This window comes from Alteromonas sp. BMJM2, assembly GCF_027257845.1.
In the GTDB taxonomy this organism is placed as follows: Bacteria; Pseudomonadota; Gammaproteobacteria; order Enterobacterales; family Alteromonadaceae; genus Alteromonas.
The window spans coordinates 1-57,671 of sequence record NZ_JAPVOT010000020.1; the positions used below are offsets into that span (position 1 = coordinate 1).

A 57,671-nucleotide genomic window follows, 5' to 3' on the forward strand; every position below is an offset into this window, starting at 1 on the left:
GGCTTCCTTCGGACCCTGTCGTTGGCCAACAACGCCCTTGCCATTCAGATTATCTTCCCCTCAGTCAGGGTGATTCAGGTTTCTTCCAACCTGACGGGTTTGCCAGCTTCGCTGGGCAAACAAAAAAGCCGCCATTTGCGGCGGCTATTAGTATTAAAGAGAAACGGTGGATGGAGGTACTCGTTTAAATTTTTCATGGCCTTCCTTGTAGTGCTGAGTCATCCCTAAATCTGAATGTGCTGCACGATTCATCGTATTTTCCTCGTCCCTAGCCTGCTGATCATGAAGATAAATTGCGATAGAGCGAATCTCGTGGAAGCCTGGACGATCTCTTCTTACTTCGATATCAAGATAAAGTCCCATATCATCTCGTAATTATGAGAATTGTTTGCTTAGGTAACGAGGAGTCAACTGCCAAGGATGTTCAAAATCACTCGAATAATTGACTTTGTGATAGCGCTTTTTACGGTGAACAATGTATGGGCAGCTTGGCTCTGTACCTTTAACAAAAACCTCACCTAAATCTTGCACCGAAGCCTCAATCGTAGCCATCATTTCGTTTGTAATTGGAATCTCAACTCTTGAAGCAGCACTATGTTGGTTCTTCTCTCTGGAAATCCACATCATTCCATGCACAAGAAGTTCTTCAGGAGCACCCTGGTTTGGCTCTAGATAGGTTCCACTTTCCACACAATAGACCTTCGGACTCGAAAAATAATGACAATCTGAGTATTTCAGATTCACAATCTCATTAACTGCGTGACAAGTTTGAAGTGAAAGCATTATTGCTGTTCTTAGAAATGGCTCAGCTTCGTCAGCCATCATCATGAGCGCATACTTAGAGATACGAATTGGCGTTTTTGATTTAGCCTTTTTTGACTTCTTCTTGAGCTTTTTGTCGTTAGCGCAATTTCGCTCCATGTAGCTCATATCTGTAAACTCAGCAAAAATGGCTCTCAGAAAGAGAATTTTTCTATTACGGACGTTGAAGGTCGCGCCTGAGTGATACTCATCTAAATACTCATTAACATCCTCTAGGGTAATTTCTTTGGTGTAATAATTCGCGAAGAAGTTGATAAAGCGCTCACAATCATTATCAAACGTATTCAGCGTACTTTGAGATTTTCCTTCGTTCTCTTCGTCGAGGTTTTGCTTTATCTTGTGCCACACTTTATGAACTCGCACGTTGTACTTATCTGCGCGATATTTCAAGGCTTCAGCACTGTTACGATGTGTTTCGTTGAACTCGATAACCGATTGCTTAATATCAGCAAGCTTAAACTCAACAGGAAAGTAAGTGTCCTTGCCCAGAACATTGCGATAAAAGTAACGAGTCACACCGCGTAATGGGCGAGTGTAAAGGCTCAATGGCAGATCTGCATTTTCGAGTTTACGTTTGCGTCCCATTTGCTTTAAACCCATTAGTTAGCTCCCATAAGCATGTTGAAACACTCATCTTTAGGGGTTGTATATGTCATTGACTCACGAGTATCATCAACGTGAACCATCCAGATACCACCACGCTTGGCACCTTTCAGCTCACCGTTCTTAATCCAGTTGATGACTGTTTGAGATGAAACAGGATCATCAGCCAGGTATTCGTTGATGTACTTCGCGACACGGATTTTTTCATACAGCACTTTGCCTTTCTTGTTGAACTAAGGACATGCTATAAAAAAAGTCTAAATTTTCGATGCGGATTTACGTGGTTTTGTGTATCCGAGCGCTATATGCATGAATAATTTGGGAAAACTATAAAAAAACTTTTTTTATAGTTTTTTAAACCCAGTCATCATCGATAAACCCGCTATCGAAACTAGTCGAAAAATCATCATCGAAAGAGCTTACAGTCTCCGCTGAGGTTAAAATGTCTAGTTCTGAGTCAAAAGTGTGGTTACATTCCAACATCACTGGCGAAGCTATGCTTTCTGTCTCCTCCGATGGCCCATCCCCCAGCACATAGCCGCCGACATCAATAACACTTTTCCTCATAAGTGGTAATCCAGAGCCAGGGTTAATAACTGGCATATCAATTTCATCCTCTATTAACTCGGGGTGCTCTGACTCAAGGTCGCAATGATCAAAGAGTTTGTGACTAAGTAGGCTCATATTCTTTCCTTTAGTAGATGGAGTATCTAAATCGAACTTAAGGAAATTTTTCTCAAGTACAACTTATTTATTGCCTCGTTAAAGAGGAAGCGAGCGCGTCCATATTTCTCCCTACTTGAACCTAGTTAGCTGTGAGGTCAGACAGATAAATAGGAGACATATGCAAAACGAATATAGATACCTCAAGGAAGTCCTGAGTTGGATGACAAATTGGTGTTTGATCATCGGTGACGTGTTATTCGCGGTCTGGATAATTCAGCTGGTAACTCAGTTTGAAGCACATCCAAGCTATCCATTTTTGGGACTGAAAGGTTGGTAATTATTTTCAGTATTTATGTGGTGGGACTATTGAGTGACATAATCAACAGGCAATATTTGCCATAAAACCTTACTGGAGCACCGAAACGGTGCTCTTTTTCACACTATCAGCGAAAAACAGGTATTTAACTCGGGTAAGCCCCTCTTAAACAGACAAGGAGAGGACTTCAAAAGCACATTCAAAGGTAACAACGCAGCGGTTTATAATCGGCTTGAAATCTATCTAAATAAAATGCTTTTAGCTGCACATCCTCTCTGATATTTCCTTCAATTTTTCTATACTTAGTCGGTCATATGCCCATCCCTGAGCAAATGGTATCGTATTTGATTTTGGTAACTGTTCCTTTTTCAAGTCCCTTACTTTCACCCTAGAAGGTATAGCTGCACCTTCCCCAACGAAGATTGCTTCTTGTTGGGATAATATTGGTAGTGCTCCAACCATGCCAGATAGTCCATCCGGTAAAAATCGAGCGACATGCTGTTGATCGGCTGAATTTGTTAATCTTAAGACCACCCACGTTCCACACTGTGAGATAACCGTGCTATCCACATCAGCTGGCCGCTGACTTACAAGTATCAAGCCAATTCCGTATTTTCTACCCTCTCTTGCTATGCGTCTAATTGCGCTCTGAGCAGCTGCGTACTGAGCTTCCCCACGATCCGGAACGTATCTGTGAGCCTCCTCACAAACTAATAGAATAGGATCTTGCTCTTTTTCTTTTAGGGTCTGAAATACTTTATACTGAAAAAGCAATCTAGCAATTAATGCACTAAGTGGGCCTGCAACTTCGTTTGGCAGTCCTGATATATCAATTATCCTAATATCTTTTCCAGCCTGTTTGGGCGCCCCTATGAACTGATTCAGAACCTGATGCAACTTAACTTCATCATCATTCTGTACCCAATTCTTCATCATAAACGACAGCCGTGTATCTCTTCGAAGAACCTTCAATTTATCCAATATGGAAGGAACAGGTGATTTTGCCAGCTCTGTATTTGTCATAGCTACATGTCCGGTGCCTGTTCTTCTACCTCCCTGAATATATTTAATATGACTTTCAAACTCCTCCAGACAGAATGGTCTAGGTTTATCACGGTCAAACTCCAAAATATCTGACGTATCTTTGCCATCGCAAAGATTTGGGTCATCAAGGTTATCTAAATCATCTAGTTCATTTGTTCCAAAAGCTCTCGGACTAGGCTTTACAATCCCAGCGGCAACCATTCTAGCGTGAGCAAGTGCTTTCTGAACTGCATTGTTCTGGCTAGTGGCACTTCTTTCTGTTTTACCAATAATTAGATTAGTAAATTCGTCACTAGACATTAACCAATACGGAAGCTTTATCTCTTCTTGACCGTCATTATCAGTTGCTATGTCGTAGGCGCGGTATTGTACAGCTCTTTCCTGAAAGGCGGAGCCATACTCCCCATGGGGATCGATTACCACTATCTGAGGGGATAGCTCCTTCCCATTATTTCTATGCGATAGTACGCTATGGATGATCGCAGCAACGGTGCCTGACTTACCAGATCCCGTAGAGCCAAGAACCGCACAATGCATACCAAACATTTTATTTATATTAGCTCTACAGGCAGTAGATTCCGATGCACTGTAAACAGCAAACGGAACCAATGGGTCTACCTCATCATCTCTTGTGCCTTCAGCAGAACGATAGACAAAAGATATTTCTTCATTAGTTAGAAGAAAAACCCCTTGCTGAGGTAAAGGATAAGTTTTAATTCCCCGCTTGAATGCCAATGCTAATTTTGTATTATTCCAGCTGCCCTCTGCTAGTAGTTGGACTTCCATTACACGCTGATCAGCATCAGCAGGCACAGGCATACCAGCTTCAATTAACTCTTCGGATCGCATTCTGAGCATTGTCACTAGGCCAAAAATTATTTTACGACCATAGTGAATCTTCACCATACTTCCTATTTGACCAATAGGATAAACGCGTCCATTAAATGTTCTGGACAATTCGGCTATTTTATCTGAAATCTCAACTTTTATATTGGTTCCAGACACCTCAACAACTTGGCCTATTTTCAACTCATCCGTTGGTGTAAACATAGCTAAACCTCGCATCCATTCTTTAATACTGATGTAACACCGGAAAACGTCCACCAATAATCGTCTTTGTCATCTCTTTTAAATGGGCCAACATTCCCAATATATAAGCCGTGCATAGACAGGATAATTACTCTTGAACCAAAGCTACTAGTACGCCAATTTTGTAGGGATGGCGGAATTTCTTCCTTACACTCCAAGAAAGCCAGTAACACGGTTTTATTCTCTTCTTTTGATAAAGCAAATTCAATTTCGTTGTTAATGTGATCATCACCAAAACTGTAACCGCAAACAGCTAATATATTGCTATTGGAAGAGTTCAGAGACTTTCTGAACAAGTCAAATTGTGTAGAAAAAGGATCTTGTTGAGTGGCAACGTATTTTGTAGCTTGTGGGTAAATTAGAACTCTCCGATCTGCCTTCGGGTAAAGGTCATTGTCTCTAACTCTCCATACATATCCCTTATCACAAAGAAACCAATCAATTGAGCCATGCATTTTAATTAAATTTGCACGTTGTCCATTCGCTGGTACGGGTTCACCATACTTCTGAATTCGATGGGCTACAGCTCCTCCATCAAACCCATCCCAGTAGGATACTTTATTTAATGCCAATGCATCTTCTAAAAGAGTGTCATAGTTAGTTGTAAAAATATTAACAACTTTTCTTCGCTCATGAACTCCTGCGGATGCGTGGTTAAATAGAGTATCAATAAATTCTAGATGTGCTTTGATATCGACAATCGGCTCAGATGAAGTACCTTCCTCAACTGTATTTCCGTCATTGTCCTCAACATATCCACATCGGATCACATTTGAAATGGATTCAAGGATTACACTATGTACTTTCTGTAGTGTAGTTAACTCAATTTCACTACCATTAATAATGGTCTTTTTATCTTTGTTTCTTTCGGCTAGAGCTGCATAGTCGCCAAGATGACTTAGAACATGCTCTATATGACATTTATCCGGCAACTCTTGGAACAGTGGTGAAATAATATCGTCGTATAATTCTTTGTGACTAGCTTTCACATCCTTTTTAACTTTATTCGTCAAGGGGTACATTAGCGGTATTTTGGCGTCAAAGCTTATTCCTGCGCCGAGAAGCCAACTTTGCTCACTACATTTTAAGTGCTCCTCTACTTGCAAAAACAACTCATCATTAATCAAATCATCCATTTTTTACTCCTTATTGAGTCATACGCACGCTTCCAATCAGAGTGTTTTAGCATTTATTACCATGACTATGCATTTTCCCGATTAAGCCAGCTCAAGGCTTTACGACTAAGTTACACCAAATTTTCACTGAAGTTATTTCGATGCGCTCTCTGATATTGTTTTACTTCTTTTAAGCGTTCTATGCTTTTCCATCTAATTTAAATTTGTTAAATGATTCTCGCATTAAGCCTAGTGACAACCGATATACCACCCATCTATGTGCGATACGCTTTACTCAATCTCCTGAAACTTCTCAGCCATAGTCGGATTGCTCTTAGTAAGTTTCTTAACTGTGAGGTCACTTGCTTTGTTATTGGCTAAGCGGAGATTATTTTCTGATCCAAGCAGCGCGTCTTTGGTTTTCTGAAGATGGTTAATGGTTTTATCTATCTCATCGATTGCTGTTTTGAATTTCCTCGAAGCCAAGTCATAGTTGCGAGCAAAGCCCTTTTTAAACTCGTCCAAATCGCTCTCGAAGTTGGTTATGTCAATATGTTGCGCTTTCACTAGCTCTAGTTCGGACTTGTACTTGAGGGAGTTTTGCGCTGCATTTCTTAGCAAAGTGATTATAGGAATGAAGAATTGAGGCCTGACTACGTACATCTTTGGGTAGCGATGTGAGACATCCACGATTCCGGTGTTGTAAAGCTCGCTTTCAGGTTCAAGTAGCGACACCAGCACAGCATATTCACATTGCTTCTCGTTTCGATCTTTATCCAGCTCTTTCAGAAAATCTTCATTCTTCTTTTTAGTGGCAGTCTGGTCGTTTTCGTTCTTCATTTCGAACATGATTGAAACAGACTCTATACCTGAATCATCAAGATCTTTGAAAATATAATCGCCTTTGCTTCCACCACGAGCATCGTTATCTTTTTCGAAGTAAGCTTTCGGGAATGCAGTGTGACGAATCCTGTTAAATTCAGTTTCACAGTGTTGCTCCAGGCTCTCCCCGACCATTTTTGTCGAAAGCTTAGCCTTCATATCGCGTAAACGCTCAATCGCGTCGTCCCTGTCCTTCAATTGCGTTTCGTACTTATCTTTTAGTGACTGCTCCGAAAGCTTTGTCTCTAGTTGCGCCTTCTCCAAATCACTTTTTAGCTTGTTCAACTCTCTTTCAGCACTACTTTGCGCTTCTGCCACAGCGTGTTTCTGCGAATTCTCAGCAGCACTTAACCTTGCCTTCAGCTCCTGGATTTCAGCATCCTTTTTCGCAGCAGTTTCCTGTAGCTGACTCTGGTGAGATGCTTTTTCTAGGTTGGAGCTGGCTTCACTTTCTCTTTTCGCCTTTTCGAGTGCGTTTTGGAGACTGTCTCTCTCTTTCTCTATGGCTTTTAATGCTTCAGTAATGGCTAACGACTTATTCAAATCTGCATTGCCCAGCTCAGCTTTAAGCTTACTGATTTCGCTCTCTTTTTCAGATAGCGCGTCGCGAAGCTGACCGGAGAACTTTTCCTTCGCTAACTCAATTGCATTGTTTTTGTCTTTCTCTGCGAGTGCTAGTCGCTCCTTCAACTTTTTGTCAAATTCAGTGTCGCGAACCTGCTTTAAAATATCGGCATATCCGGCCTCGTCAATCTTGAATGCTTTCTTACAGTTTGGGCAAATTACTTCATTCATGTTTTTAGTCCTTTAATATTTAGCTATTTTCTGCGCTTTTCTCACTTCGCTAAGCCAACTCACCTATCCATAGATTAAATTGAGACAGCGTTGTTTCATGTCGCCTTTTCAACCTCAATTCATCACACATTACATCGACAGGAGAACCTGGATTCTTCGTCACTGCGAATTTAGCAAGACCGAGTGCCTCTTCGTATGCCAACTCATTCCATTTCCTTTCATAGCCAAAGGCATCCACGCCTCGCCACTCAATAAGATCAACTCGGTCTTCGGGTGACAACCATAAAGTTGGCGAATATCCATCGTTCTCATTGATGCCCGCAAACGCCTCTACTATTTCCCGAATATAATCTATTTGTTTTTTACTTGTTCTCGTTAAGCCATGAAGATTTGCTATTTCCAGAGCTAGTGAGTGAAGTGTTATTCCAGGGCGCTCCGACAATACTTCTTTGACTAAAGAGGTTAGTCGTTCTTTGTACTGAGGTTTGAAATAGTCGGCAGCATTTAAGGTCTTGCTGTGTAAAACTTCCTTTTCACCTTCTTCAGAAAAGCTCTCGTCAGCAGCCTCGCTATTTGCGCTTTGAGCCAGCACATTTGTTTCTTCTGCTTCTGCTTCTGCTTCTGCTTCTGCTTCTGCTTCTGCTTCTGCTTCTGCTTCTGCTTCTGCTTCTGCTTCTGCTTCTGCTTCTGCTTCTGCTTCTGCTTCTGCTTCTGCTTCTGCTTCTGCTTTATGCAGTGTGTCTAGCTCTCTTTCCTTTTCAAGAATTTCCTGCAATTTAGCATCAACTTTTTCTATCGCTGACTCAGAATCGACAAAGTAGTCTGTAGACCACAGTCTTACAATATTCCAACCTAAGTTTTCTAATATGATTTGTCTCACTCTGTCTCTATCTCTAGCAGCTGGTGAGCCATGATAGGTTGCGCCATCACATTCAACGCCTGCGATATATTTTCCTGGCTTGTCAGGATGCAGAACTCCCAAATCAACTCTGAACTTACTAACTCCTACTTGGGTCTGTATTTTCCAGCCTTTCACACGCAACGCTTGAGCTACCGCCTCTTCAAAGTCGCTATCGAATTGATCAACACCATGGTCAGCAGAGGCTATTTCAGCAAGCGCTATTGGGCCTTTTTCAGCAAACTCTAAGAAGTGTTTTAAGTGCTCGACAGCTACAGAGTTAGTGCGACTTAAATCTATCATCGAAGAGTCAAAGCTTGAGAATACGACTACCTCGGTTGTTGCTCGCGTAATAGCAACATTTAATCGGCGTTCACCACCGCTCTTGTTAAGCGGCCCGAAGTTCATGCTCATCGTTTTCGCTTCAGGTTCAGTTGGCCCATATGCAAGACTGAGCATAATCACGTCTCTCTCATCGCCCTGAACTGACTCCAGATTTTTTACAAATACAGGATCTCTGTTTTGACTGTCCTGAAAATATTTCTCTATGGAAGGGTGTTGCCGTCTCGCATCGTCAAGCAAATCCTCTATGGTTCGTTGCTGATCAGTATTCAGAGTTACCACACCTATAGACTTGTTACGCTCATGCTTATCTAACAGTCTGCGAACAATTTCATCAACGACGGCTTTAGCTTCGACGGTGTTATTTCTTCCTTTACCCTTCGCATAAATACCGTTAACACGGTGAAGAGATACTGCCGACTCTTTAGTTTCTGATGATGGATAGGTCACCAGCGAATTTTCATAATATTTGCTATTTGAAAAGGCTATCAATGTCTCATGTTTGCTTCGGTAATGACCCATTAAACGCTTGAGCGGTAACCTTGCTGCCAATGCTTGATCAAGAATTGACTCCATATCTTCTTCATCAGGATCATCAGAATTTCCGCCCGCAGAAAAGAAATTAGTGGGCGGCATTTGTTTAGGGTCGCCAACAATAATAACATTCTTGCCTCTGGCAATAGCACCAACTGAATCCCATGTCGTCATTTGTGATGCTTCATCAAAGACGACCAAGTCGAAGCCTTTAAAATCAGAAGGCAAAAACTGCGCGACAGACAATGGAGACATCATTAGGCACGGACATAAATCTAGTAACGAATCACCAAGTTGATTAATCAAGGCTCTGATTGGGATGTGTCGTGTTTTCTTTTGAAGCTCTTTTGCTAGGACTCCAAACTCTTTTGGATTATCTTTTGATTCCTTAACAGGCTTGCCCTCAGATGCCAGCGCAATAACATAATCACTGGTAATCTGAGCCACACGCTCATCGAGCTTTTTAAATGCCTCTATTGTTTGTTCATGGGTAGATGCTTTGAATTGGCGAAGTTCGTGATCGGCGTCAATTAGCAATGGTGCAAGCCAATAGCAGAAAGCACTTCTAAATTGCTGCCCCAACTCCTCGTGATTAAGCGAGCCACTCTCTAGCGCTGAACTCAAAATCTCAAGATTAACCGATACCGCTCGCGCTTTAGCTGATTGCCATTCACACCAATTTTTCAGCTTATTCGCGTTTGCGGTTACATCTCCCAAGCTCTGTGAAACAACATTTAGCGATTCATCGCTGCTTACTGACACTCCTATTTCGCTAAGGACGGTGTTCGTACCAAGGAAAGCGTCAATAGCTTTTGAATAAGCATTAGCAGTGGCAAATACTTTTGATTCTTCTAGAAACTCCCTTCCATCCACAAACCATTTCTTAACAGGGATTAATACTTCTGTTGGATCATCAGCGAGAGTCACTAGTTCTGAAATTCTTTTCCTAACTTCACTACCCACCTCTGCTTTTTTCAAAAGAGATTCAGAAGTAGTTGTCCAGCCTTCCCAGATAGAATATTTTTCAACGTGCGCAAGCCTGCTTTCAATGTCTGATTTCTGCTTCTGACAAAGGTCAATCTTATCGATGATAGACAAGTCAGTTATTTTAGTGATGCCCAGAGAAGCTGCTTCTTTGTTGATCTTCCGCTTATTGAAAAAAGCCTTCAACCAACCAGATTCAGCTTCTTGTGCAAACTGCTTCCACTGTTGGATAGGCACTTCAGATACATTTTCACTGTTAACACCGTGGGATATTTTATCGAGCGAGTTATCGAACTCTTCCTTTAACCTTGCCAGCTCATAAATTAGCTCAACACGCTCTTTGGCTCCTATATCGACGGCAAATGCGATGTCTTGCTTAGTTGCCAGGTCTGCCAAGTAATCAACATTTTTAAGCGCAATAAGATTTACAATAGTTTGATCTATACTCTCAAGTGAAAACAGAGGTAACAGTTCGGCTAAGCTCTTTTTTGTAGCCTGAAATTTTTGCTGCCAATCATCAACTGACATGAGAAGTTTCGATTGCCAAACGTTAGACCACTCGGTGGCAGTGACAAATCTGAATGCATCTACATCAAGGTCACATACATCGGAAAAAGCCAGAGCCAACTGTTCTACTAACTCTTGTGTCGTATCCAGTTCACTTTCTGACTTGATAGGTGCGCCAGCTATATCTAGGGGCCAGTCAAGCTTTATTTTTAATGAATCAAGGTTTAGCGCGATTGAAGATATTGCATCACGTGGTGATACACCAAACTCACTTTTTCGGTGTAATGCCCTTACATAGTTATTTAATTTTTCTTTCTTTTGCTTTAGGTCAGCAACAGTCGCTTCCCAAGTACGTGGATTCAACCCTTCACGTTTTTGCCAAGCGTTGTTTAACTGGTCTAATACTGCTCTTTTGTTTGCCTTGTTACTGTGTAACTCTAAACATAGATGATCTAACCCTACCTTTTGAAGACGACGGTAAACTACGTTTAAAGCAGCCATTTTTTCAGCAACAAAAAGTACCTTTCGCCCCTTACCAATATTGTGGGCTATTATATTGGCGATAGTTTCAGATTTTCCTGTACCAGGAGGCCCTTCGAGAACGAAGTCTTGCGCTTTTGCAGAGGCATCAACAGCTACAAGCTGTGAACTGTCGCAATTGAGCGGCGTGTATATCTCCGCTGGATCTAATTTATCGTCTATCTCTTCTCTGTTTACGAAACTGCTGTCTTGAGAATAAGGCTCTCGTGGGTTATCAACCAAATGTTGAACAAACGGATTTTCTTTCAGATCATCGAGTCGATCACGCAAGTCTCGCCACATGAGGTATTTTGCAAAGGAGAACGAGCCGAGAACCAATTCTTCGACCAATTCAAAACCTGGCTGCTCCTTAACTGCCTCCCTAACCCTTTGCCAAACAAATGGGACGTCAACGCCACTGTCATCTTCAGGCAACTCATCCTTAAACTCGCTCAAATTGATGTCGTGTTCTGATTGGAGAAACTCAATGAGCGTGAGGTTGAAGATAGGATCTTCTTCCTGCAATTGTTCTACATAAACAGCTGCACGCGCACTTCGACGAGTTAATTTTACAGGGATTAGCAACAGCGGCGCTTTGTAGCTTCTCGAATCTTCTGGGTTCTCTTTCCATTTCAGAAACCCTAGCGCTAAAAATAGGGTGTTTGAACCACCTTCTTCTAGGTCGTTCTTCGCGCGTCTAAACAATTCAACGGAATTTTTTTCAAGCTTTTTGGCTGGCTGGTTAGCAATTAAAACCTTATTCTGAATTTGATTGAGTGCATACTCACGATGGACATCAGACCCTGTCTGAAGCCTAAACATCTCACTGTCGCGACTAGGGTCAAAATGAGGACTCTCTTGGGCAGAAAGAAATTTGAACTTCGTACCATCTGCCAACATGTCCTCCATTACTGCAATATTTGGACAATAAAGTTTAATAGCTACAGCTCTGTCGCTAAAGTTCAAGAGGGTATTTTTCTTTGTCAGGTCTAATAGTTTTCTAGACCATGAATCAATTCTTGTCTCAGGCGTTTCTTCAACTACAACTTGTTCATCTTTTCTGACAGGCGGCAACGGTGGGATGACTGGCAAAGCAAGCTCCTCAGAGCTTCCTTCTGATGTTCTTTCTACCTTGGCTTCTTCAACTGTTGATAAAGGCTTTATAGATTGTGCCCTTGCCTGCGCAATATCGATAACCATGACAAACTCTGACTCGTTCTCTTCAGAAAGTAGTTCCCGTGCATGGTCTTTTGCCTGTTCAAATGTGACAGGAGAGTCATTAGTCACTAGTGTTGTTTCAAATAAAACCAAATCCCTATTATCAACTCGCTTTCTTATATCCTGCGGATCATCGTTAGTGAAAATCGGCAATTTCTCATCGATTAACCAGGCACCAACAAACGCGTGCCCTTTTGTCACAGCAACAACGGAATTCAATCCCATCGCTTCAATGCAGCTGGCAAACAATAAAGAGGAATCGAGGCAGGCAACCATTCGAGAATTGCTTATGTCGGAAGCCAAACGAATCCTTTGTCCAGTTTTAGCAAAGCCTTGCGGAGGACTTACATATGCCAGCTTCTCTTTGAAAACTACATTCCACAACGCAGCAAGCATCAAGTAAGGCTTTTCTCTTGTGTTAGATTGATAGCCATCTACAGTTCGGCCATAACCACCCTTTTCTAAAGCTAATGCACATTGTCTAACTAGAGACTCAACATAAATGCCGTTTGGCTTAACAAATGCTGCTAATAACGCAGGTTGTCTTTCCTCCCCACCCCAAAAATTTGCTGGCAATATTTCTAGTTTAGGATGTTGCTCTGCGAGTACATTTTGTTTGTTATCAAGAAGAGAAAATGTAAGAACATGTGTAATCTGTTCAGTTATGCCGAAGAGCTTTTCGAAAGGAAAGCGAAGCTCTTTCAACTTGATATTAATGGATTGCCCTGGCTCAAGCCGATCAATATGCCAAACCTCTTCACCGAGCCACCCCTCAATTGCAGTCAGTTTTACTGTCAACGAGCTTAAAGGCAGCAACGATTTTTCATCGTGTTTTGGATAGCTTACGCGGACAGATTTTAAAATAGGGTAAGAATTTTGCTGAGCGGCCAATGAAAAAGTGGAGAGAATATCAATCGATAGATCTATATGCCCGACAAAAGGCTCTTCGACAACCTTTCTCTCAATATTTACGTTTTTCATCTTTGGGTTCCCTCCACATTGTAATTCTCCCCTTCTGCCAGAGGGGTTAATTGTCTGTTTTACTTCTTTATTATACGTAAGTCCAATAGCAATTAAAATTAAGGCATTCAAGCGACTAGTGAAAAATCGCATCTTGCTTCGAAGAAGCACTAAAAACAAACTCTAACAGAGTTTGAATAACAGCTTGAGCAAAGCTCAAAAACGATTGCGCAGTGAGCTCTTGTGTGAAACACAGGTGCTCACGTAGCAGGAGTCAGCATCGCAGATTAAGCCTAATTTTCGTTTGCCTCAACAAACCAGGCACAAGTTGAGAATCAACTTGTGCCTGCCTGATTATCAACGATACGAAAGTTGCGAGGTGTATCCGCAGCAACGCTTTTCCCGAAGCAACTGAAGGGAAAGTTAGGCTTAATCAGCGGTAGCTGACTCCTAGTAAAACTTCTGTCGCCGCCACAATGTGGCAAGTAGCAGAGCAGCGACGAGTCGCGTCAGCTCTGCTGTGCAGAAGGTTTACTACAACGAAGTTGTTTGTATTTTATGACTAGAAAATACATTAGCTAAGCAGCCTGCTTAGCTAAGCGAAGCTCGGGCATAATGCATAGCATTAAGCCCCACCCTGCCGATTTATCATCGCTTGAGTCTATTTACTTTCGACGTAAAAACACAGGAGAAAATATGAACTACGTTGAAAGAGCATTTGAAAAATCACTAACGCATATCCTTATAGCGGAAGCTTCAGATCCAGGCACTTTGGGTATGCAAAGAGAAAATGCCGTTCTGGCAATTCTCGGGGCTTTTCGAGTTTCCAGTAAGAGCGTACTACAGCGCCATCTGGGACTTAGTCGAGAGGCAGTGAACAAACTCGTTAATCGCATGAAGAAAAAGCAGCTGATTACCTTGCACAGCTCTTTTGCGAACATCGATAAGGGGTTTATTTTACTCACCTCGCAGGGCATCAGAGAAGCTGAATTTCTGTTGAATAGAGAGCTTCACCTTCGTTCTGATTCGAGCAGAATCAATGAGCGAAATCTGATACATGACCTTTCAGTACAAATAGTGATTTTGGATTTAGCGAAACGTCAACAGATTTCCGGTTTCGCATCAGAGAAAGACCTCGCGATACTACTTGAAAATCGGGGCAACGATCCGCGATTGGTCGATGGATTAGTTGTAGATGCTGACACAGGATGCACTGTCGCCATTGAGATGGAGACATCGAATGCAAAGAATAAGGGTAACGGCAAGCTCCGAGAGGGTATCCTTTCAAAATATCTACAAGAGCTTCAAGACATTAATGGACTATATGAGTTTGTTTACATGTACAGCCACAGGCAACGATTTTTGACACAGATCGAAAAAGCCCATTCGAGATTATTTTCGGCTAATCGCTCACAGTTCTCGGCTGATCAGCAGACATTACTAACGAGTCGCATAAAGTTTAAAGCGCAAGAGTGTAATGTTATCTACGAACTTATGTTCAACAGTAAACGTCAGCTAGGCGACGACAAGTTGGAGTTAGTTCGGAAAGATTCATATCTACAACAGCTCGAAGAACTTGAAAAGCTAGCACAAACAACGGAAGACAGAGTTATTCAAATCCGCCGTGACGGATTCATAGAAGCAGGAAAGCTAATGGGGCTGATTGAATAACAAGCACTCAGTTTGACCTGTAGGGAGCCTGATGGCTCCCTTTTTGTGTCCTCTCTTGCTTCGACAACAAACGCCAATCACGATGATTATTGCTCATCATCTACAGCCCGCACCTCTCGGCTGGCCGCGAACCAGCAAAAGCGCAGTCGAGGTTTACCGCACTTTCAATATTATTCCCATATGACTGAAGAATATGGCTAAAGAAAGTAAGACTGTGGTTCTGCATACATAAATATGTAGTCACCGTCCTAGATAAATTTCCGTTTACAGCGCTTTGTGTATCCCTTTTCTGTCAGAATTTTTCTAAATTCATCACAAATGAGGTAATCATGTCGATTTTGTACACGCAAAAAAGAAATCCCTAAATCTAGGAACTACTTATTTCCGTCTTCAACGTCTAGAACGTACGCTTCACATTGAAATATGCTGTAGAGACAAGGCTTATAATTCAGAGATCATTCGCCAAGAAATCATTTCAAACCATGATATTGACAGGAAAGAAAGAAGCAAAGTTGTAAAACAAGCTGAAGCACTAGCCGAAAAGTTATGGGACATAAAGTAGTCAGCAGCTGCCGCATTTGAACCATACGTGCCATATGATACGCGCTGTGACGTGGAAAATAAGGCCACTGAAAAACTAGATGAATGGCTCGCAGAAATTCGAGCTACTAAGGAATCGATAGCAACACGATACGAGAGTTGGTAGGTAGAAGAATAATTCGCCTACAAAGCCCCTAGTTAGTTACAGGACTAACTCGGAGAAAAATTAAATGAGAATATACTACGAAAGCCTTTTCATCGCGTGCCTGAAAATGAGCGGTAAGTGGGTGTCGCTGAGCAACAAAATAATTGTTATTGCGACAATTAATACGCTCTGGAACCTTGCGTTTTTGCTGCTAGATTATCCAGAGTTCATCGTATACCAACCTCTATCGAATAGACTATATCTAATTTCTTTTGGGTGTCTTGGGGTCGGTCTAGCTCTAGCGTTTATTGCGTATTTGGCTATGCGATAGTTGGAAAGCGACTAATATTGAGCACCCGCGAGGGTGCTTTTTTTTACCGACATTAAAGTGTACTCTCTTTGGACATCGCGTTGGAGTAATGAGAGTCGATATTTTGCAAGTGAGCAAACCAAAATTTTCAGGGAAGCAAATTACAAAAGCTGGTAAGTTCTTAGCATTCGGAAATTATGAGAATAAAAGCGAATTTAACCACTGCTTTGATGTCCTCGTTTTCTGGAGAAGCGAGCACTCCGATTCATTAGAAGTAGCCTTCACTTTGTTGCAAAAAGTAGTCCTTCCAATAGAAAAGGACGCTCTTTTTGCTAAGCGTTTAAAGAGATACGTTTCCATAGTGTCTAAACTACAACGTTTTGAAAACATGACGCTGAAAAAAATGCAAGATATAGGCGGATGTAGGGCTGTTGTTTCAAGCGAAAAAAAAGTCAGAAAAATAACGAGAGAGCTTAGAAAAAATAGCACTTTCAAATATTCAGACAATCGCTTTCGGTATAAAGACTACATAACGAACCCCAAACCTGATGGGTATCGAAGCTATCACATAATAGGCCAGTTTCCATCTAAAGATAAGACGCTGAAAAATATAGAAGTACAGATCAGGACATATTTGCAGCATTATTGGGCGACTGCACTTGAAATAATCGATCTTTTTACCAATCAATCTTTAAAGACTAATCAGGGAAAAAAGGAATGGGAAGACTTCTTCCGGCTCGTTGGAAGCTTATTTTCTGTACTTGATAAAGTTACGAACTATCATAATCTCAGTTTAGAAGATCGTATCAGTGGATATTTCATCAAGTCTGAACAGTCAAAAGCTGATACTGGCGAAATGTTAGATAGGTTAGCGAAAATAGTTAGAAAACTTGATGTTGTAAAGTTATTTTCGTCGTTTGCTAATTCTTTAAAAATTGTTGGTGACGAGCTTAAAGATCACGAAGAAGCTGGATATATTCTGTTAGTGATTGATCCTGATAACGGTCAGTTGGACTACACTATCTTCAATCAAAGAGATTCTGACTCAGCACAAGAAAAGTATGCTCATCAAGAAAGTGTTGCGGCTTCCCCACACAATAATTTAATAGTAGCTCTAGTTTATACAAGCAGTATAGAAGATGTGAAGGAAGCTTATCCCAACTTTTTCGCAGACTCTTCTAGGTTTATTGAACATTTAAGTACCCTAATTCATGCTGAAAAAATAGTTCGACAAAGTGTGATTAGACGAACTATGTCAAATCTTTTTTAAAAAAGGGCTGCAATGCAGCCCTTAAAGTGATTCAACCTGCTCAGTCCACTCATCAATTGCTTCGGCTGAAAAGTAACGATGCTTCGTTACACCGAAAACATTCTCAAACTCTGCATCATCAACGTTATCTGAATTTATAAAATCGACGATTTGAAGCTCGAATAATAAGAACAATAAGCATCGCTCAGATGGCTCGAAATATTTCTTCCTGAACTCTTCTGGAAGCTGATTTGCAAGACCGTCTGATATTACAAAACCATTCGTGATAAATTGCTCGTTCTTATGTTCGTAAACATAATCCAGTGTTTCTGGATTGAAATACCAACATAAACGAAATTTGTCAGGCCAAGCTGTTCTTGTTGCTCTTTTGAACTGATGAATGAACGTGATTTGCAAGTCACGCGTCTGAGTCTTCTTTGTCATAGTTATGTCCTGTTTGGTAAACCTCAGGATTAACTAGTTACGACTTAGGAGAATTTTCACGATTGATACAGGATTACCAAGCTAGAAGCGGAAAGTTAGTTATTAATGACCAGGTAGGAAAACTTGAAATTTTTACTACTGTATAATGTGACAATTATGGGACAGTTTTGGGACGCTCATTTCACAAGCAATCAATGAGCGGGGTAAGTCATTGAAAAATAAGAGAGATTGGTCGGTGTGAGAGGATTTGAACCTCCGACCCCTGACACCCCATGACAGTGCGCTACCAAGCTGCGCCACACACCGACCGAAAGAGTGCGTAAGTCTACTCAAAATAATCAACAATGCAACGACAATTAGCAAATAATGCTCTCAAGCGCTTAATTGCTAACCACTTCTTTGAAAATCAACTACGACAGCGTGATATAACACACGCCAGTAACCACTAACGCCACAATAACGTTGAGCACAATGCCTTCTCGGGCCATGGTTTTTATATCAAACTTTTCTGTTGAGTACGCAATGGCATTTGGTGCCGTCGCAACGGGCAGCATAAACGCGCAACTTGCGCTAATTGCGGCGGGGATCATAAGTAGCTTGGGATCTACGCTTACCGCTACGCCAGCGGCTGCCAATATGGGCATTAGCAATGTTGCCGTGGCCGTATTTGACGTAATTTCAGTTAAAAAGGTAACAAATAAGCAAATACCTAGCACCAGCAGTATTATCGGTAATGTTGAAAGGCCCGTTAACCAGGTGCCCATTAAAACGCTTAGCCCAGATGCAGTAAACGCTTTGGCAATACAAATACCACCTGCAAAAAGCAGTAACATTCCCCAAGGAATATCATTTGCTGTTTTCCAATCTAATAACTTATCGCGATTGCCTTTGGCATCCACCTGCCCGCAATCGTTACCGCTATTGATTAAAAACATGGCCGCGACACCCGCAACAGCAATAGTACTATCGCTGATAGTAGTAACCCCTAGCCACGCAGTCCAAAAAGGGCGAAAAATCCATGCCATAGCAACCGTGCCAAAAATAGCTAAAACCCGCTTTTCTGCATGAGACCATTCACCGGGCATAGGAAGGTTTATTTTACCCACAACGCTAATACCGCGGGCAAGCCACAATGCCATAATAGGTACCGCAACAATGACAATAGGAATGCCTGTTTTCATCCAATCGATGAAGCTATATTCCATGCCTTGAGTTTCTTCGTAAACACTCATAAAGATAATATTGGGCGGCGTGCCTATTGGTGTGCCTACCCCGCCAACGCTGGCAGAATAGGCAATACCTAAAATAAGCGCCACGCCAAAACGAGGGTTATCGACTGCATTAATAATAGCAATTGCCATGGGCAACATCATTAAAATGGTGGCGGTGTTGCTTATCCACATGCTCAGCACTGCGGTGGTTATCATAAAGCCTAAAATCAGCTTCATAGGGCTTCCACTGCCGGTTAGCCGCAGCATGTAAATAGCAAAGCGCTTGTGAAGATTGGCACGTTCTAATGCTTTTGAAAGCATGAACGCCGCCATTAGCAACATGATGACGTGACTGCCAAGTGATGATGCCGCTTCACTATGAGACAGTACACCGAACAATGGGAATAGTGCGAAGGGCAGTAATGAGGTTGCTGGAATTGGGAGTGCTTCAGTTACCCACAAAATGGCTACAAATAGAGTAATGCCTGCGGTAAAGACAATATCTTTAGGCTGCCCAACAAACCACAATGCCAATCCACTGACACTGGCGATAACAAACGCCAGTAAAATAATGAGGTTTTTGGGCGTGGGCTTTTTGTTATTCGATGGATTTTTATGAGTTTCTTGCTTTTTAGTAGTTTCGCTTTGAGGCGTGGTGTTCATTGCGCTTCCCATTTACCTGTCGCATTTATAATTGCTTTTGTTCGCTATTATAATTTCTACCAGTAAATGACGGGAAACGCACTACCCTTTACCACATTAATCGTGGCTTTAGGGTTACTTATGTTGGTCGTCTGAGGTTATGCGACTTGCAATAGCGCCATCTTGCCCTTTGTATTTCGCATCCACTCTAGCGTTGTAAGGCTTTTCAGCTGGGCTAGATAACACTTCAAAACTTATCGCCCCAATTTTCATTCCTGGGCGAAGTGCTAAAGGCAGTTTACCGCTGTTGTAAAATTCAAGCACGATATTGCCAGACCAACCGGGGTCAATTCTGTGTGCCGTTACGTGCACCATTAGCCCTAGTCGCGCCAGTGAAGAACGACCGTCTAACCAACCCACAATGTTATCGGGCAAGGTAACCGACTCAAGCGTAACAGCAAGCGCTAATTCTTTGGGGTGAAGGAAAAACGCTTTACCGTCTTCCAGCTCAATTTCGTCACTCATCACGTGATCGAGTGCTTCTTGAACCTCAACTTTTGGGCCGCTTAAATCAATATAAGGCGCTTGATGCTCTTCAAACACTCTAAACTTATTTCCTAAACGGATATCTACCGTTACCCCACTAATTTGATCGTAATTAGGGGTTGGGTCGATGGCAATCTTGCCTTCTTGTAAATATTGATTTATGTCGCGGTCACACAAACGCATGATGTATTCCTCATTTCATTAGGCGGCTATTATGCGTATGTAAGGCAGTCCAATCAACTGCCTGAACGAGTGTTTTTCGCGCTTTCGTTAAGAAAATTGCAAAGTGAGGTTTTAGCTCATCAAGAATCAACTACCCACAATGCCTATGGGGTTGCCTTTAATGTGTTTATTACCGTCTTCTCGTGGTGAGAGTGTAAGGGCTAATTGCATTGATAGAGCCCGTGCGGCCTCTTGATAGCTTGCTGATATTGGGCTGTCTGGCGAACTTATGAGCAAGGGCGTTCCGGCGTCGCCGTGTTCACGTATATGAATATCCAGTGGTAATTGTCCGAGCAGTGGCAAGCCATGGCGTTCGGCTAACGCTTCACCCCCGTCTTTTGAAAATACGTAGTCTTTGGTTCCACATGCTCGGCATTGGTAGTAACTCATGTTCTCTATTAGCCCAAGTACCGGCACGTCTACTTTTTCAAACATGCTTATACCCTTTTGTGCATCGGCTAACGCGAGGTCTTGGGGAGTGGTAACAATGACGGCGGCAGTGAGCGGCACCTGCTGCGCCATGGTTAACTGAATGTCTCCCGTGCCTGGCGGCATATCAACAATTAAGTAATCAAGCACCGGCCACAGTGTTTCGTTTAATAATTGCGTTAGGGCTCGACTTGCCATGGGGCCCCGCCACACAGCCGCATCGTCTTGAGGTACCAAGTACCCAATAGAGTTTGCCACCAATCCATATGCCATTAACGGCTGCATGTGTTTATTGTCTTCGCTTTCTGGATGCGCCGAGGTATTACCAAGCATAATAGGAATAGACGGCCCGTATATATCGGCATCTAAAATGCCAACTTTGGCGCCTTCTTTCATAAGGGCAAAGGCAAGGTTAATACTGGTGGTAGACTTCCCTACTCCGCCTTTACCGCTCGCCACAGCGATAATATTTTTAATGTTAGTGATTGGTGCCAGCTTGGTTTGCTGGCTTGTTATCTCGGTTGAAAAAAACAACTGCGACTCAGTTAACGCATGCTTTGAATCTGCTTTTAATTTAGCAAGCACCAAATCGCGTAGCACGGGTAACTGGCTATCGATACAAAATGGCAGTGTGACATGCACGCCCTCGGCGTTGCCATCGGTAGACGTCGCTTTACACCAAGAAGCCGTTTCGGCTACATCCATACTGAAATAGCTGGCTAAAATAGCAGCAACCTTTTGGGTTACCGGTTCGGCTTTGCGAGAAAAGAACATAAATTGCCCTACAACCTGAAGATTTGTTTGAATTACGTAATGCAAAAAACGCGGTTTTCCGCTAGTATTTGCAGCCATTTTGAAACGCAAAGAATCAATAACGTCATTATGTCAGAAAAACGCCGAATTCTGGTAACCAGTGCGTTGCCATACGCAAATGGCTCTATTCATTTAGGGCACTTGCTTGAACATATTCAAACAGATATCTGGACCCGTTTTCAGCGTCTTCGCGGAAACGAATGTTACAGTGTTTGTGCCGATGATGCACATGGCACACCGGTTATGCTTAAAGCGCAAGAGCTTGGCATTACGCCAGAAGAAATGGTTGCCCGCACCCGCGCAGAGCATCACCAAGACCTCATTGATTTCCATGTGGATTACGACAACTACTATGTAACCCATTCACCGGAAAACAAGGCATTTTGTGAAGAGATTTATTCTCGCCTTGATAACGCAGGTTACATTAGCAAACGCGTGATCAATCAGCTTTTCGATCCTGAGAAAGAAATGTTTCTTCCAGATCGCTTTGTAAAGGGCACGTGTCCAAGCTGCGGCGCAGAAGATCAAAACGGCGATAGCTGTGATGTTTGTGGTGCTACTTATAGCCCAACAGAAGTTAAAAACCCGCGCAGCGTGGTATCTGGCGCTACGCCAGTACTAAGAGAATCTGAGCATTTCTTCTTCGACTTACCTAAGTTCGAAGATATGCTAAAAACGTGGATACGCTCCGGTGCGCTGCAAGAAGAAATGGCAAACAAGCTGCAAGAATGGTTTACAGAAGGCCTTCAGCAGTGGGATATCAGCCGCGACGCTCCGTACTTTGGGTTTGAAATTCCTGGCGCGCCAAACAAGTTTTTCTATGTATGGGTAGACGCCCCTGTTGGTTATATGGCCAGCTTTAAAAACTTTTGTGACCAAAACAGCCTTGAGTTTGATGATTTCTGGAAGGCCGATTCTACTGCCGAGCTATATCATTTCATCGGAAAAGACATTACGTATTTCCACTGTCTGTTTTGGCCGGCCATGCTAGAAGGCGCAGGATACCGCAAGCCTACTGGGGTTAACATCCACGGGTTTGTTACGGTAAATGGCGCGAAAATGTCTAAGTCTCGCGGTACCTTTATTAAAGGCCGTACTTATCTAGACCATTTGAACCCAGAATATTTACGTTATTACTTTGCGTCTAAGCTAAGTGATGGGGTCACTGATATCGACCTTAATTTCACCGACTTTGCGCAGAAAGTAAATTCTGACCTTGTAGGTAAGGTTGTTAACATCGCGAGCCGCTGCGCTAGCTTTATTACCAAGCGCTTCGATGGCAAGTTATCAGACAACGTCATTGAGCCAGAACTCATTGCTGAATTTCAAAATGCCGCAGATGGTATTGCAGAACAGTTTGAAAAGCGTCGCTACCACCAAGCAATTCGCGAGATAATGGCCCTAGCAGACAAGGCGAACCAGTTTATTGATAACAATGCGCCTTGGGTAACGATTAAAGACGAGTCTAAGCAGCAATTTACCCACGACGTATGCTCGTTGGGCATCAATATGTTCCGTCTATTAACAATTTACTTAAAGCCGGTGCTGCCTATTTTAGCGGAAAAAGCAGAGAGCTTTTTGAATGACGAATTCAATTGGGCTTCGCTACAAACAGTGCTTACAGGCCACGCTATCAACAAATTTAAACCTATGATGCAGCGTGTAGATATGGAGAAAATTGACGCCATGATTGACGACTCTAAAGAGAGCCTAGCGCCACAACAGCCAGCTATTGCACCAGATAGCCCGCTAGCGCAAGACCCTATCAGCGACACTATCTCGTTTGAAGATTTTGCCAAAATCGATCTTCGCATTGCCCGTATTGCCAATGCCGAGCACGTGGAAAAAGCAGATAAACTTCTGCGTTTAGAGCTAGATTTAGGCGGCGAAACTAAGCAAGTGTTTGCTGGCATTAAGTCAGCCTATGCACCAGAAGCGTTAATTGGTAAGCACACTGTGATGGTGGCGAATTTGGCACCTCGCAAAATGCGCTTCGGTTTAAGTGAAGGAATGGTACTTGCCGCAGGACCTGGTGGCGACGACCTTTATATTCTAGAGCCTCATGAAGGTGCTAAACCCGGAATGCGCGTTAAGTAACCATGCGCGTTAAGTAACCAGAACGTGTTGCTGTAACCTTGCAACTACACAGGCCAATAAGCCACGGTTAGACAACTACAAAGTAGTTGCTAAACGTGGCTTTTTTGTTTCTGTGATGTGGTACGCGCACTAGCCCCCACGGCAGAAAACTGGGGTTTCAATGCTCGCTTTGGCCTAATGGCTGTCATGGGGAATACGCGTTTCTTAGCCAAAATGACATACACCGCACTACACCAGGGAAAATACGACGATAAATAATGCTGAAGCTTGGCCGCTCCCTCCCAACGCTGCTGAAAAAATAACGTGGAAAAAAGAATTTGCCGCTGCTCTATTACTTCAAACCCTAGAAGGTGAAGCCAGTCTTTCATTCTGTAGGTGGTAAAAAAACGGGCATCGTGCAAAATATTATCGCGCTTTACGGGCAAGTATTTGGCGACACCAGCTAAGCTAAGTGGGTTAAAGCCACTGATGATAACGTGTCCGTCTTGAGTGATCACCCTGTCTACTTCACGCAAAATTTCGTGAGGATCTTGGGCAAAATCGAGCTCGTTGGCCAACAATAGTCCATCAATACTGTTTTCTGAAAACGGCAGTTTGTGCGCTTGGCCAATAATAAATTTCTCGTTTGCAGAGTCTGTTCTTTCGTCAGCCTCACCATTTGCGACAGCCTTAAACATGTCGTCTTTAGCCCGTTCGCTACAGGTAAAGTCGGGGGTATGATTAATGCGATGATGAATTGGACTATCGTTTAGCTGAATTTGTGCGCTTAAGTTGCCGAGTTTTACAAAGTGATAGCCAAAGATACGCTCTGCATATTCATTGCAAACCTGCTCCACCGCCAACTTAATATTTTCTCCTGCGGGAAATTCATCCCAGCTACCGGGATAGCGCGGTGGCTTTGACCTAAACGCCGTTTTCATTATCACTTCACACGCTCATCGGTTGCTCTGTAAACCACATGCCCCTATAGTAACGCATAATTGAAGCTAAACAAGCAGGTGTACTATGCGCATCGACACATTGCCTTCGGGCATAACCGTTCATCCAATACCCGCCTTTACCGACAACTACATTTGGTGTATCCACAACGGTAAAAATGCGGTTGTTGTAGACCCAGGTGATGCTGAGCCAGTGTTAAAATACATGGCCGAACACGCATTGAACTTAGCTGCCGTTCTTATTACCCATCACCATCGCGACCACACAGGTGGCATTGCCAAATTGGTCTCGGCTATTGCAGGTCTGCCCGTTATAGGCCCAAGAGGCGGGCATATAAGAGGGCTAACTAAAACCGTGGCGCAAGGCGATACGGTAGCCCTGCCGGTTGTAGATATGTCGTTTCAAGTGATGGAAGTACCGGGGCATACCCTCGACCACATCGCGTTTTTCGGTCACGGTGCATTATTTTGCGGCGATACTCTGTTTTCAGCCGGGTGTGGCCGATTATTTGAAGGCACACCAGAGCAAATGCTGCATTCACTCAATAAGCTCAAGCGCCTGCCTGATGACACTGCGGTGTATTGTACTCACGAATATACGCAGGCGAATGTGAACTTTGCCCTCGCGGTAGAGCCTAACAACAGCGAATTACAAGACTACGATGCTTGGGTAAAAACGAAGCGTTCTCACGACCAGCCGACCTTGCCCAGTACACTAGACGAACAAAAAAAGATAAACCCTTTCTTGCGCTCACATGAGCCAGCGGTAAGGGACGCTGCACAGCGTTTTGCTGATACTGAACTGACGGACGATGCCGCTGTATTCGCCGCCGTTCGACGTTGGAAAGATGAGTTTTAGTGAATATATTTGCCATTTAGCGTAGTATTACGCCCTTGCAGTACACAAAGAGGTTTCTTCAAAATATGCAGTCGAAGTTGTTCCCACTTGCGTCCGTTCTATTGGCGTTAGGGCTTTCAGGATGTCAGTTAACCGAAAATGAAAGTGAAAATGTAGCCGTAGAGCAAAACGAGAAAGCAGCACTTGAAGCATGTGCTGAAACCTATTTAGGTGAAGAAGACATTGCCGATTGCGAGGTAGCAAGAGACGGCGTCATTGATGTCATCCACCCAAAAGATGATGTGTTAGAAGAAAGTGCGGAAATTACGGCCCCTGAAGACGTAGAAGTGGCTGCGATAATTACCGACGTATGGCAGCGAGCCAGCAATACATTTTCACTGAATATACCGGATGACCGCCGCGTGACTGCGCAGCGAGATTGGTATTTAAAGCACCCAGAATACATGGCCCGCGTGGTAAAACGCGCAAAGCCGTTCTTGTTTTACATTGTTGAAGAAATTGAAAAGCGCAATATGCCAATGGAGTTAGTGTTACTCCCGATTGTAGAAAGCGCCTTCGATCCGTTTGCCTATTCCCATGGCCGCGCGGCAGGAATGTGGCAGTTTATTCCAAGTACGGGTAAACGCTTTGGCATGCCGCAAACGTGGTGGTATGACGGAAGACGCGATGTAGTGGCCTCTACTCAAGGTGCCCTTGACTACCTTACCTATCTCAACGACATGTTTGATGGCGACTGGCTGCATGCACTAGCAGCTTACAACAGCGGCGAAGGGCGCGTTATGCGCTCAATTCGTGCAAACAAACGTGCAGGCAAGCCCACCGACTTTTGGCATTTAGGTTTGCCTAGAGAAACCCGTGCTTACGTTCCTAAGCTTCTAGCCCTTGCGGATATTTTGAAGAATAAAACTGCCTTTGATTACGCATGGCCAGAAGTTGAAAATGTAGCGGTTATTGAAGTAGTGGATATCGGCTCTCAGGTAGACCTTGCGTTTGCTGCAGAACTTGCTGATATGTCATTGAAGGAGCTGCACGGCCTCAACCCAGGGTTCAACCGCTGGGCTACATCACCGGATGGGCCTCATCGCCTTGTGTTGCCGGTAGAAAAAGCAGCATCGTTTACCCAAGCATTGGCAAAAATAGACAGAAAAGAACGCCTAAATTGGGTGCGTCATACAGTTAAAAGCGGAGACAGCCTAGGGAATATTGCCAATCAGTACCATACTACGATAAAGGTCATTCAGCAGATTAACGAACTGGATTCGTCAATGATACGCATTGGCCAAGCTATTATGGTACCTGTTGCTCTTAAAGCGTTAGATGACTATGCCCTTTCTCAAGAGCAGCGATTAGCGAGTATTCAAAGTAGCAATAAATCGAAGCAAAAGGTTCGCCATACCGTAAAGTCTGGTGATACGCTGTGGGACATTGCTCGAAAATATAAAGTATCGACAAGACAGCTTGCAAAGTGGAACGGTATGGCACCTGGCGACATGTTGCGCCCCGGCAAAACCCTGGTGGTGTGGCTAGAGGGTAAAAGCGACGCTGGAGTTACCAAAAAGGTGACTTACACAGTGCGTAACGGCGACTCGCTCTCGCGTATTGCCAATAAGTTCAATGTAAAAGTAAGCGATATTAGCAAATGGAATAGCCTTAATACGAAGCGCTATTTGCAACCTGGACAAAAACTAAAGCTTTATGTTGACGTTACCAGGCTAACATCTACAGGATAGAGACATGTTAAAGATTAACCGAGAAAATCTGCGAAACAGTCATGAAACGCCTTGGTTAATTTTAGACTTAGTCATGCTGGGTTTATTGTTTATAAACTTAGCATGGCTCATATTTGATGCTCTATACGCAACTAATTTTGTGTATCAGCAGCTTGGCGTGCACTTCCCCGCCGTTATTGATGCCTACGACCCCATACACAACAACTTTTTACTTGTCGACTTAGTATTCATAGGCATATTTTTTACTGAGTTTTGTTTTCGCTGGGCAGTAGCCATAGTAAGAAAAGAGCACCTGCGCTGGTACTTCTTCCCATTCTTACATTGGTACGATCTTGTTGGGCTTATCCCAACGGGCGGCACACGTCTGTTTCGCTTTCTCCGCATATTGTCTATTTTGCACCGCCTGCACAAATACGAGATTATCGACTTAAATCAAACCGCTATCTTTCGGTTCTTTACCTTCTACTACGATGTTTTTGTAGAAGAGTTAAGCGACAGAATAGTCGTAAAAGTACTAAGCGATGCACAAAAAGATATTTCGGCGGGCTCTCCGCTGCTTGATGATATTACTAACCAAGTGCTTGCACCACGACGCCCTGTTATCACTCAATGGATGGCCGGCATTATTAATCACCTAGGGCAATCTATCAGTAACGATGAACACGGTGACGTAATAAGAGAGCACGTACGAAAGAGTGTTGGTAAGGCTGTGCGAGGCAATGCGCAAGTATCGTCTCTTAATTACTTGCCCATCATAGGTAAAACCATTGAAAATACACTGGAGCAGTCGGTTACTGACATTGTTACCTCATCCCTAGTTAATTTGTTAAGCGACCTAGACTCTGATCGTATTGACCACTTTATTGCTGTGGGCATGCACGACTACACCCCCACGGCTGATGCTCTCGATGAAGAAGTATTGAATGTGGTAAACGAATGCCTAGAACTTGTGAAAGCTCACGTATCGCAACAGCGCTGGAAATCCCATTTGATGGAAAAAGAATCGACCGTACCAACCCCTGGCCCGGTTTCAAATGAAAACGATTCTTTGTAAATAGAGAACCTGTAAATAGAGACTCTTTAAAGAGACTCAGTAAATAAATACGTTGTAAATGGTAAAGGCACCTTGCAGCAGCATTCCAAGGATACGGATATATCAACATGCTCGACAACACACCAGACTATGCTCTTTATACTGTGGAAGAACTCGAAGACGTTATTGCCAATGTCGATAAAGCCCGCTTTCCTGAGCGCTACCAAGCGGCGCAAGCTGCACTCTCTGAAAAACGGCTTTTACAGTCTAAGCAACACCAAGCTGTTGATGATGACAAAGTCAGTTCATCTCATGCAAGAGTGAAATGGTCAGAACAACTGCTCATAACACGAGTAATGTTTATATCGTTCATTACCTTACTCCTTACAGTTATCATCCCAATGTTTTCTGAATTTATGGTGGCAAAAAGTTGGACAGAAAATACCGGTGCCTTTTTCTGGCTGCTATCTCTTACCCTAATAACGCTTTGGTTTTTATGCTTAGGGATGGACAACACGCTTTCCCAACGTGTGACGAAAGACTGGCGGGGCAAACTCGCCATCCCAGGAATGCCACTCGTATTTTTAGCTTCTTGCTTAGTGTTTGTAGACCAATCCGTTCCCCTTAGTTTGCATAGTATTATAAGCGAAGACAGTGTTAACCAAAGCATGGCATTTAAAAAGATAGACGGTAAAAAATACTGCCGACACCGTATTGAAATTATTGAGACAAGGGAGTTTGAAGACACTTACCTTTGCTTATCTAAACAAGAGCTCGATAAGCTTCCTGAGAAGGGATACGTAACGATAGTAGGAAGCCGCAGTCAGTTTGGATTACTTATAGATAGGTTTAGCAAATAGCTTATAAAGCCCATTCTATAGGTCGATGTTACGGGCTTTTTTCACTTTATAAGAAATTACACGCGTTAACGATGACGAGTGTTACACTGTTTAGCATCTCTTTTTGTAACGCCTATTTACAACAACAAATAAAAGAAGACTACTGATGAAGTTTATTATTTTAGCTATCGTGATTGGTTTAGCCATTTTCTTTTTTACTCGCCACACATCAAACAAGAAAGTTGCGACTGAAAACATTGAAGCCGGCAACGTGTTTCTAGCAGAAAATAAAGCCAATATTGCAGTAAAAGAGACATCTTCAGGCCTTCAGTACGAAGTACTTCAAGAAGGACAAGCTACACAGCACCCAACGGCATCATCAACAGTAAAAGTGCATTACCACGGCACGTTGCTTGACGGCACTGTATTTGACAGCTCGGTGGCACGTGGTGAGCCCATTAGTTTTCCACTAAACCGTGTTATTGCAGGCTGGACGGAAGGCGTTCAGCTTATGGTTGAGGGAGATAAATATAAATTCTTCATTCCTTCACACCTAGCCTATGGCGACAGCGCAGCTGGAAAAATAGCACCTGGCTCCACGCTAATATTTGAAGTGGAATTGCTTGAAGTTAAATAGCCCTATTCAGTTATAACAAAATGCTAAATGTATTGGTTTGGTATAAGCGCTGATTCGGCCTCAAATAGTTTGAAAATAAAGGTTGATCAGAAGCCCATCAAAAAAGCGTTTAGCTTTATGTGTATTAGCTTAGCCTTGTTGAACTGCTCGCAAATAACCGGAAGTCAGATAATTTGCGAGCATTTTAGTCTAATTCATTTTACGCTCAGGTAGCGCTTTTTCCTGCAAAAAGTGTAAAAGCCGATGCCATGCAATTTAACGACAATGCTAGTTCATCTTTGCCAGTACTTTTTGTTTTAATAGTTCTACTTCTTTTTGGCGACCTTTATCAGCAAGAGGTCTATCTGGGCGTGGCGCTGCTGCTTGTGCTTTCGCTAGGTACTTCATCGCTTTGTCATATTCACGCTCATCAAAAAGATATTCTGCATAGAAGAAGTTTGGGTCAATTCCATCAGAATTAAGAGAAAGCGCTTTTGTCAGCAGCATTTCGGCTTTTTTATCACTACCAAACCCAATCGGCCACCCCGGCACTTTATGATAAAGCACGCCTAAACTTGTCATTGCCGATCCCTGAAGCGCTGTTTCATCAAGACGCAGTGCTTTTTCAAAACTTTTCTTCGCTGCCTTTGCATATTTTAGCGCACCGAGGCCCCCCTTCGCACCTGCGGTGGTTGATTGAATAATTCCCAACCAAATGAAGCTCTCTGCCCCTTCTGGGGTCAGCTTTACTAAAGACTCTGCCTTATCTGCAAGCGCTAGTAGAGCGTCGACTTTGTCATCACCTTCTAACTCAGAATAGTTTATTTCGGCCCATTCATGTTGAATAGCCAACAAGCCCTCATTGGCACTACTTGCCATACTTAGAATAAGCAACACCGATGCCATTGTAGCGTTTAAAAATCTCATGATAATTTCTCCTCTTGACGCGATTTCATATAGCGTTTAATGGTGGGAAGCTGTTTTTTTAGCGCTGCATCCACCAAGCTGGGAAACGCACCATTAATTTTTACAAACAATTTTTCTGGAAAGCCAAGAAAGCGTCGTGACTGCTTCTTATAAAGCATGTCAACAAGCGCTTGAGCTACATCAGAAGGGGTATCCATAGCATTGCCTAACGCCTGGTTCATCGACGTAGCTTGCGCTGAGTTAATTGATGTTTGCGTGGCTCTGGGTGCAAAATAATGAAAATGTAGATTTGTCCCTGCGTACTCTCTCATTAATGATTCCGTCCACCCGCGCAGGCCAAATTTAGAGGCACAATACAAAGAGTGACACGCAAAACCAATACTGCCGAATGTAGAGCCGACATTAACAATGCGAGCGTCAGGTGCGCGCAGTAATATGGGGATCAGTTTTTGTGTAAGCGTGATAGGAACAATCAAGTTAGTCTCAATGACAGAGTCTACAGCGCCTTGTGGAGCACTAATAAATGAACCTGTTTCAGTGATTCCAGCGTTGTTAATCAGCATAGTTACCGATTTATCGCGACAAAGTGCCACCACTTTTTCCATATCATCAGTCTGTGTCAGATCGGCACATACAACAGTGTGTTGGCCTGGCAAGACTTCTACAAGCTTCCCTAACTTGCTGGTATTTCGTCCTGTAAGTATAAGTGAGACTCCAAGGCTTGCTAATTGTTTGGCAATGGCCTCTCCTATCCCACCCGATGCGCCGGTTAATAGGCACACCTGCTTTTCAAAAGCGATGGCCATTACGCTGCCTCCGTAAGCAAGTTAGAGCACGACAACGTTCTAAATATATTCGCGTAAAGTTGGAAAAACATTTTGGCAGAGTGGATGATGAGATCTTGTTCTGCTTTATCATCAATTTTATTCATCAGGTCTTTAAAAAACACAATATGCTCTTGATCTAACGAACCGTGAGAACGCAAATAACTAAATGCCGACTTAGGGAGCCCTAGCACACCTTGAATTGATGCCGCAGCATTATCGGCCAGCGCAATACTTGTGCCTTCCAGCACAAATACCATCCCAAAAAAGCGCAACGGGTTTTTACGGCGTATCGCATCATAGGCATAAGACACCATTAAATCTGTCGCAGCAGCGGGTGCACTATGTCTTACGGTTTCTTTATCAACACCACAGGCCGCTAAGTCATTTAGAATCCACTCCTGATGGCCCATTTCTTCGTCGATGTACTCTCCCACAGCTTCACGCAGCCATTCCTTACTCTCTGGTAAAGCAGCGCCAGTAGACATTAGCAGCGGAACTGTGTGCTTTACATGATGATAAGCTTGCGACAAAAATGCAGTATAGTCTTCGGTTGAAATATTGCCCTCGAAACAGCGACGAATAATAGGCGATGACGTTAAATAAGCACGCTCATTTTGTGTTTCGCTTTCAAGTCTTTCAAATAATTTCATGGTATCTCCTTAATTACGCAACCTGTTGGTTGAGTAAATTGCTAATAGTTGATTGAAAATGCTGTAGCGCCTGCTCTCGACGGAGCTTGCCATTAGCAGTAAGTAACAATGCGCTCTCTGGTAACACGTCGAGCGCATGCCACTTTGCGATACGCGCATATTCAGGTAAGGAATGGTTAACAGATGCGATGACTTGTGCAATCTGCTGTTCAGTGAGTGTACGGTCTCGTTTAACTAAAATTGCACTGCAGGCTTTTTCTCCTTCACCAACGATCAATGCATATTGAAAATAGCCTGTTGAGGTGAGCGCGCTCTCAATCCACTCAGGTGAGATATTTCTCCCCAAACTAGTAATAATGAGGTTTTTCTTGCGCCCTTGAATGTGAAAATAGCCCCCCTCTTCAGACACCAAATCACCGGTTTTCACCTCAACAGGATAAAATGAGTCTGGCTGATTCAGGTAACCAAGAAAGATGTTTCCCTTTACGATAAGTTCGTTATTTTCAATAGATAGCGTGTTATGCCCAAGTGATTCACCGACACTGCCATCACAATGTTTACCGGGTAAGTTCAACGTATTTACCGATACACCTTCTGAGAGGCCGTACCCCTCAAAGACAGGAAGTCCCAAAGCGCGGGCGCTTTCAAGTAAGGCTGGCGCCACGTGTGCACCTCCTACGGCAATAAAGGTAAGTGAGGTTGGTGGTACCCAGCCTTTCTTACAGGCTGAAACAAGTAATAATAATAATTCCGGCACTAAAATAAGCGTTTCGGGCCGATGTTCATTAATTTGAGAGAGCATGGCGTTTGGATTTGTGAGTGCTGCACCACTAAACCCAAGCTCTGTGCTAGTAGGTAGAACAATGCAACCGCCCACTAATAACGGCGCATATACGCCCGCAATATTTTCTAGCAATGTGGGTAATGGCAATAAACATAAATGTTTAACTCGCTTTAACGCCACTGCATTGGACAAGCTTTTCGCTACGTTACGCTGGGAAGTATTCGATAAACAAACCCCTTTAGGCTGGCCGGTAGACCCTGAGGTGAAGGTGATTTTCCCCGTTCCCCGAGGGATACAAGGATGACCATGAGGCTTCACTTTATAAGCCTGCAGGGTTTCAAAAGGACTCTCAATTCGGCTTACGCCTTTGTGGTCAGTGTACTCACTCGTGTTGCCGCTATCAGCTATTAATAATTCAATGCCGGCCTCGTTAAGCAAATGCTTACGCTGTTGCTTTGAAAAATAAACGGGTACAGGAATAAGCACTTTATTTGCTTCTTGTGCGGCTAAATCGCAAACAACCCACTCTGCGCTGTTCTCAGCAATGAGTGCTACTTGTGTTTCTGGCTGCTGTAACAACCATTCAGAGACTAGCGTCACTTTCGCATCTAAATCCCGATAACACATGCTGCCACCATTCCACACAAGTGCAGTATCATCATTTTGAAACACATGAGGGTCTAAGATCATAAATGGGCCTCAAATACATTTGTTATTTCAGGCAGAAGTGGCGCCATACAATCGAACATTTTTGCCACTGGTTCACTGCTGGCAACGAGTCTCGATACTTCGCTGGTGCGAAGCGCAACCACTTGGGGTTTCGTCTCATAGTAAGTCCCCCACTCTTTACCTTCATCGTGCAAGCAGTGCTTTGACGCATCGCATAAATAGGTGAGTGGTAGGCCAATGCTTGTCATTAAATCTCGTAATGATGATGTTGCGGCAAACACAATCACCGAATAATTTAGCTGTTGCAGGCTAAGCGCTGTAAGGAGTAGTAGCGGTTGCGTAAAACTACCGTTGCGACTGTATAAATTGCCAATCTCGGCAACTTGATTGCGCGCAACGTTTAGATTTACCTGCGCCAATATGTCTTCTACTGGCGCCGGCATGTAAGACTCTACAAACAAAGGGGACGCTGCGCTCCGCGCGCCTAACGCAGCAAAAGGCTTACTGCCACCTACGCCCAATAATACAGGCATGAAATGTTGAAGCGTAGCGTGGTAAGAACGGGCAAAACCATGAGCAATAAGGCGTTGAAGCTCAACGCGTTGCATCGATGACTCAACGCCTATGAATAACTGCGCAAGAGCATGGCGAGGATATATGTGCTTAGCGCAACGAGCGCTAGAACGACTGTCTTGTGATAATTCGGTACTTAACATAAACAACTACTTTGTTAACTGTTAAGTCCGATTATGAGATATGAATATTAAGTCAAACTTAAGACCTAATGCTATTTGCAATTTATTTAAATAATTTTGTCACTGCGCGTATCAAAACTCGTATTCTAATACCATGCGTAGCGTATGGTCTTTATTGTCACCATTTAGCCCAGCGATAAAGCCCAACTCCCACTTTAGCTGCTTTTGTCCATCGAACCGACGAATCCCCATAAATGCTGGGCCAACGCCAATAAAGTCCTCAGCGGCGTAGAATTCTATTGCAGGCTGAACTTCTGGGATCCAGCGATAGCGATATTTCATTTTAAATTCGCCTTCGAATTCGTTTTTTATGGTTTCGCCCCATTCGTAAACTAAGGTTACGTTAGTAGTAAGCGAAAAACGCCCAAATTCTTTTTCCGTCAAAATACCGCTTTTTATTTCCCAATCGTTTCTATCATTTTGCTTTTCCAATTCAAACAACAATCCCCAATCTGCCCAGTATTGCCCTTGCTCTGTCAACATAGAACGTAATTCAAGCTCATAAGAGGCAACCGAAAAGTCATCATTCTCGTCCCTGCTGCCCACCACGTAGAGCTCTAAAATTGTTCGTTCAGAGAGTGCATGCCCAGCAGATATTCGCTGCATCAGTAGGTTACCTTCGTCATTTTGACGAGATGTCAGGCGCCACTCAAACTCACGTTCAAATGGCAACACATAGGGGTGATAAACTTTATCTACCACAAAATTATCTGCTACTACCGGGCCAAACGGACTGAAAGAAAGCATAATTAAAAGTGACCGTGCCACCCCAGACTTCATGAAATTTTTAACAGATTTGTTCATTGCATAACTCATCGCAAATCGAATAGCACTTTCAATAATTTTTTTCATAATGATGGTGCCTCGTATTTTTCCATGCCAGTGCCTTTTCGAAATACAAAAGCGGATAAAATGGGCAGAAAAACCGCAGCCAAATATGCAGTCATATACGCACTACTGGGCGTAGCCTCGTAGCCAAACAAAACATTGAGTAAATGCCCATATTCGCTGCCATCCGCCACCCATGTTGAGGAATTCCAAAGTCTTGCAGACACATTAAGATAGTCGATTTGCTCTAATAGAGTGACAATGCCGGCAAACTGCCCAGCACAAAACACGCACAGAACAATCAGCTTAGGTAATGAGTATCTAATCGAATTAACCATCGCATGAAGCAGTATGCTCAAACTCAAACTAATACCTAGGCCAATGATGCTGCCCATTAGCAGGCCCATATCTGTTTGCTCATTCGACCAATAAGCTACCGAATAAATGAAAAAGTGAATGGCATTGCCTGAGGTGATGGCCACCACGAGTAATACGGCCCACAAATTTGCTCTTTGATGTTGGGCCACTACAGCTCTGGCAAAAAAGCACACCATCATCAATTCAAAAAGCAGTAGAGCGACTTTAATAAGCTCAAGCCCCGCGCCGTCTGCTATTGTTGACAGCGAAGAAAGATTTACATACCAACCACAGGCAAACAAAAGTCCAACAAGTATACCTAGGCCTAAAGGAAGCAGCCGCATCCCTGACTGACTTAACAGCAAACTCACTAGTAAAAATATGGGCAAGGTGTCGCGAATAAACAATATAACAGAGTTAATCATGGGCCTTTCCCTCGCTCGTGCCGTCAATAGCGTGGTCAGCACCGTTGGTGACAATCACTTTGCCTACTGCAGAGTTAGGATGGTACTCACCAAAAAAGCCATACTCTCCTGCGGGCAATGGACCGATAAAAATAACCCCTCGACTTTGACCAAAAATCACTTTCTCTCGATTTAAATCAAAGCTGTCAATCTCTTCTGGTGTACTGTCATGATTGATAAAAACTAAGCGCACTTTTTGCCCTTCAGGTACAGTGACGCTTTGAGGGATGAAAAGATGATTTCGAATCTCGATAACTGCTTCAGGCAGCGCGGCCTTTGCATTAGCGCACACCAATCCATTCACTAAAAACCAAGAAAGTAGCACCGAGCGCTTTGAAAAAATTGTCATTCAGCATCACTCAGATTCGGTAGCATTACTTGAACGCGTAAGCCCCCTATTGGGGCGGTGTCTAATTCTATCCTTCCCTTGTGCATGGTCACAATCTGCCCCACGATAGCAAGTCCCAGTCCACTGCCTGTAGATTTGTACTTGTCTTGGTGTTGGTCGCGATAAAAACGCTTCAAAACATTTTCTCGCTCTGATGCGTCAATACCAGGCCCTGAATCATCTACACATATCACAGTGTTTTTTTCATTTTGTGAAACAGATACCTTAATGACCGCCTCGTTAGGTGAGTATGCGCAGGCATTCGCAATGAGGTTCTGTAATAGCGTGTACAGCGTAAATTCCGTACTCATTAAAATTGCAGCCTCACCCTCAAGGCCTATTTCTTGTTGTTTATCATCAATTTTGCTGTACAGGTCGGTAATAACTCTCTGAGCTATGGCAACAACATCCACTCTGCCGAGTTGCATCTTAAATAACTCAGGACTGGTGCGACTGAGCAGCAATATCTGGTTAACAACGTGAATCATTCTGTCCGTGTCTTTTTGAATATTTTGCAAAGCGTCTTTTTTCTCTACCATCGACTCGGCAAGGTTGTGAAGGTTTATCTTCATAACGCTCAATGGCGTTCTTAATTCATGTGCTGCATTGGATGCAAACTGTTGTTCTCGCTCAAACGCACTGTTAAGCCTTGCAAACATGGTGTTCAGCGTATCCATTACCGGCATCATCTCTGTGGGAATTGACGAGAGCGTCACTGGAGACAAATCCTTCCCTTTTCGAACTGACAGTTTATTTGATAACACTTTTAACGGCGTTAGACCCCGAGTAACAACCAGTAGTATAACAATAACGAGTAGTGGCACTGCGTAAAGAAATGGCGTGATTGCTGATATCGTTAACGACTCTGTTAACAACACGCGATGGTGCAGAGGCTGAGCAACTATGATAGTAAGTTCGCCATCAATAGCTTGCTTAAAAACTCGCCATCGTTGCCCGCTAAAATTCTGGTCTGAGAATCCATCATTAAAACGGGCAATGGGTAAACGCTCCGAAAGGCCGCTGTGTGAAACGAGCTTTTCTCCTCGCCATATTTGAAAAGCAAGTTCATTCGCCTTCAATTCGCTTGTTGATTTTCCTTCACTTAACGCTAACGCGTGCAATACACTTTTTAATTCATTATCCATCAAGGATGCAGACACAGACATGGCCGAGCGATATCCATGTATAGCCGCATTAAAGATGATAAGTATCAATGAACTCACCAGTATAAGAGTGAGGAATCGCCTAATCGATCGCAATTATTTGTTCTCTACCTGCGGTATTGAATAGCCAACGCCGCGAATGGTTTTAATGAACTTATCAGGTAGTTTTTTACGTAGGTGATGAATGTGAACCTCAATGGTGTTACTTGCCACTTCTTCACCCCATTCATACAAACGCGACTCTAGTTTTTGCTTAGACTGAATACGCCCTGCGTTCTCCATCAGCGCTTTCAACAACATTAACTCGCGCCTTGGAAGCGCAACCAAGGCGTCGCCAACAGAAAGTTCTAATGTTTGCGTATTGAGAGACACTCGCCCTACAGAGACAAGCGACGTGGCGGCTGTCCCCTGCCTGCGCTCAATAACTCTCAACCGAGCAAGCAGTTCGTCCATTTCAAATGGCTTTGGCAGATAATCGTCGGCCCCTGCGTCTAAGCCTAATATTTTATCAGTGATTTTATCTCTGGCAGTTAGAATGATGACAGGCATAGACTTACTTTTCTGGCGAATAGACTTTAGCACGTCGAGCCCGTCCATATCGGGTAGGCCTAAATCTAAGACAATTAAGTCGGTTTGATCATCAAGCACTGCGTTAAGGGCATCTTTGCCACGAAAAACGCAATCGACAGCATGATTAGCTGCACGAAGAGAGTGTGATAAGGCGTCAGATAAAGGCCTATCATCTTCAACAAGAAGTATTCGCATGGTACTCTGTTTATTGCATTTTTTTAAAGTATAACACCCAAAACTTAAGGCTGTCTTAAGGAAAATCCTATTCTTACTCACAGAAAACGAACAAAAAAACCTGCTAAACAGCAGGCTTTCATGTAGAAATTCGCTTGGTCCTTGTCAGGAGTTAATTGGACTTCATGCCGGCTAAGGGTAATTATACTAACTTCTACGCCAAGTTGTACCACCCGCGCCATCTTCTAGCACTACGCCCATTGCCGTTAACGCATCGCGCGCTGCATCGGCGGCAGCCCAGTCTTTTGAGGCTCTTGCGTCGTTGCGTTGTTTGATTAGTGCTTCAATTTCAACAGCTTCATCGTCGTTGTCGTTACCGCCTTTTAAATAGGCATCAGGGTTACTTTGCAGCATACCCAAAATAGCGCCTAGACGTTTTAACACACATGCTAACTTACCCGCTTCAGCAGGGTCATCTTTTTTGCGATTAATTTCACGAGCCACATCAAATAGCACTGAGAACGCTTCTGGCACATTAAGGTCGTCGTTCATAGCAGCTTCAAAGCGCGCTAAATAACCACCGTGTGTTAACTCAGCCATTTCATCAATCTCAACACCACGTAGCGCTGTATATAAACGCTCCAACGCTGCTTTGGCTTGGGTAATGTTATCTTGCGAATAGCTCAATTGGCTGCGGTAATGAGCAGACATTAAAAAGAAACGTAAGGTTTCTGAATCATGCTCTTTTAACACATCGCGAAGGGTAAAAAAGTTACCGAGAGATTTTGACATTTTCTCGTCATCAACCTGCACCATTCCGGCATGCATCCACACGTTTACATACTCGCTGTCATGGGCGCAGCATGATTGCGCAATTTCGTTCTCATGGTGAGGGAAGGTTAAATCTGAACCACCACCGTGAATGTCAAAATGGGCGCCTAGATGCTTATAGTTCATTGCCGAACATTCTATGTGCCAACCAGGTCGCCCCTCGCCCCACGGTGATGACCATGCTGGCTCGCCGGGCTTAGTGGTTTTCCATAATACGAAGTCGAGGGGATCGTCTTTACCTTGCGCTACTTCTACTCGCGCACCGGCTTTAAGCTGGTCTAGATCTTGTTTACTCAGCTTGCCGTAGTCTTCATATTTGCTGACATCAAATAGTACGTCGCCACTTTGTGCTTGATAGGCGTAGCCTTTTTCAACTAAACGCTCAATGATGTCGATAATTTCGGGCATGTGCCCACTCACCGTAGGCTCAACATCCGGCTCAAGCAGGTTAATTGCCGCAAAGTCTTCATGCATCATGCCGATAGTGCGTTTGGTTAATGCTTCAAAACTTTCATTGTTCTCGTTTGCGCGAGCGATAATTTTATCGTCAATATCGGTAATGTTGCGCACATACTTAACGTCAAGACCAAGATGGCGGAGATAGCGCACCAGCACGTCAAAACTTAAATAGGTACGGGCATGCCCCATATGGCTGAGGTCGTATACAGTAATACCACATACATACAGACCCACCTTCCCTTCTTCAAGCGGCACAAATTTAGCCTTCTCACGGGTTCGGGTATTGTAAAGATGTAGCATAAAGAGTCTTCCTGTATATCAATTTTGGGCGCAAAGTTTAGCACTGTATAAAAATAATGGTAAGGCTTTTAACCCCCTATTTCACTGGCATAAAAAGCCAAAACTGGCCTAAATGAGTAATAACATCCTGTGACCGCTTAATTATGCGTCGCTATTTCCCCAAACAACGCTTTTGCGCTACCATTAGCGCACATTTTTACAGTCAATATATAGGACATCTTCAATGGTTACGTTAAAAACAAATTATGGTGATATTACGCTAGAGCTTTTCGAAGACAAAGCGCCTAATACCGTTGCAAACTTTCTTTCTTACGTTCAAGACGGTTTTTTTGATAACACTATTTTTCACCGTGTAATCAACAACTTTATGGTTCAAGGTGGCGGTTTTACAGAAGACATGGAGCAAAAAGACACTAAGGCTCCTATTGAAAACGAAGCTAACAATGGTGTAGCAAACGAAGTTGGTACCGTTGCTATGGCACGTACGCAAGACCCACACTCTGCTACATCACAGTTTTTCATTAACGTTAACAATAACGACTTTCTTAACCACACTAGCGAAAGTGCTAACGGTTGGGGATATTGTGCGTTCGGTAAAGTAACTGAAGGTATGGATGTTGTAGAAAAGATCAAAGCCGTGAAAACAGGCAACAACGGTTATCACCAAGATGTACCGGTAGAGCCAGTAATTATTGAAAAAGCGTTTGTTGTATAAGCTAATCAATTAGCAGTTAGATAAGTGGTGAAATAACCGCTTTGATTTCAGCCGCTATATTGATAGAACAGCTTCATAAATAAAGCGAATGCCGCATCTTTTAGGTGCGGCCTGTTTAATCTAAAAAAGACACACTATGCCTTTCACTTACTTTATTGCCGACCTTCACCTTAGCGCCGATAGACCTGATATTACCGACTGTTTAATGCGCTTTTTAGAAGAAGACGCTATTAATGCAGATGCGCTCTATGTGTTGGGCGACCTCTTTGAAGTCTGGATTGGCGATGATGACGTAAACCCATTCAATACTGCAGTGGCAGAAGCTTTCAAGCAAGTCAGTCAGCATTGCCCTATTTACTTTATTCACGGCAATCGTGATTTTGCGATAAGGCACAACTGGCTAAACAAAGCGGGCATGACCTTGTTAAATGAACAGGAAGTTGTCGACCTGTACGGCACTCAAACACTGCTCACTCATGGCGACGAGCTTTGCACAAAAGATGTGGCTTACCAAAAGTTTCGCAAAAAATCGCGCGGATGGTGGTGGCCAAGACTCATGCTTGCCCTCCCTTTGTGGTATCGACGCAGAGTTGCTCGCAATGGCCGAGCCCAAAGCAAAGCAAATCAACAAAGTCTCAAGCCAGAGATAATGGATGTAACCCCCTCTGAAGTGGTTGATGCACTCGAAAAATGGGGTGTGCAGCGAATGATCCACGGGCACACGCACCGTCCTAAGATCCACTCACTTCAAGCAAACGGTAAATCTGCAACGCGAATAGTACTTGGAGATTGGTACGACCAAGGCAGTGTATTGAAGGTCACCCCATCTGAAGTTATGTTACAACATCACAACTTTCTGTAAGTTTATCTGACACTTACAAACTGGTCAGTCCACAACATAAAATAAAATTTTGTTAATTATTCTTTTTTACACATTCTCGCAAACGATTAATAAATAGATAGAATTTTTCAATTTCCTTTCTTAATGCTCACTTTCTATTAACGTAATGTGACAGTTGTGACAGTTTAGCAATATATCTGTCAAATAAATGTCATTAATCCTGCCTAACCTCCAGCCTGCGTTAAAGCAAAGGCACAATGGAAAATAGCTATTTGCTTTACAACACGTCTACCCACAACCGATTTTAATAAAACGTTTAGGAAACAATCATGAATCGTAACTGGAAAGTAGCATGCACAGCATTAGCAATGGCGGTATCCGCTGGGCTACAGGCTGCAGTATTGCCAGAGCATCAAACAAATAGCGCTTGGTACACCGATGCGCAATCGAAATTGACTGAGAAACTAGCAACGAATAATAAATTCAAAGCCAAAAACGTTATTCTTTTTGTTGGTGACGGTATGGGTATTTCTACCCTTACCTCTGCTCGTATTCACAAAGGGCAATTAGCTGGCAACCCTGGTGAAGAAGGCTACTTAAGCTTCGAATCTTTTCCCCATACTGCGCTTGTGAAAACATACAACGTAGATGCACAGACTCCAGATTCTGCTGGCACCATGACAGCGATGATGTCAGGCCTTAAAACAGACGTAGGCGTAATTGGTGTTGACGAAGACATTGAACGGGGCGACTGCTCTACTGTGGCAGGTAACGAAGTGATTACCGCGCTAGAACTTGCAGAAATTAAAGGTTTATCTACTGGTATTATTTCTACTGCTCGTATTACTCACGCTACGCCAGCTGCTACCTATGCCAAATCAGCCGATCGTAACTGGGAAGACAATTCAGATATGCCTGAAGAGGCTATAACGGCAGGTTGTGTAGATATCGCTGACCAGCTTGTTAACTTCGAATCTTATGTAGAAGGCCGTTACACAGGCGTAGACATTGACGGTATTGAAGTGGCAATGGGCGGCGGTCGTCGTCACTTCTTACCCCGCGATGAAGCCTTTAACAGCCCTGATGCACAAAGCGATATAGAAGGCGATCGTACTGATGAACGCGACTTGACAGCAGAATGGCAAGATACCTATGAAAACGGTGTCTATGTGTTCGACCAAGCAGGCTTTGACGCTATCGATACCGAATCAACAGAGCGCGTATTTGGCTTGTTTAACGAATCGCACATGCAGTATGAAGCAGACCGCGGTAACGACATTGCAGGCGAGCCTTCAGTATCAGAAATGACAGAAGCCGCTATTAATATTCTCGATAACAACGACAATGGCTTTTTCTTGATGGTTGAGTCTGGTCGAATTGACCACGCCCACCATGCTGGCAACGCCGCAGGCGCGCTTACCGATACTCTTGCTTTTGAACAAGCAGTAATGACAGCCGTTGAAAATACCAACCCAGAAGAAACGCTTATTCTCGTTACTGCCGACCACGGCCACGTATTTACTATTGCAGGCTACCCCAAGCGTGGTAACCCTATCTTAGGCAAAGTTGTGAATGTAGGCTCAGAGGAGCCAGCAACTGCATCAGACGGCACACCTTACACTACCTTAGGCTACACCAATGGTCTTGGTTTCCGCGACTTAGGCGATGAAACGAATTCAGACGCCACCTACGCGTTAGATAATGCCGCTGGCCGTGTAGATTTAACCAATATCGACACAACAACTCCAGGATTTCACCAAGAAGCACTCATTCCATTAGGGTCTGAAACGCATTCGGGTGAAGACATTTCATTACATGCAACAGGACCTGGAAGTCAACTTGCACAAGGCGTGGTAGAGCAAAACGTTGTTTTCCACTTAATTAATCAAGCCCTTGGCCTTGTTAACGAATAAGTGGAGATAAGAAAATGAATGTATTTAAATTAAGCTTAATTGCAGTAGCTATCGCAGGTTTGTCTGCGTGTTCTTTAGAAGGCGACGACGGCCAGGATGGCGTTGATGGCGCCGCGGGTGCTGACGGAAGTAATGGCGTAAACAGCCTTACTGTACAAACAGAATTAGCTGTGGGCGATGCAAACTGCCCTAATAGTGGTGTTCGCATCGACTCTGGTTTAGACAGCGACAGCGATGGCACGTTAGCAGAAGCTGAAATCACATCGACAAGCTTTGTTTGTGTGCCAGGGGTCGACTCTGTAGGTAGCAGCGAAATTCTTACTAGCTTAAACAACGACTGGTTTGTTGATGGGCAAGCAGAAGTTGAGAACAACAAACGCGTGTGGATGAATGCAACCTCTGGTAGTGCTGCTTCGTCATCCAATGTCAGTGTTGCAACCGCTAACTCCCAAGCAGAGCTTAACGCTATGGTTGAGAGCCTTCGCGGCACGGCGAAAAACGTTATCCTTTTCGTTGGCGACGGCATGGGTGTTTCAACCGTTACCGCAGCACGTATTCTCGACGGCCAAATGAAAGGGTTAGAGGGAGAAGAGAATCAACTGAGCTTCGATGCGTTCCCGTTCTCTGGTTTATCAAAAACCTATAACGTTGATGCACAAACGCCAGATTCTGCGGGCACAATGACCGCGATGATGAGCGGTATTAAGACCGATGTGGGTGTAATTGGCGTTGATGAAGACATTGAACGCGGCGATTGCTCTACGGTAGCAGGTAATGAGCTGGTTACTGCACTAGAGCTTGCTGAAATTGCAGGGAAATCTACGGGTATCATTTCTACGGCTCGTATTACCCATGCCACACCTGCTGCTACTTATGCTAAATCTGCAGATCGCAACTGGGAAGACATTTCAGATATGCCTGAAGCAGCGGTAACGGCAGGCTGTACTGACATTGCCGATCAGTTGGTCAAATTTGAGGCCAACCTTGAATCTAAATTTGACGGTTTAGACGTTGATGGTATCGAAGTAGTAATGGGTGGCGGTCGTCGTCACTTCTTGCCACGGGACGCTGCGTTTAATAGCCCTGATGCTGCAAGCAGCACTGAAGGCGACCGCACAGATGGACGCGACTTAACGGCAGAATGGCAAGACCTGTATACTAACGGTGTCTACGTTTATGACCAGTCAGGTTTTGATGGTTTAGACACAGAAACTACCGAGCGCGTATTCGCACTATTTAATGAATCGCATATGCAATATGAAGCTGACCGCGGTAATGATATTGCAGGTGAACCATCGATTGCTGAAATGACAAGTGCGGCCATTAAAGTACTCGATAACAACGATGAAGGTTTCTTCTTAATGGTTGAATCGGGTCGTATTGACCACGCTCACCACGCTGGAAATGCCTACGGTGCGTTAAACGATACCATTGCATTTGCTGAAGCAGTTGCTGCAGCAGACGAGCTAACTAATGATGAGGACACGCTTATCATTGTTACCGCTGACCACGGCCACGTGTTCACTATTGCGGGATATCCCAAACGCGGTAACCCCATTCTTGGAAAAGTAGTCAACGTAGGCTCTGATGAGGCAGCAACTGCCGCAGACGGTACACCTTACACGACTTTGGGTTACACCAATGGTCTTGGCTACAGAAACTTGGGAGATGAGACTAACTCAGACGCGTCTTATCTAGCTGCAGCCGACACCGGTCGTAAAGATATCACCGACGTAGATACAACGACTCCGGGCTATCACCAAGAAGCGTTAGTGCCACTTGGCTCAGAAACTCACTCGGGCGAAGACGTTGGCATTTATGCCAAAGGCCCAGGTGCATTCTTAGTGAATGGTACTAATGAACAAAGCATCATCTTCCATGTAATGGACTTCGCGGGTGACTATGTGTCGCAAGCAGAAAGTACGATGGAATAAGTGTTGTCCAAGTCATTTTTAGGCAATATTTAAGTGATGTTTAATCAATAGAAAATAAATTGAAAACATGGCCTTAGCTTACCAGCTAAGGCCATTTGCATTTCCATTTACATGTACGAGAGGAGCCAGCCTTTCCTCTTAGCATTGGAGCGAAAATGAAAAAGTTACTCATTCTTCTCACTGCTTTTAGCCTTACAGCTAGTGTGCGCGCGGTAAATGCCGATGACACTGCTGCAATGTGCAAAGAAAACGGTAAACAGGTTAAAGCTGACTATACAATTAAAAATACTCAACATATCGACATGGGTGGCGATGTGCACAGCCGCGTGCGTGAGAGCACGTTGTCGTTGTGGCGCATGGACAACAAGGTGGCACACCATTATCCGTCTACCCAAATTACTGAAGTTTACACACTGGTTCGCAATAAAATGATTAAGCCGGTTCGTTACTTTGATAGCCACCAGCGCGCTATCGAATATCAACCTGGTGAAACTATTCGCGGCAAAAAAGAGACTGACTTCTCTTTTCGTTATCAGCTTATTAGCGACACGTTTATCGATACTATGACGCTAGTCAGCTCTGAAGGTAAACATTGTAATCAAAAAGACACTTACGCGCTTAAAACAGCGAAAGGTTCTTTCTCATTAGTTTGGCTACCACAGCAACGATTGATACAGCGCTTTGATATTGAGCAAGGCAATATGCATCGCACTTGGACCCTAACTAATACAGATTATGAAGCAGACGTAACCAACTTTTTCGCTAAACGGGTTGATTACCAGGCAACTGATTATGCTGATATTGGGGATGATCATACCGACCCATTTCTCACAAAAATGGTCACCCAAGGGTTTATTGAAGCTGGTGCAAGTGGCTTCTACGATCAGAACGGCCGTGCACTTGAAGGAGAGCATAACCATTAGGACAATGTCGAACTCACGTTAATACCCTACTAGCCTAGTGAGTGAGTATGCATAGCGCTGCTTACTCACTATGTTGTCGTTTACATTCTGTTGCTTTTTATTACTGGAATATATTTAAAGCTGTGGTATAAAAAGTTAACACAATCACGGATGATGTACATGACAGACCTTCTTTTATCCCCCTCAAACCTTTGGTTCAGCATAGCGCTAACCGCCATAGCCTTTATAGCCGTACTGGAACTGGTAAGCATGCTATTTGGGTTAAGCTTACTCGGTATTGGCGATGAAATCGGCGATACTGATGTCGATGGTTTTATGGGAACTGAGCTGGCAAGCTGGCTTAACATAAACAAAGTGCCGTTTCTTGTGTGGCTAGTGGTTTTTCTTACCTGCTTCGGGCTAAGCGGTATTACTATAAATGGCATAAGTTCACTTACTTTCAATACGGCATTGCCTAAACTTATATCGGTGCCTGCCGCGGTAATCTTGGGCCTTTTTATCACGTCCAAATCCGTATTTATCATTGCTCACCTCCTTCCGAGTGTGGAAACAAGTGCCATGCACAGCGACGATTTCGTAGGAGCCGTTGCGCAAATTACTATTGGGCGAGCATCAAGAGGCAACCCTGCAGAAGCCAAGTTTACTGATAGCTTTTCACAACCCCATTTCGTTTTAGTTGAGCCATTAGAACCTGAGGAGCTTTTTGATAAAGGTGAACGGGTAATATTAGTTCAGAAAAATCCCCACAGCTGGCTTGCTACCCGCTATCAATAACGTAAAAGAGAAGAAGTATGGATACAATTCAAACCACTGATATGCCGTCGATTATATTTGTTGCCGGCGCAATTGTTATTGGACTTATTATTATAGGTTTAATATTCGCCAAGCTATACAAAAGAGCCACTAAAGAAACGGCCTTTGTAAGAACTGGACTCGGCGGCGAAAAAGTAATTAAAGATGGCGGCGCGTTAGTACTGCCTGTGGTTCACGAAATTATTCCTGTGAACATGAACACCCTTCGCATTGAAGTAGAGAAAACCCAAAAAGACGCATTAATAACGAAAGACAGGATGCGCGTAGACGTGAAAGCAGATTTCTATCTGCGAGTGGCGCCTAATGCCGGTGGGATCTCAATGGCAGCGCAAACCCTAGGTACAAGAACCACTCGTGCTGAAGAAGTTAAAAAGCTGATGGAGTCAAAATTTGTTGATGTGCTGCGTGCCGTTGCCGCAGAAATGAGCATGACGGAAATGCACGAGCAACGAGCCGACTTTGTACAAAAAGTACAGCAAAGTGTGGCGAACGATTTAGAGAAAAACGGACTAGAGCTAGAGTCGGTAAGTTTGACTGGCTTTGACCAGACCGACCTTGAGTTTTTTAATGAAAATAATGCCTTTGACGCCGAAGGCCGAGCGCGCTTGGCCAAAATAATTGAAGAAAAGCGCAAAGAAACAAACGACATACAGCAAGAAAACCGCATTTTGATAGAGCAGCGTAACCTTGCTGCTGAAAAGCAATCTCTTGATGTGAAGCGCGATGAAGAAGAAGCACGACTTACCCAAGAGCAGGTTCTTGCATTTAAGCGTCAGGAACAAAAAGCCGAAATTGCTAAACAGCGTGAAATGAAAGAGCGTGAAGAGCGTGAAGCTGAAATTGCCAAAAATCGTGCGATTGAAGCCGCTGAAATTGAAAAGTCTCGAGAAATTGAAACCCAAGAAATAGCCAAGCGCCAAGCCCTTGAACAAGCAAGAATTCGTCAACAACAAGAAGTTGAAGTGTCTGAGCAAATTAAGCAAATTGCGGTAGCTACCAAATCAGAAGAAGAATCTGCTGCGCGTGCAAAAGCCGCAGAAGCCGAAAAACAAAAAGTAGAAAAAGAAGAAGCGGTTTTGACCGCGAGATCGGTAGCTGAAGCAGAACGGAAAAAACAAATTGAAGTTATTGATGCGCGCAAAGAAGCAGAGCGCGAAGCGGTGAGTATTACTGTTGAAGCAGAAGCTAAAAAAGAAGCCGCAGAAAACAGTGCTCAGGCTATTTTGACAGAAGCAAAGGCGTCGGCAGATGCCAAAATGCTTCAAGCTGAGGCAGATGAAAAAGTACTTGCGGTTGAAGCGCAAGGTAAGCAAGCGCTTTATGAAGCTGAGAACACGCTGAAAAATGAGCAAATAGAGCTACAAAAATCATTAGCCATGCTGAAAATTCTGCCTGAATTGGTTGCGCAAGCTGTGAAGCCTCTTGAAAATATTGAAGGTATTAAGATTCTTCAAGGCTATGGTCAAGGAGGCACATCTAGTACAGGAAGTCATACGGTTGCCACATCGGGCAGCGGGCTGGCAGAACAAGTCACTCAAGCTGCACTGAACTATCGCGCCAACGCCCCTTTAGTCGATTCAATGCTAAGAGAAGTGGGTCTCGTTGATGGTGAAAAAGGTACATTAAGCGACTTAATAACCGGAAACAGTGAGTTACTTGCGGGCACAGCAACGTCGCTAAAGCAAACCAACGCAAACGATACGAAAATAAACGGCAGTACGACACCTGAGGCATGAGCCTGAGCGTGAAATAAACACGTGCCACAAAGCACCTAGTCTAATTCATTAGTCTATAAACAAGGCCTCTATGCCTAACATGGAGGCCTTTTATTTGAATTCCCTTTCACAGCACGACATAATCAGCCAAAGCCAACATATTATTAACAATGTATGAGTGAGCACACCATAAACAACTTGCCACCAGAGCCTGAAAAACCGCTAAAAGACGACTGCTGTGGCGGCGGCTCCTGCTGCCCCTGTGTGTGGGACGCCTATTTTGAGAAGCTGGACGAGTGGAAAGAAAAAGTAAAAAAACGAGAACAAGAACAAGAGAACACAAATTAAAAATGACAGAACGCTATCGTCGATCCCAATATGTATATTGCCAAATAATAATAACAATTTTAATGATGACGCTGAAACATGGTTTATCAGGACTAATGACAAATATAATAAAAAAACTTCTTTGTTGCCTTGCGTTGGTAGGCGTTTTAACTTCGTATGCTTTTGCTGATGAAAGGCCAATCTATCGTGTTGGCATTGAGAACGTAGACTACTACCCTATGTTCACAAAAAAAGAAGAGCGTAATAAAACCGGATTTTTAATCGAAGTGATGGAGCTATTTGCACAGCAGCGTGGCATAGAATTTGAGTATATACACCTTCCAATTACTCGCTTTGATGAGTGGTATCAGCGCGACAATATCGATTTTCGGCTTCCTGACAACCCACTCTGGAATCAAAATACTCATAACCTAATATACAGTGAAGAGATCATTAAATTACGCTCTGACACCGTTGTTTTAAAGAAAAATCAATCGACTCCCATGTCTAACCTAAAGGTGATTGGTTCACTGTATGGCTTTGTGCCCGCTTCGCACTGGAGGGAGAGAGTTAATACTGGCAACACAACGTTTATATTCGAAAACTCAATGCGGGTTTTAATTCATATGCTAGCAAAGGGGATGGTCGATGGACTTGATGTTAACCTTAGCGTTGTGCACCATTACGCGAAAGAATTGGGCTACGATACAGATGACTTTGCAGTCTCGAGCAAAGCCCCAAATTATCGATACACCTATGCCCTATCTACTATGTCTCACCCGGAAATCATCAAAGACTTTGATACGTTCCTTGTCACCTCTCATAATGAAATTAGCTTGCTGAAACAAAGAAAAAGCATTTTCGATTCAAAGCAGTGACTTAAATACCCTTAATTAAGTTCTGTATTTAACCGGTTCATTGCTCATAGTATCGTGCCTGCATATACATTTATCGACATTACGAATCATAACCTATCATCAATAAATTTTGTAATACAGTAAGTTACCAGTATAGCCAAGTTTATGGATTCGGGCTTATTGAGAGCAAAAAAACAAAGCCCCGCGATGCGAGGCTTGGGATTCAAATTACTCTTTAACACACGTTATAGACAAATTAGCTTCCAACTTGTTTAGAGCATCGATTTCGTTTTTAGAAAACTCTAGGTTACATTGGTTTCCGTAAAAATATGTTACTTCCACTTCTACTTCATCAATGTAGCCTTTATGTTGAGTATATAAGTCAGAAACTTCCTCCAGCATACTCGCTAAGTCTTCTCCAGACAGTCGCAAATAACCAAAGTCATAATTACCTGCAATCTTTTGTTTTGTTTCACCAGCATTGAAAACTTTCTCAACGTGTAATTTTGTTGTTGCAAAGCAATTCACTGCATCAAAATTTTTTCCTTTGAAGGAAATAGTATATTCAAACATTGACTACTCTTTTTTATAGCTATCTAACGGTACATCAGTTTCTACAACCTTGTTCGTTTTAACATTCTTCAATGCTATATTCCCTTCTTTCGTAACACCGATATCAGGGTTATTTGCCCCTGTCTGCTTAACTTCTTTGCTGAGGTCAGTTTTTATCTCTTTCTTGATGTTCTTATGAAAGTCTTTTTCTGTTGTTCCCAGTTCTTTTGCCATCTGTTTACTGTCGGGAAATCGGCACGAATTATGTACCCACATATTAGTTTTGCCAACAAAGTATGTGTGGTCTGTATCAACGGTGAAGTTGTATGCGTATTGAGGCTCTTTATTGACCTGAATGTTGACAATACTGATATTGTTATCGGCTTTGGGGCCAGATATCACAGTACCTTCTGATACATCTCCAGCGGGCAACCAACCTTGGTTATCTACATAAAAAGGATGTTCTGCTGTCGTAGTAATCGACTCTTCTACGCCATTCTCATCTACAACTGTAAATGTAATGGTTTCTTTATGCCAGTCTTTGAATGTATCAGTGACTTTCCTCCATGAAACTTCACCTGTTTCATCATTCTTGGATAGGACAATATCACCCACGTTGACTTCAATAATGCTTTTATAGCCATCTTTAGTCAAAATCATAGTCTCAGGTGTAAAACTACAACCGCCCTTAATCACCTTAGCTAGCCGCTTAGCTTTCTGAACAGTCTTAGCGGGGTTTAGAGCGCCTGCTGCGGCATCTGCTACAGCACCTCCTAGGTTTACAGAGCCTGTTTCTGCGTAGTTTAATGCAGCGCCTAGAGCGACATCTGCTAAAAACTTGACTGCGAAATTAAGAAACTCGCCATTCGGATCTGTGTACTTATAAGGATTGTTATTTACATATAAATAGCGATTGAACGACATTACAGGGTTTTTAGGAGTCCAACCAACAGGATCATTCGAGTAGAAACGACCTATGATTGGATCATAGTATCGTGCCTGCATATACATTTGTCGACACTACGAACCATAACTATTCATCAATAAAATTTCTGTTATACAGTAAGTTATCAGTATAGCTAAGTTAATGGATTTAGGCTTATTGAGAGTATAAAAACAAAGCCCCGCTAGTGCGAGGCTTTGGATTCAAAAGTATGAATTACAATTCAACCAATTTCGCGTGCTTGCTGTAAACCCTTATAAAACCGTTACCAACTAATCTGATAAAGAGATGATCTTTGAATTCTGATTGCTGTTCAGTTGCTAACCAATCGTCATCAAAATCATCAAAGCTCTTATAGCCCATTTCTTCAACCGCCCAGAAGCGTTTTGGATTTATTTCTTCACTAAATTGAAGAAATGTTACGCCATCAAAAACCAAAACCAACTGCTTTGGTAATTCCAGCTCTTTACCATCTAATTCAAAAAGAATTCGCAATTCATTTCCGTCAAAAGTTAAATCCTTTAACTGATAAACATTATGAAGGTCATAAAAAATATCATTTACAACTAATTCATTGCTCTGTCCTACAGTAAAGTTTTTATCCATTCTGTTTCTCCAAATACTTTCGCGCAGCTCTTACTTCTTGTTGAGTTGTCGCTTTAGGGTCAGTCTGCTTAGTATTGTAAGCTGGTTGCTTTGGTGAATTAAGGTTTCTGGGAGAAGTTTTCGTATGGGGCGTGGGCACACCTCCATGTGAAGCTCCTTTCAAGTCAATTTCTACTTTCTGACTCGGTGAAGTTAACGTTACTCGGTGTTTACCTTGGTTTACATCTACCAATTTTTCAGCTTGCTGTTTTATTGTGGGTTTAGAGCGAACCGTATCAAGAGCCTTAGTCATTTCCTTAACCGAAGCTCTAGGGTTCATAAGAGTAAACCTAGCTTCAACTTTTGCAGCAGCATTCTTACCTCCAAGAGCTTCTGCAACAGCCTTAGCTATAGGTTTGATTCTTCTGTCTATTCTAGGGTTTTTGCCATCAGGATCAGTGTACTTGTATGGGTTGTTAAATACGTAAGCGTAACGATTAAAGCCTTGGATTTTGCCTTCAGATAAAAACGAAAGGGCGTCTTTTGGATCATTCGAGTAGAAACGCCCTATGACTGGATCATAGTATCGTGCCTGCATATAAATTAGTACGAGCTACGATCCGGTTTTTTACATAACTAGAGAGTAACTGATTTCCATTTAACGGCAGGTGGTAAGGCATTCCAATCGACTTGAGAGTCTTTAGAAGGAATATTATACATCCGATTCAATTTAGCTTTGGTTGGCGCTAGCCGATGGCCCCTTCCTAACAACACAGCCGTCACTATCTTCTATGTGAAGTAGGTGATATTCCTCCTCATCAAGGTCATTTAGCAATTCCTTAATATTGACTTTCTTATCATCAAACTTTCTGTCTTGTGATATTGCCATTAACACCTGCTTACCAGAACCAGCAGCACTCTCCAATAGACTAATCAGGCTATCCAACCTCATTTGGTGTTGTCCCGGTTCATCTAAAACTAGGAATCCCGGATGTCTCTTACCCAAGACTAGGAGAGACATATAATACGCCCATATAGATCTTACAAAGTCGCTTGCAGAAGATATAAACCTGATATTCTGGGCTTCCTGACCGAACAAATTAATTTGGGGAATAAGGGGGTAATTTCCTTTATTGCTTATATGTATAGAGTTTGTGCCGTTGCTTCGATAACCAAACTTCTTCAAATAGCCTATAAACAAATTTTCAAATGATTTAATTGTTGTATCATCTTCTTTAAGGAGTCCTTTTGTAGCTTTTTCCTGCTCCACTAAGTCATAATACTGGATGCTGATTTCTTTCAATTTGCACTTCACACTTTCAAAGTAACTGTTGAACTCTTCAACTGAAATTTGCCTATGATTTAGTTCCGATAAACGCTGCATTTCAGAACGGACAGCAAACACTGTTGGAGAGCTAATATCCTTAGAGAAATAGTCCAGTTCTTTCCTTTTGCTCTTGATCTTGCTCGCGTAGAAATCTAAAGCTGCTCTGTATTTTTCTGTTGCGCTTGAGCTAGCATTAACGTATGACTGGTACAGCTCTTTTTGTGATTTTAGAAACTCAGAAGTCTTGACTACCTTATCATCGCTAATACTATTCTTACTTATTTCAGCAAGCCCCTGCTCACAAACAGGACATTTACTATTCGTAACTTTATCCCACGTTCTATCTGACGAAATCCATCTGATATCTTGGAAGTCTTTTAGATCTTCATCAATTTCGGAGAGCATCTTGCTATAGTCTTTTTGTTTTTGCTTCTCCATTTCCATTAATTCAAAGACTTTACGATGCTCTTTTTCGTAACTTTTTATTGATGCTACTAACTTTTCTTTTTGCTGAAGAGTTTTAGCATTCTCATCAAAGAACGCAGTACTTGCATCAATAGATTCCTCAACAGACTTGATCTGGCCTTTCAATTTATCCAAATATTTCGGAACGCTTGTTTCTTGTTCATCTAGTAGAATTAATGGTTCCAACAAGACTACTTTTTTTTCGGTTAATACAGTTTTCTTATTAAGAGTCGGAATGTAGAGGTTGAGTTGATCTAGTTTAAGATTGAGCCTATTGACACTTTCCGTCCAGATGCGTTTAGATTCTTCTTTTTTAGTAGATATCTCATCCAGTTTGAGTCTGCTCTCCAGTGAATTCAAATTTAGGCAGTACTCTACAATTTTTTGTTTGACATCCTTGATACCAAAACTAGGAAGCATGGAAAAAAAATCTGACCATCCTTTTGTTTGCTCGATGAACGAAAGAGAAAATATATTTTGCATATAAAGTGACTTCGATACTTTCCCTTCTTCTTTTTCGTTTTCCAAAATTTCTAGATTGTTTACGTCGGCTAACCATCTGTAAAAGCCATGTTCATCATGATCTCTAACGGCATGAACATATTTCCCGAAAGTTTCTCCGTTGGTTTCTATAACAATCTCTTTATTCAAAGAACTCGTCGTATCGGGTGTCTTAATGACTCTAGTTAAAGAGTAAATATTTCCATCATTTGCTTTTATCTTTAAAGTACAGGATGAAGAAACGACCTTATAAATCTTCCCTTTGTAGGTAAAACTTTCTCTTATTGCGGGGGATAGCGTTCTAGGACCTTTGCTACCGATGAGTTGCTCTAATCCTAGACAGTAGTAAATACATGATAGAACCGTTGACTTACCGCTAGAATTATCGCCTGTTAAAAGGTTAAGTCCACTCCTAAAGTCAAAGTTAAAGCCGAATTTTTCATTACCATAAGACTTAATTTCTAAGTCTACACTCTCAATATTCATTCAGCGCACATCCTATTCTAAAATCAGAAAATTCCGTTTCTTTTTTATTTATTGTTTTTACTAGCTCTAAATAACTTGAGAGTTGACCTTTACTTTCAACTTCAGCAATGAATTTTTACCCTTCATCTGTCAAAACTACGTTTAGCATTGAGTCTTTACTCAACATCTCGATATAGCTCTCAGAGTTAGCAAGGAGAAGAGATTTCCGAAAAGCTCCCTCTATATCCCACGGAAGTAGTGTTTTCTTTAAACTCAAACTTTCTTTGTCTTTTCTAAGGACATTATCGAAAATATAAGATAACTTTTTAAAAGTCATTGTTTTAGATGTCCCTAAACAATATTTAAGTGCTGCGCACAATATAAACAGATGAATCACATAAAAGGAGTCAGGATGACAATCTTTAAGGTCTCCATTCAAAATTACTTGCACAATTCACTCCTTAAAATCTAAGTTGCAATTAGCCAGATACTTCGCGATCTCTCCATTTGAAACAGTATTTATATACCGACTCCAAGCATCGTGCTTCTCCAGAAAACTTTTAACGATTTCTCTAAATTCCTTTCTGATTTCATGAAAGTATTTGTTCCCTTCAGCAGATGAATTTACGATATATTTTTTATTGCCAGCACTCAAAACAACTTTTGATTCATTAATCAGCTTTTCAAAATTTGAATTTCCTTTTACCTTTTCTTTATACAAAACATCCCAAGTGAGCATATCTGAAATAAAGTTCTCTAATTCTTCTTGATCCCAATCAGGTGAAAATAAATCCATTTTCCTTTTCAGGTTCTTAACAGCAACATTGTCACTATCTTCAGCAGATTTTATAATTTCTTTTGTTATTTCTCGTCGCAATTTATCCACATCAAATTGAACGGTTTCAGACGTATCTGGCAAATCCTCCACGATATCCATTTCTACAGGACACACTTTTTCAATGTCTGAAATAGCTATGCAGTCAACTCCACAAAAGTTGTCCTCACTCACTGAGTGGACCATTGCGCAAAAGTACAACTGTTGATGATTCTCTATTATCAATCCACTTCCAGAGAAGCCATCTAAGACGCCAGCTCCGGTTTCACCTTTAAAATCGGTATAGAAAGGGGATGGAATAGATAAGTTGATCAGGCCATTATCACCTCTCCCGTTAACACTGCAATTATATACAGTATATGAGTTTCCGCTAGGGGTTTTTGGTTTCCCTCTAAAACAGAAATACAGACTAGGAAACAAATAATCATCCGTAAATAAAATATCTGGGAAACCCTTAAAAACCTGCTCTGGCGATACTTTGAGAAAGATTGCATCTACGCTAGGATTTACCAGAACTTGTTTGACAAGATTAATTTGACCGTATTCTTTGTTGTTTATCTTAAGAACGCTGCTATCGAGTTCTAAAGTTTCATTATCAAAAAGGCAGTGAGCAGCAGTTAATACATAAAAATCGTTTCTGATACGTAAAAGCGTGCCGCTTCCGAGGTGTTCTCCATCATCTGAGTCAATGGTTATTGCCAGCTTTTCAAGAAGAGTAATTGTATTTATAACCATACAACCTCATTTTTTTCTTTTAATATTACCTTGTGGTCCCGCTGGTCATCTTGGGACATTAAACAACCATTTTTGCTCTCTATTTGCTGGACAGGATAGTTAAACAAAAATGTTATTTCTTCGCATGCTTTCCGCTCCATATTTAAAGTCAGCTTTGCTAGCGTTGAAGGATCTGGGTGCCTAGAATTGCCTTTGCCCCCGTTTGTACTGATCCAAAAAGTGTCACAAGAAATCAATGAAATAAGACGATCTGATATATTTTTGAAGCTCCCATGATGCGAAAGCTTTACAATGTCAACTTGCAATTTATTTGATGAGTTATAACCGAGAAATTCAAGTTGATCACAAATAACCTCCGGATGTGCGTCGCCTAAGTACAGAAGACTCTTGTTTTTGTACCTTAATATAAATGCAATTGAACATGCATTGACTAGATCCGAGGGGATACTTAAATAATTGTCTTTGTTTTTTGAAAGCTCTATCGCGCTAGCTAGTTTTCTGTTTATTGATATTCTCGTTGTCGAGGAGCCGACTCTAAATTTGGAACTGTCTAACTTTTTCAAATCGGATTTTCTGGGGGATAACACCTGAATTCCAATATTTTGATTCAATTGCAATTCTTGTCCGGACTCAAGCCCTAATATCTTTATATCCTTATCCTCTAATAAACTATCTACTTGCCTCGCTTGTTTTACTGATATGTTCCCACTAGAACTCTTTAGCTTGAGTAAATTAGGAGAGTTAAAATATACGATGCCAGTAGAAAATTTTTCCGGCGAACTTTCGATTAAAGGAATAGCTCCCAAAATATGATCTTCGTCGATATGAGTCAATATCAACGTGTCAGCTTTACTCGTTATCTTGCTAATATGGTTATGAAATGTGATTTTTAGGCCGCAATCAACAAGTAATACATGACCATCTGTTGAATCTTCAAAAATGAAGCAATCTCCATGATTTGCGGGTAAGGCCTTGATACTTAGTGCCATAGTGCATTGTTTCCGTCGATGCAGATAGTCTGTTGTTGTAGTTCTACCCTAAATTCCATTTATTCTTTCTATCTCGTTTTATGTATATCTAACGTCTTTTGAATCAAAAGACTGCTCGAACACAAGTAAACCCTTGTCATAATATTATGAATATTCAAGAGCTTGGGGCTTACAAATTACCTTATTTAACTAATATAACTAGTTTGGAGTTAGATTGATAGAGCGTACAATTATCAAATTTATAAGTCTGTTTCTGGAAACAAGGCCCTCCGTGACGAAAAAACAAGCGGGGAAAACTAAAACAACCCACTACCACCTTCAGCCGATGGATGGGTCGCGTTATACACTTCACCCAATTTTTTACGACTAACATGCGTATATAGTTGAGTAGTGAGAATACTGGCATGGCCCAGCATCTCTTGGATATGTCGTAAATCTGCGCCATTGTCTAACATCGTAGTC

General features: G+C 42.6%; 50 protein-coding genes and 1 tRNA gene (1 of these 51 running past the window's edge). 18 read left to right on the top strand and 33 right to left on the bottom strand.

Annotation, left to right across the window (positions count from 1 at the left end):
- The coding region (locus tag O9X84_RS16260; RefSeq protein WP_269520734.1) for a hypothetical protein at nucleotides 1-188 on the top strand (188 nt) is incomplete at its 5' end.
- 187 nt (nucleotides 189-375) lie between these two features.
- On the opposite strand, the gene O9X84_RS16265 is transcribed toward O9X84_RS16260, so the two are convergent.
- The 7 genes from O9X84_RS16265 to O9X84_RS16295 form a co-directional block, all read right to left on the bottom strand.
- Entirely contained in the window at nucleotides 376-1,422 is a 1,047-nt protein-coding gene (locus O9X84_RS16265; protein ID WP_269520735.1) for a hypothetical protein, read from the bottom strand.
- Nucleotides 1,422-1,640, bottom strand: coding sequence for a helix-turn-helix domain-containing protein (locus O9X84_RS16270; protein WP_269520736.1), 219 nt, complete (start codon nucleotides 1,638-1,640; stop codon nucleotides 1,422-1,424). Before O9X84_RS16270 ends, O9X84_RS16265 begins: the two co-directional genes overlap by 1 nt.
- Nucleotides 1,641-1,779: 139 nt before the next feature.
- Nucleotides 1,780-2,109, bottom strand: a complete 330-nt coding sequence (locus O9X84_RS16275; protein WP_269520737.1) for a hypothetical protein — start codon at nucleotides 2,107-2,109, stop codon at nucleotides 1,780-1,782.
- A gap of 556 nt (nucleotides 2,110-2,665) precedes the next feature.
- Nucleotides 2,666-4,501: an ATP-binding protein gene (locus tag O9X84_RS16280; RefSeq protein WP_269520738.1), complete on the bottom strand. Its 1,836-nt coding sequence runs from the start codon at nucleotides 4,499-4,501 to the stop codon at nucleotides 2,666-2,668.
- Nucleotides 4,502-4,503: 2 nt separating this feature from the next.
- The gene (locus O9X84_RS16285) at nucleotides 4,504-5,676 is read right to left on the bottom strand and encodes an SIR2 family protein (RefSeq protein ID WP_269520739.1); all 1,173 of its coding nucleotides are present in this window, start codon (nucleotides 5,674-5,676) and stop codon (nucleotides 4,504-4,506) included.
- 270 nt (nucleotides 5,677-5,946) lie between these two features.
- Nucleotides 5,947-7,332 carry a DUF2130 domain-containing protein gene (locus tag O9X84_RS16290; protein WP_269520740.1) on the bottom strand — a complete coding sequence of 462 codons (1,386 nt, stop codon included), beginning with the start codon at nucleotides 7,330-7,332 and terminating at the stop codon, nucleotides 5,947-5,949.
- A 49-nt stretch (nucleotides 7,333-7,381) separates the two neighbouring features.
- Nucleotides 7,382-13,315, bottom strand: coding sequence for a DUF4011 domain-containing protein (locus O9X84_RS16295; RefSeq protein ID WP_269520741.1), 5,934 nt, complete (start codon nucleotides 13,313-13,315; stop codon nucleotides 7,382-7,384).
- A gap of 675 nt (nucleotides 13,316-13,990) precedes the next feature.
- On the opposite strand from O9X84_RS16295, the gene O9X84_RS16300 reads away from it, so the two are divergent.
- Both O9X84_RS16300 and O9X84_RS16305 read left to right on the top strand, forming a co-directional pair.
- Nucleotides 13,991-14,965: a MarR family transcriptional regulator gene (locus tag O9X84_RS16300; protein ID WP_269520742.1), complete on the top strand. Its 975-nt coding sequence runs from the start codon at nucleotides 13,991-13,993 to the stop codon at nucleotides 14,963-14,965.
- A gap of 1,104 nt (nucleotides 14,966-16,069) precedes the next feature.
- Complete coding sequence (locus O9X84_RS16305; protein ID WP_269520743.1) at nucleotides 16,070-17,230, top strand: RelA/SpoT domain-containing protein; 1,161 nt, start codon at nucleotides 16,070-16,072, stop codon at nucleotides 17,228-17,230.
- Between the two features lie 21 nt (nucleotides 17,231-17,251).
- On the opposite strand, the gene O9X84_RS16310 is transcribed toward O9X84_RS16305, so the two are convergent.
- The 5 genes from O9X84_RS16310 to apbC all read right to left on the bottom strand — a co-directional run bounded on the left by O9X84_RS16310 (nucleotide 17,252) and on the right by apbC (nucleotide 21,477).
- The gene (locus O9X84_RS16310) at nucleotides 17,252-17,653 is read right to left on the bottom strand and encodes a hypothetical protein (protein WP_269520744.1); all 402 of its coding nucleotides are present in this window, start codon (nucleotides 17,651-17,653) and stop codon (nucleotides 17,252-17,254) included.
- Between the two features lie 229 nt (nucleotides 17,654-17,882).
- Nucleotides 17,883-17,959: transfer RNA gene (locus tag O9X84_RS16315), tRNA-Pro, on the bottom strand.
- Nucleotides 17,960-18,063: 104 nt separating this feature from the next.
- Nucleotides 18,064-19,527: an SLC13 family permease gene (locus O9X84_RS16320; protein WP_269520745.1), complete on the bottom strand. Its 1,464-nt coding sequence runs from the start codon at nucleotides 19,525-19,527 to the stop codon at nucleotides 18,064-18,066.
- A gap of 114 nt (nucleotides 19,528-19,641) precedes the next feature.
- Nucleotides 19,642-20,235 carry a dCTP deaminase gene (dcd, locus tag O9X84_RS16325; RefSeq protein WP_163106762.1) on the bottom strand — a complete coding sequence of 198 codons (594 nt, stop codon included), beginning with the start codon at nucleotides 20,233-20,235 and terminating at the stop codon, nucleotides 19,642-19,644.
- Between the two features lie 126 nt (nucleotides 20,236-20,361).
- Complete coding sequence (gene apbC, locus O9X84_RS16330) at nucleotides 20,362-21,477, bottom strand: iron-sulfur cluster carrier protein ApbC (protein ID WP_269520746.1); 1,116 nt, start codon at nucleotides 21,475-21,477, stop codon at nucleotides 20,362-20,364.
- 108 nt (nucleotides 21,478-21,585) lie between these two features.
- Here apbC and metG point away from each other — a divergent pair, with 108 nt between their 5' ends.
- Nucleotides 21,586-23,613, top strand: coding sequence for a methionine--tRNA ligase (gene metG / locus O9X84_RS16335; protein WP_269520747.1), 2,028 nt, complete (start codon nucleotides 21,586-21,588; stop codon nucleotides 23,611-23,613).
- An 89-nt stretch (nucleotides 23,614-23,702) separates the two neighbouring features.
- On the opposite strand, the gene O9X84_RS16340 is transcribed toward metG, so the two are convergent.
- Nucleotides 23,703-24,533: a class I SAM-dependent methyltransferase gene (locus O9X84_RS16340; RefSeq protein WP_269520748.1), complete on the bottom strand. Its 831-nt coding sequence runs from the start codon at nucleotides 24,531-24,533 to the stop codon at nucleotides 23,703-23,705.
- 85 nt (nucleotides 24,534-24,618) lie between these two features.
- Between O9X84_RS16340 and gloB the strand changes: the two genes are divergently transcribed.
- The 5 genes from gloB to O9X84_RS16365 all read left to right on the top strand — a co-directional run bounded on the left by gloB (nucleotide 24,619) and on the right by O9X84_RS16365 (nucleotide 29,649).
- Nucleotides 24,619-25,410 (top strand): hydroxyacylglutathione hydrolase, encoded by a 792-nt coding sequence (gloB, locus tag O9X84_RS16345; protein WP_269520749.1) that lies wholly within the window; start codon nucleotides 24,619-24,621, stop codon nucleotides 25,408-25,410.
- A gap of 65 nt (nucleotides 25,411-25,475) precedes the next feature.
- A complete protein-coding gene (locus tag O9X84_RS16350; protein WP_269520750.1) occupies nucleotides 25,476-27,140 on the top strand; it encodes a lytic transglycosylase in 1,665 nt (554 codons plus the stop codon).
- 4 nt (nucleotides 27,141-27,144) lie between these two features.
- Nucleotides 27,145-28,194, top strand: coding sequence for an ion transporter (locus tag O9X84_RS16355; RefSeq protein ID WP_269520751.1), 1,050 nt, complete (start codon nucleotides 27,145-27,147; stop codon nucleotides 28,192-28,194).
- A 107-nt stretch (nucleotides 28,195-28,301) separates the two neighbouring features.
- Nucleotides 28,302-29,033 carry a hypothetical protein gene (locus O9X84_RS16360; RefSeq protein WP_269520752.1) on the top strand — a complete coding sequence of 244 codons (732 nt, stop codon included), beginning with the start codon at nucleotides 28,302-28,304 and terminating at the stop codon, nucleotides 29,031-29,033.
- A gap of 145 nt (nucleotides 29,034-29,178) precedes the next feature.
- On the top strand, nucleotides 29,179-29,649 hold the full coding sequence (locus O9X84_RS16365) for an FKBP-type peptidyl-prolyl cis-trans isomerase (RefSeq protein WP_269520753.1): 471 nt from the start codon (nucleotides 29,179-29,181) through the stop codon (nucleotides 29,647-29,649).
- Nucleotides 29,650-29,916: 267 nt separating this feature from the next.
- Here O9X84_RS16365 and O9X84_RS16370 read toward each other — a convergent pair whose 3' ends face one another.
- From O9X84_RS16370 to cysS, 11 genes are all read right to left on the bottom strand, one after another.
- A complete protein-coding gene (locus O9X84_RS16370) occupies nucleotides 29,917-30,555 on the bottom strand; it encodes a hypothetical protein (protein WP_269520754.1) in 639 nt (212 codons plus the stop codon).
- Entirely contained in the window at nucleotides 30,552-31,361 is an 810-nt protein-coding gene (locus O9X84_RS16375) for an SDR family oxidoreductase (RefSeq protein WP_269520755.1), read from the bottom strand. Before O9X84_RS16375 ends, O9X84_RS16370 begins: the two co-directional genes overlap by 4 nt.
- On the bottom strand, nucleotides 31,361-32,032 hold the full coding sequence (locus tag O9X84_RS16380) for a TenA family transcriptional regulator (protein ID WP_269520756.1): 672 nt from the start codon (nucleotides 32,030-32,032) through the stop codon (nucleotides 31,361-31,363). Before O9X84_RS16380 ends, O9X84_RS16375 begins: the two co-directional genes overlap by 1 nt.
- Before the next feature lie 13 nt (nucleotides 32,033-32,045).
- A complete protein-coding gene (locus O9X84_RS16385; protein WP_269520757.1) occupies nucleotides 32,046-33,506 on the bottom strand; it encodes an AMP-binding protein in 1,461 nt (486 codons plus the stop codon).
- On the bottom strand, nucleotides 33,503-34,201 hold the full coding sequence (locus O9X84_RS16390) for a thermostable hemolysin (protein ID WP_269520758.1): 699 nt from the start codon (nucleotides 34,199-34,201) through the stop codon (nucleotides 33,503-33,505). The genes O9X84_RS16385 and O9X84_RS16390 overlap by 4 nt, the downstream gene beginning before the upstream one ends.
- 111 nt (nucleotides 34,202-34,312) lie before the next feature.
- A complete protein-coding gene (locus O9X84_RS16395; protein WP_269520793.1) occupies nucleotides 34,313-34,987 on the bottom strand; it encodes a hypothetical protein in 675 nt (224 codons plus the stop codon).
- 101 nt (nucleotides 34,988-35,088) lie between these two features.
- Nucleotides 35,089-35,850, bottom strand: coding sequence for a hypothetical protein (locus O9X84_RS16400; RefSeq protein WP_269520759.1), 762 nt, complete (start codon nucleotides 35,848-35,850; stop codon nucleotides 35,089-35,091).
- Nucleotides 35,843-36,238 carry a cupredoxin domain-containing protein gene (locus O9X84_RS16405; protein WP_269520760.1) on the bottom strand — a complete coding sequence of 132 codons (396 nt, stop codon included), beginning with the start codon at nucleotides 36,236-36,238 and terminating at the stop codon, nucleotides 35,843-35,845. The genes O9X84_RS16400 and O9X84_RS16405 overlap by 8 nt, the downstream gene beginning before the upstream one ends.
- Nucleotides 36,235-37,500 carry a sensor histidine kinase gene (locus tag O9X84_RS16410; protein ID WP_269520794.1) on the bottom strand — a complete coding sequence of 422 codons (1,266 nt, stop codon included), beginning with the start codon at nucleotides 37,498-37,500 and terminating at the stop codon, nucleotides 36,235-36,237. The genes O9X84_RS16405 and O9X84_RS16410 overlap by 4 nt, the downstream gene beginning before the upstream one ends.
- A 36-nt stretch (nucleotides 37,501-37,536) precedes the next feature.
- Nucleotides 37,537-38,205, bottom strand: a complete 669-nt coding sequence (locus O9X84_RS16415; RefSeq protein WP_269520761.1) for a response regulator — start codon at nucleotides 38,203-38,205, stop codon at nucleotides 37,537-37,539.
- A gap of 186 nt (nucleotides 38,206-38,391) precedes the next feature.
- A complete protein-coding gene (gene cysS, locus O9X84_RS16420; protein WP_269520762.1) occupies nucleotides 38,392-39,774 on the bottom strand; it encodes a cysteine--tRNA ligase in 1,383 nt (460 codons plus the stop codon).
- Between the two features lie 223 nt (nucleotides 39,775-39,997).
- Between cysS and O9X84_RS16425 the strand changes: the two genes are divergently transcribed.
- The 9 genes from O9X84_RS16425 to O9X84_RS16465 all read left to right on the top strand — a co-directional run bounded on the left by O9X84_RS16425 (nucleotide 39,998) and on the right by O9X84_RS16465 (nucleotide 49,833).
- On the top strand, nucleotides 39,998-40,489 hold the full coding sequence (locus O9X84_RS16425) for a peptidylprolyl isomerase (RefSeq protein WP_032096712.1): 492 nt from the start codon (nucleotides 39,998-40,000) through the stop codon (nucleotides 40,487-40,489).
- 136 nt (nucleotides 40,490-40,625) lie between these two features.
- A complete protein-coding gene (gene lpxH / locus O9X84_RS16430; protein WP_269520763.1) occupies nucleotides 40,626-41,351 on the top strand; it encodes a UDP-2,3-diacylglucosamine diphosphatase in 726 nt (241 codons plus the stop codon).
- A gap of 308 nt (nucleotides 41,352-41,659) precedes the next feature.
- Nucleotides 41,660-43,243: an alkaline phosphatase gene (locus O9X84_RS16435; RefSeq protein WP_269520764.1), complete on the top strand. Its 1,584-nt coding sequence runs from the start codon at nucleotides 41,660-41,662 to the stop codon at nucleotides 43,241-43,243.
- Between the two features lie 14 nt (nucleotides 43,244-43,257).
- A complete protein-coding gene (locus tag O9X84_RS16440; RefSeq protein WP_269520765.1) occupies nucleotides 43,258-45,177 on the top strand; it encodes an alkaline phosphatase in 1,920 nt (639 codons plus the stop codon).
- Nucleotides 45,178-45,332: 155 nt separating this feature from the next.
- Complete coding sequence (locus tag O9X84_RS16445) at nucleotides 45,333-46,100, top strand: hypothetical protein (protein WP_269520766.1); 768 nt, start codon at nucleotides 45,333-45,335, stop codon at nucleotides 46,098-46,100.
- Between the two features lie 159 nt (nucleotides 46,101-46,259).
- Nucleotides 46,260-46,874 carry an OB-fold-containig protein gene (locus O9X84_RS16450; RefSeq protein ID WP_269520767.1) on the top strand — a complete coding sequence of 205 codons (615 nt, stop codon included), beginning with the start codon at nucleotides 46,260-46,262 and terminating at the stop codon, nucleotides 46,872-46,874.
- A 17-nt stretch (nucleotides 46,875-46,891) separates the two neighbouring features.
- Nucleotides 46,892-48,649: a flotillin family protein gene (locus O9X84_RS16455; RefSeq protein WP_269520768.1), complete on the top strand. Its 1,758-nt coding sequence runs from the start codon at nucleotides 46,892-46,894 to the stop codon at nucleotides 48,647-48,649.
- Between the two features lie 153 nt (nucleotides 48,650-48,802).
- Nucleotides 48,803-48,976 (top strand): oxidoreductase-like domain-containing protein, encoded by a 174-nt coding sequence (locus tag O9X84_RS16460; RefSeq protein ID WP_269520769.1) that lies wholly within the window; start codon nucleotides 48,803-48,805, stop codon nucleotides 48,974-48,976.
- A gap of 95 nt (nucleotides 48,977-49,071) precedes the next feature.
- Complete coding sequence (locus O9X84_RS16465) at nucleotides 49,072-49,833, top strand: transporter substrate-binding domain-containing protein (RefSeq protein ID WP_269520770.1); 762 nt, start codon at nucleotides 49,072-49,074, stop codon at nucleotides 49,831-49,833.
- 207 nt (nucleotides 49,834-50,040) lie between these two features.
- Here O9X84_RS16465 and O9X84_RS16470 read toward each other — a convergent pair whose 3' ends face one another.
- The 9 genes from O9X84_RS16470 to O9X84_RS16510 form a co-directional block, all read right to left on the bottom strand.
- Nucleotides 50,041-50,385 carry a hypothetical protein gene (locus O9X84_RS16470; RefSeq protein ID WP_269520771.1) on the bottom strand — a complete coding sequence of 115 codons (345 nt, stop codon included), beginning with the start codon at nucleotides 50,383-50,385 and terminating at the stop codon, nucleotides 50,041-50,043.
- Nucleotides 50,386-50,388: 3 nt separating this feature from the next.
- Entirely contained in the window at nucleotides 50,389-51,375 is a 987-nt protein-coding gene (locus tag O9X84_RS16475) for a polymorphic toxin-type HINT domain-containing protein (protein WP_269520772.1), read from the bottom strand.
- 148 nt (nucleotides 51,376-51,523) lie between these two features.
- Complete coding sequence (locus O9X84_RS16480; protein ID WP_269520773.1) at nucleotides 51,524-51,913, bottom strand: hypothetical protein; 390 nt, start codon at nucleotides 51,911-51,913, stop codon at nucleotides 51,524-51,526.
- On the bottom strand, nucleotides 51,906-52,490 hold the full coding sequence (locus O9X84_RS16485) for an RHS repeat-associated core domain-containing protein (protein WP_269520774.1): 585 nt from the start codon (nucleotides 52,488-52,490) through the stop codon (nucleotides 51,906-51,908). Before O9X84_RS16485 ends, O9X84_RS16480 begins: the two co-directional genes overlap by 8 nt.
- A gap of 132 nt (nucleotides 52,491-52,622) precedes the next feature.
- Nucleotides 52,623-54,671, bottom strand: coding sequence for a hypothetical protein (locus O9X84_RS16490; protein ID WP_269520775.1), 2,049 nt, complete (start codon nucleotides 54,669-54,671; stop codon nucleotides 52,623-52,625).
- Nucleotides 54,672-54,786: 115 nt separating this feature from the next.
- On the bottom strand, nucleotides 54,787-55,101 hold the full coding sequence (locus tag O9X84_RS16495; RefSeq protein ID WP_269520776.1) for a hypothetical protein: 315 nt from the start codon (nucleotides 55,099-55,101) through the stop codon (nucleotides 54,787-54,789).
- Between the two features lie 3 nt (nucleotides 55,102-55,104).
- Nucleotides 55,105-56,220, bottom strand: coding sequence for a hypothetical protein (locus tag O9X84_RS16500; RefSeq protein ID WP_269520777.1), 1,116 nt, complete (start codon nucleotides 56,218-56,220; stop codon nucleotides 55,105-55,107).
- The gene (locus O9X84_RS16505) at nucleotides 56,211-57,209 is read right to left on the bottom strand and encodes a ComEC/Rec2 family competence protein (RefSeq protein WP_269520778.1); all 999 of its coding nucleotides are present in this window, start codon (nucleotides 57,207-57,209) and stop codon (nucleotides 56,211-56,213) included. Before O9X84_RS16505 ends, O9X84_RS16500 begins: the two co-directional genes overlap by 10 nt.
- Nucleotides 57,210-57,505: 296 nt before the next feature.
- Nucleotides 57,506-57,671, bottom strand: the 3' portion of a protein-coding gene (locus tag O9X84_RS16510) for a tyrosine-type recombinase/integrase (protein WP_269520779.1). The gene runs 788 nt beyond the window's last position; 166 of the gene's 954 nt are visible here — the last part of the coding sequence; the start codon falls outside the window, past its right edge; the stop codon is at nucleotides 57,506-57,508.

Excerpts from the sequence above, each read along its gene's own strand:
- O9X84_RS16295 (WP_269520741.1), bottom strand. The coding sequence starts at position 13,315 with ATGAAAAACGTAAATATTGAGAGAAAGGTTGTCGAAGAGCCTTTTGTC.
- metG (WP_269520747.1), top strand. The coding sequence starts at position 21,586 with ATGTCAGAAAAACGCCGAATTCTGGTAACCAGTGCGTTGCCATACGCA.
- O9X84_RS16285 (WP_269520739.1), bottom strand. The coding sequence starts at position 5,676 with ATGGATGATTTGATTAATGATGAGTTGTTTTTGCAAGTAGAGGAGCAC.
- O9X84_RS16360 (WP_269520752.1), top strand. The coding sequence starts at position 28,302 with ATGCTCGACAACACACCAGACTATGCTCTTTATACTGTGGAAGAACTC.
- O9X84_RS16355 (WP_269520751.1), top strand. The coding sequence starts at position 27,145 with ATGTTAAAGATTAACCGAGAAAATCTGCGAAACAGTCATGAAACGCCT.
- O9X84_RS16425 (WP_032096712.1), top strand. The coding sequence starts at position 39,998 with ATGGTTACGTTAAAAACAAATTATGGTGATATTACGCTAGAGCTTTTC.
- O9X84_RS16305 (WP_269520743.1), top strand. The coding sequence starts at position 16,070 with ATGAGAGTCGATATTTTGCAAGTGAGCAAACCAAAATTTTCAGGGAAG.
- O9X84_RS16390 (WP_269520758.1), bottom strand. The coding sequence starts at position 34,201 with ATGTTAAGTACCGAATTATCACAAGACAGTCGTTCTAGCGCTCGTTGC.
- O9X84_RS16350 (WP_269520750.1), top strand. The coding sequence starts at position 25,476 with ATGCAGTCGAAGTTGTTCCCACTTGCGTCCGTTCTATTGGCGTTAGGG.
- O9X84_RS16500 (WP_269520777.1), bottom strand. The coding sequence starts at position 56,220 with ATGGTTATAAATACAATTACTCTTCTTGAAAAGCTGGCAATAACCATT.
- O9X84_RS16280 (WP_269520738.1), bottom strand. The coding sequence starts at position 4,501 with ATGTTTACACCAACGGATGAGTTGAAAATAGGCCAAGTTGTTGAGGTG.
- O9X84_RS16505 (WP_269520778.1), bottom strand. The coding sequence starts at position 57,209 with ATGGCACTAAGTATCAAGGCCTTACCCGCAAATCATGGAGATTGCTTC.
- O9X84_RS16490 (WP_269520775.1), bottom strand. The coding sequence starts at position 54,671 with ATGAATATTGAGAGTGTAGACTTAGAAATTAAGTCTTATGGTAATGAA.
- lpxH (WP_269520763.1), top strand. The coding sequence starts at position 40,626 with ATGCCTTTCACTTACTTTATTGCCGACCTTCACCTTAGCGCCGATAGA.
- O9X84_RS16265 (WP_269520735.1), bottom strand. The coding sequence starts at position 1,422 with ATGGGTTTAAAGCAAATGGGACGCAAACGTAAACTCGAAAATGCAGAT.
- O9X84_RS16275 (WP_269520737.1), bottom strand. The coding sequence starts at position 2,109 with ATGAGCCTACTTAGTCACAAACTCTTTGATCATTGCGACCTTGAGTCA.
- O9X84_RS16415 (WP_269520761.1), bottom strand. The coding sequence starts at position 38,205 with ATGCGAATACTTCTTGTTGAAGATGATAGGCCTTTATCTGACGCCTTA.
- apbC (WP_269520746.1), bottom strand. The coding sequence starts at position 21,477 with ATGTTCTTTTCTCGCAAAGCCGAACCGGTAACCCAAAAGGTTGCTGCT.
- O9X84_RS16320 (WP_269520745.1), bottom strand. The coding sequence starts at position 19,527 with ATGAACACCACGCCTCAAAGCGAAACTACTAAAAAGCAAGAAACTCAT.
- O9X84_RS16365 (WP_269520753.1), top strand. The coding sequence starts at position 29,179 with ATGAAGTTTATTATTTTAGCTATCGTGATTGGTTTAGCCATTTTCTTT.
- cysS (WP_269520762.1), bottom strand. The coding sequence starts at position 39,774 with ATGCTACATCTTTACAATACCCGAACCCGTGAGAAGGCTAAATTTGTG.
- O9X84_RS16395 (WP_269520793.1), bottom strand. The coding sequence starts at position 34,987 with ATGCTTTCTTTCAGTCCGTTTGGCCCGGTAGTAGCAGATAATTTTGTG.
- gloB (WP_269520749.1), top strand. The coding sequence starts at position 24,619 with ATGCGCATCGACACATTGCCTTCGGGCATAACCGTTCATCCAATACCC.
- O9X84_RS16460 (WP_269520769.1), top strand. The coding sequence starts at position 48,803 with ATGAGTGAGCACACCATAAACAACTTGCCACCAGAGCCTGAAAAACCG.
- O9X84_RS16400 (WP_269520759.1), bottom strand. The coding sequence starts at position 35,850 with ATGATTAACTCTGTTATATTGTTTATTCGCGACACCTTGCCCATATTT.
- O9X84_RS16405 (WP_269520760.1), bottom strand. The coding sequence starts at position 36,238 with ATGACAATTTTTTCAAAGCGCTCGGTGCTACTTTCTTGGTTTTTAGTG.
- O9X84_RS16375 (WP_269520755.1), bottom strand. The coding sequence starts at position 31,361 with ATGGCCATCGCTTTTGAAAAGCAGGTGTGCCTATTAACCGGCGCATCG.
- O9X84_RS16475 (WP_269520772.1), bottom strand. The coding sequence starts at position 51,375 with ATGTATATGCAGGCACGATACTATGATCCAATCATAGGTCGTTTCTAC.
- O9X84_RS16450 (WP_269520767.1), top strand. The coding sequence starts at position 46,260 with ATGACAGACCTTCTTTTATCCCCCTCAAACCTTTGGTTCAGCATAGCG.
- O9X84_RS16300 (WP_269520742.1), top strand. The coding sequence starts at position 13,991 with ATGAACTACGTTGAAAGAGCATTTGAAAAATCACTAACGCATATCCTT.
- O9X84_RS16385 (WP_269520757.1), bottom strand. The coding sequence starts at position 33,506 with ATGATCTTAGACCCTCATGTGTTTCAAAATGATGATACTGCACTTGTG.
- O9X84_RS16470 (WP_269520771.1), bottom strand. The coding sequence starts at position 50,385 with ATGTTTGAATATACTATTTCCTTCAAAGGAAAAAATTTTGATGCAGTG.
- O9X84_RS16380 (WP_269520756.1), bottom strand. The coding sequence starts at position 32,032 with ATGAAATTATTTGAAAGACTTGAAAGCGAAACACAAAATGAGCGTGCT.
- O9X84_RS16340 (WP_269520748.1), bottom strand. The coding sequence starts at position 24,533 with ATGAAAACGGCGTTTAGGTCAAAGCCACCGCGCTATCCCGGTAGCTGG.
- O9X84_RS16370 (WP_269520754.1), bottom strand. The coding sequence starts at position 30,555 with ATGAGATTTTTAAACGCTACAATGGCATCGGTGTTGCTTATTCTAAGT.
- O9X84_RS16445 (WP_269520766.1), top strand. The coding sequence starts at position 45,333 with ATGAAAAAGTTACTCATTCTTCTCACTGCTTTTAGCCTTACAGCTAGT.
- O9X84_RS16455 (WP_269520768.1), top strand. The coding sequence starts at position 46,892 with ATGGATACAATTCAAACCACTGATATGCCGTCGATTATATTTGTTGCC.
- dcd (WP_163106762.1), bottom strand. The coding sequence starts at position 20,235 with ATGCGTTTGTGTGACCGCGACATAAATCAATATTTACAAGAAGGCAAG.
- O9X84_RS16435 (WP_269520764.1), top strand. The coding sequence starts at position 41,660 with ATGAATCGTAACTGGAAAGTAGCATGCACAGCATTAGCAATGGCGGTA.
- O9X84_RS16465 (WP_269520770.1), top strand. The coding sequence starts at position 49,072 with ATGACAAATATAATAAAAAAACTTCTTTGTTGCCTTGCGTTGGTAGGC.
- O9X84_RS16310 (WP_269520744.1), bottom strand. The coding sequence starts at position 17,653 with ATGACAAAGAAGACTCAGACGCGTGACTTGCAAATCACGTTCATTCAT.
- O9X84_RS16480 (WP_269520773.1), bottom strand. The coding sequence starts at position 51,913 with ATGGATAAAAACTTTACTGTAGGACAGAGCAATGAATTAGTTGTAAAT.
- O9X84_RS16485 (WP_269520774.1), bottom strand. The coding sequence starts at position 52,490 with ATGCAGGCACGATACTATGATCCAGTCATAGGGCGTTTCTACTCGAAT.
- O9X84_RS16440 (WP_269520765.1), top strand. The coding sequence starts at position 43,258 with ATGAATGTATTTAAATTAAGCTTAATTGCAGTAGCTATCGCAGGTTTG.
- O9X84_RS16290 (WP_269520740.1), bottom strand. The coding sequence starts at position 7,332 with ATGAATGAAGTAATTTGCCCAAACTGTAAGAAAGCATTCAAGATTGAC.